Source organism: Polaromonas aquatica (assembly GCF_042659145.1).
Classification (GTDB): Bacteria; Pseudomonadota; Gammaproteobacteria; order Burkholderiales; family Burkholderiaceae_C; genus Polaromonas; species Polaromonas aquatica.
Genome location: NZ_JBHSRS010000005.1, coordinates 1 through 57671, shown reverse-complemented (window position 1 = coordinate 57671; position 57671 = coordinate 1). Strand labels below are relative to the sequence as shown.

At 61.7% G+C, this 57671-nt stretch carries 40 protein-coding genes and 1 pseudogene (1 of these 41 running past the window's edge); 25 read left to right on the top strand and 16 right to left on the bottom strand.

From position 1 onward, the window contains the following. The 12 genes from gyrA to ACFQND_RS02485 all read left to right on the top strand — a co-directional run. Window positions 1–2037, top strand: the 3' portion of a protein-coding gene (gyrA, locus tag ACFQND_RS02540; RefSeq protein ID WP_371434433.1) for a DNA gyrase subunit A. 660 nt of this gene lie to the left of the window's left edge; 2037 of the gene's 2697 nt are visible here — the last part of the coding sequence; the start codon falls outside the window, past its left edge; the stop codon is at window positions 2035–2037. Further along, complete coding sequence (locus ACFQND_RS02535) at window positions 2034–2636, top strand: DUF2059 domain-containing protein (protein ID WP_371434432.1); 603 nt, start codon at window positions 2034–2036, stop codon at window positions 2634–2636. The genes gyrA and ACFQND_RS02535 overlap by 4 nt, the downstream gene beginning before the upstream one ends. Further along, window positions 2633–3715, top strand: a complete 1083-nt coding sequence (gene pheA / locus ACFQND_RS02530) for a prephenate dehydratase (protein WP_371434431.1) — start codon at window positions 2633–2635, stop codon at window positions 3713–3715. Before ACFQND_RS02535 ends, pheA begins: the two co-directional genes overlap by 4 nt. 55 nt (window positions 3716–3770) lie before the next feature. Beyond that, window positions 3771–4649: a prephenate dehydrogenase gene (locus ACFQND_RS02525; protein WP_371434430.1), complete on the top strand. Its 879-nt coding sequence runs from the start codon at window positions 3771–3773 to the stop codon at window positions 4647–4649. A 13-nt stretch (window positions 4650–4662) separates the two neighbouring features. Then, window positions 4663–6666 (top strand): bifunctional 3-phosphoshikimate 1-carboxyvinyltransferase/cytidylate kinase, encoded by a 2004-nt coding sequence (locus ACFQND_RS02520; protein WP_371434429.1) that lies wholly within the window; start codon window positions 4663–4665, stop codon window positions 6664–6666. Between the two features lie 148 nt (window positions 6667–6814). Continuing rightward, window positions 6815–8500 (top strand): 30S ribosomal protein S1, encoded by a 1686-nt coding sequence (rpsA, locus tag ACFQND_RS02515; protein WP_371434428.1) that lies wholly within the window; start codon window positions 6815–6817, stop codon window positions 8498–8500. 81 nt (window positions 8501–8581) lie between these two features. Next, the gene (locus ACFQND_RS02510) at window positions 8582–8905 is read left to right on the top strand and encodes an integration host factor subunit beta (RefSeq protein WP_371434427.1); all 324 of its coding nucleotides are present in this window, start codon (window positions 8582–8584) and stop codon (window positions 8903–8905) included. Window positions 8906–8963: 58 nt separating this feature from the next. After that, window positions 8964–9272, top strand: coding sequence for a LapA family protein (locus ACFQND_RS02505; protein WP_371434426.1), 309 nt, complete (start codon window positions 8964–8966; stop codon window positions 9270–9272). Further along, entirely contained in the window at window positions 9262–10413 is a 1152-nt protein-coding gene (lapB, locus tag ACFQND_RS02500) for a lipopolysaccharide assembly protein LapB (RefSeq protein WP_371434425.1), read from the top strand. Before ACFQND_RS02505 ends, lapB begins: the two co-directional genes overlap by 11 nt. A 138-nt stretch (window positions 10414–10551) precedes the next feature. After that, on the top strand, window positions 10552–11496 hold the full coding sequence (gene rfaE1, locus ACFQND_RS02495) for a D-glycero-beta-D-manno-heptose-7-phosphate kinase (RefSeq protein WP_371434424.1): 945 nt from the start codon (window positions 10552–10554) through the stop codon (window positions 11494–11496). Window positions 11497–11512: 16 nt separating this feature from the next. After that, the gene (gene rfaD / locus ACFQND_RS02490; RefSeq protein WP_371434423.1) at window positions 11513–12520 is read left to right on the top strand and encodes an ADP-glyceromanno-heptose 6-epimerase; all 1008 of its coding nucleotides are present in this window, start codon (window positions 11513–11515) and stop codon (window positions 12518–12520) included. 137 nt (window positions 12521–12657) lie between these two features. Then, window positions 12658–13305 carry a ComEA family DNA-binding protein gene (locus ACFQND_RS02485; protein WP_371434422.1) on the top strand — a complete coding sequence of 216 codons (648 nt, stop codon included), beginning with the start codon at window positions 12658–12660 and terminating at the stop codon, window positions 13303–13305. 117 nt (window positions 13306–13422) lie between these two features. Here the strand turns inward: ACFQND_RS02485 and ACFQND_RS02480 are convergent, their stop codons facing one another. Further along, a complete protein-coding gene (locus ACFQND_RS02480; RefSeq protein ID WP_371434421.1) occupies window positions 13423–13968 on the bottom strand; it encodes a DinB family protein in 546 nt (181 codons plus the stop codon). 278 nt (window positions 13969–14246) lie between these two features. Here ACFQND_RS02480 and ACFQND_RS02475 point away from each other — a divergent pair. Further along, window positions 14247–15140, top strand: a pseudogene (locus ACFQND_RS02475) (bestrophin family protein); the annotation flags it as partial. A gap of 38 nt (window positions 15141–15178) precedes the next feature. On the opposite strand, the gene ACFQND_RS02470 reads toward ACFQND_RS02475, so the two are convergent. From ACFQND_RS02470 to ACFQND_RS02430, 9 genes are all read right to left on the bottom strand, one after another. After that, entirely contained in the window at window positions 15179–18826 is a 3648-nt protein-coding gene (locus tag ACFQND_RS02470) for a hydantoinase B/oxoprolinase family protein (protein WP_377412214.1), read from the bottom strand. Window positions 18827–18893: 67 nt separating this feature from the next. Continuing rightward, on the bottom strand, window positions 18894–19871 hold the full coding sequence (locus ACFQND_RS02465) for a TRAP transporter substrate-binding protein (RefSeq protein WP_371434419.1): 978 nt from the start codon (window positions 19869–19871) through the stop codon (window positions 18894–18896). 75 nt (window positions 19872–19946) lie between these two features. Beyond that, window positions 19947–20714, bottom strand: a complete 768-nt coding sequence (locus ACFQND_RS02460; protein ID WP_371434418.1) for a putative hydro-lyase — start codon at window positions 20712–20714, stop codon at window positions 19947–19949. 29 nt (window positions 20715–20743) lie between these two features. Beyond that, window positions 20744–21448 (bottom strand): ABC transporter ATP-binding protein, encoded by a 705-nt coding sequence (locus tag ACFQND_RS02455; RefSeq protein WP_371434417.1) that lies wholly within the window; start codon window positions 21446–21448, stop codon window positions 20744–20746. Between the two features lie 2 nt (window positions 21449–21450). Further along, window positions 21451–22161, bottom strand: coding sequence for an ABC transporter ATP-binding protein (locus ACFQND_RS02450; protein WP_371434416.1), 711 nt, complete (start codon window positions 22159–22161; stop codon window positions 21451–21453). After that, window positions 22158–23174 carry a branched-chain amino acid ABC transporter permease gene (locus ACFQND_RS02445; RefSeq protein ID WP_371434415.1) on the bottom strand — a complete coding sequence of 339 codons (1017 nt, stop codon included), beginning with the start codon at window positions 23172–23174 and terminating at the stop codon, window positions 22158–22160. The genes ACFQND_RS02450 and ACFQND_RS02445 overlap by 4 nt, the downstream gene beginning before the upstream one ends. A gap of 147 nt (window positions 23175–23321) precedes the next feature. Then, entirely contained in the window at window positions 23322–24188 is an 867-nt protein-coding gene (locus ACFQND_RS02440; RefSeq protein ID WP_371434414.1) for a branched-chain amino acid ABC transporter permease, read from the bottom strand. 33 nt (window positions 24189–24221) lie between these two features. Then, window positions 24222–25487, bottom strand: coding sequence for an ABC transporter substrate-binding protein (locus tag ACFQND_RS02435; RefSeq protein WP_371434413.1), 1266 nt, complete (start codon window positions 25485–25487; stop codon window positions 24222–24224). A gap of 90 nt (window positions 25488–25577) precedes the next feature. After that, entirely contained in the window at window positions 25578–26570 is a 993-nt protein-coding gene (locus ACFQND_RS02430; RefSeq protein ID WP_371434412.1) for a LysR family transcriptional regulator, read from the bottom strand. 144 nt (window positions 26571–26714) lie between these two features. On the opposite strand from ACFQND_RS02430, the gene ACFQND_RS02425 reads away from it, so the two are divergent. The 9 genes from ACFQND_RS02425 (at window position 26715) to mnhG (ending at window position 35863) form a co-directional block, all read left to right on the top strand. After that, entirely contained in the window at window positions 26715–27698 is a 984-nt protein-coding gene (locus tag ACFQND_RS02425; RefSeq protein ID WP_371434411.1) for a TRAP transporter substrate-binding protein, read from the top strand. A gap of 2 nt (window positions 27699–27700) precedes the next feature. Further along, window positions 27701–28210: a TRAP transporter small permease gene (locus ACFQND_RS02420; RefSeq protein ID WP_371434410.1), complete on the top strand. Its 510-nt coding sequence runs from the start codon at window positions 27701–27703 to the stop codon at window positions 28208–28210. Window positions 28211–28236: 26 nt separating this feature from the next. Next, entirely contained in the window at window positions 28237–29532 is a 1296-nt protein-coding gene (locus ACFQND_RS02415) for a TRAP transporter large permease (protein WP_371434409.1), read from the top strand. A 165-nt stretch (window positions 29533–29697) separates the two neighbouring features. Next, complete coding sequence (locus tag ACFQND_RS02410; protein ID WP_371434408.1) at window positions 29698–32643, top strand: monovalent cation/H+ antiporter subunit A; 2946 nt, start codon at window positions 29698–29700, stop codon at window positions 32641–32643. Then, window positions 32643–33023 carry a Na+/H+ antiporter subunit C gene (locus ACFQND_RS02405; RefSeq protein ID WP_371434407.1) on the top strand — a complete coding sequence of 127 codons (381 nt, stop codon included), beginning with the start codon at window positions 32643–32645 and terminating at the stop codon, window positions 33021–33023. Before ACFQND_RS02410 ends, ACFQND_RS02405 begins: the two co-directional genes overlap by 1 nt. A 41-nt stretch (window positions 33024–33064) precedes the next feature. Beyond that, complete coding sequence (locus ACFQND_RS02400) at window positions 33065–34717, top strand: monovalent cation/H+ antiporter subunit D (protein WP_371434632.1); 1653 nt, start codon at window positions 33065–33067, stop codon at window positions 34715–34717. Next, window positions 34717–35208 carry a Na+/H+ antiporter subunit E gene (locus ACFQND_RS02395; RefSeq protein ID WP_371434631.1) on the top strand — a complete coding sequence of 164 codons (492 nt, stop codon included), beginning with the start codon at window positions 34717–34719 and terminating at the stop codon, window positions 35206–35208. Before ACFQND_RS02400 ends, ACFQND_RS02395 begins: the two co-directional genes overlap by 1 nt. Further along, window positions 35205–35483 carry a K+/H+ antiporter subunit F gene (locus ACFQND_RS02390; protein WP_371434406.1) on the top strand — a complete coding sequence of 93 codons (279 nt, stop codon included), beginning with the start codon at window positions 35205–35207 and terminating at the stop codon, window positions 35481–35483. Before ACFQND_RS02395 ends, ACFQND_RS02390 begins: the two co-directional genes overlap by 4 nt. Beyond that, window positions 35480–35863: a monovalent cation/H(+) antiporter subunit G gene (gene mnhG / locus ACFQND_RS02385; protein WP_371434405.1), complete on the top strand. Its 384-nt coding sequence runs from the start codon at window positions 35480–35482 to the stop codon at window positions 35861–35863. Before ACFQND_RS02390 ends, mnhG begins: the two co-directional genes overlap by 4 nt. Before the next feature lie 18 nt (window positions 35864–35881). On the opposite strand, the gene ACFQND_RS02380 is transcribed toward mnhG, so the two are convergent. Continuing rightward, complete coding sequence (locus ACFQND_RS02380) at window positions 35882–36628, bottom strand: aspartate/glutamate racemase family protein (protein WP_371434404.1); 747 nt, start codon at window positions 36626–36628, stop codon at window positions 35882–35884. Window positions 36629–36666: 38 nt separating this feature from the next. Here ACFQND_RS02380 and crcB point away from each other — a divergent pair, with 38 nt between their 5' ends. Further along, entirely contained in the window at window positions 36667–37053 is a 387-nt protein-coding gene (crcB, locus tag ACFQND_RS02375; protein WP_371434403.1) for a fluoride efflux transporter CrcB, read from the top strand. Window positions 37054–37121: 68 nt separating this feature from the next. On the opposite strand, the gene ACFQND_RS02370 is transcribed toward crcB, so the two are convergent. From ACFQND_RS02370 to ACFQND_RS02355, 4 genes are all read right to left on the bottom strand, one after another. Next, complete coding sequence (locus ACFQND_RS02370) at window positions 37122–37445, bottom strand: hypothetical protein (protein ID WP_377412202.1); 324 nt, start codon at window positions 37443–37445, stop codon at window positions 37122–37124. A gap of 25 nt (window positions 37446–37470) precedes the next feature. Next, window positions 37471–39156 carry a ShlB/FhaC/HecB family hemolysin secretion/activation protein gene (locus tag ACFQND_RS02365; RefSeq protein ID WP_377412199.1) on the bottom strand — a complete coding sequence of 562 codons (1686 nt, stop codon included), beginning with the start codon at window positions 39154–39156 and terminating at the stop codon, window positions 37471–37473. 291 nt (window positions 39157–39447) lie between these two features. After that, complete coding sequence (locus tag ACFQND_RS02360) at window positions 39448–45375, bottom strand: YDG domain-containing protein (RefSeq protein ID WP_371434400.1); 5928 nt, start codon at window positions 45373–45375, stop codon at window positions 39448–39450. Window positions 45376–45642: 267 nt separating this feature from the next. Continuing rightward, window positions 45643–51528, bottom strand: a complete 5886-nt coding sequence (locus ACFQND_RS02355) for a YDG domain-containing protein (RefSeq protein ID WP_377412196.1) — start codon at window positions 51526–51528, stop codon at window positions 45643–45645. 166 nt (window positions 51529–51694) lie between these two features. On the opposite strand from ACFQND_RS02355, the gene ACFQND_RS02350 reads away from it, so the two are divergent. Together ACFQND_RS02350 and ACFQND_RS02345 are read left to right on the top strand one after the other, a co-directional pair. Next, window positions 51695–52417: a response regulator gene (locus ACFQND_RS02350; RefSeq protein WP_371437627.1), complete on the top strand. Its 723-nt coding sequence runs from the start codon at window positions 51695–51697 to the stop codon at window positions 52415–52417. Between the two features lie 68 nt (window positions 52418–52485). Then, on the top strand, window positions 52486–54384 hold the full coding sequence (locus ACFQND_RS02345) for a sensor histidine kinase (RefSeq protein ID WP_371437628.1): 1899 nt from the start codon (window positions 52486–52488) through the stop codon (window positions 54382–54384). Between the two features lie 446 nt (window positions 54385–54830). Here ACFQND_RS02345 and ACFQND_RS02340 read toward each other — a convergent pair. Beyond that, the coding region (locus tag ACFQND_RS02340) for a beta strand repeat-containing protein (RefSeq protein ID WP_377412193.1) at window positions 54831–57671 on the bottom strand (2841 nt) is incomplete at its 5' end.

The window sequence follows — 57671 nt, the reverse complement described above, 5'->3', positions numbered from 1 at the left end:
GGCATCATTTACGGCATCAACGGCGTGAAGGACGGCTACCGCACCGGGCGCGGCAAGGTGGTGATGCGTGCCAAATGCCATTTCGAGGACATTGACAAGGGCCAGCGCCAATCCATCATCGTTGACGAGTTGCCCTACCAGGTCAATAAAAAGACCTTGCAGGAGCGCATGGCAGAACTGGTCCACGAAAAAAAAATCGAGGGCATCAGCCACATCCAGGACGAGAGCGACAAGTCCGGCATGCGCCTTGTGATCGAACTCAAGCGCGGGGAAGTGCCGGAGGTTGTTCTGAACAACCTTTACAAACAGACGCAGTTGCAGGACACCTTCGGCATCAACATGGTTGCGCTGATCAACGGTCAGCCCAAACTCTGCAACCTGAAGGACCTGATCCAGGTTTTCCTGTCGCACCGCCGCGAAGTCGTGACACGCCGCACTGTTTTTACCCTGCGCAAGGCCCGCGAACGCGGCCATGTGCTGGAAGGCCTGGCCGTGGCTCTGGCCAATATTGACGACTTCATTGCCATCATCCGCAATGCGCCAACTCCGCCTGTAGCCAAAGCCGAACTGATGCTGCGCCCGTGGGACAGCAGCCTGGTGCGTGAAATGCTCACGCGTACCCGCGCCGACGGCGGTGTGGTCAATGCCGACGACTACCGCCCCGACGGGCTGGAAAAAGCCTTTGGCATGGGCGGTGACGGGCTGTACCGGCTCTCGGACACACAGGCACAGGAAATCCTGCAGATGCGCCTGCAACGCCTGACCGGCCTTGAACAGGACAAAATCGTGGCCGAGTATAAGGAGGTCATGGCAGAGATCGATGACTTGCTGGACATCCTGGCACGGCCGGAACGGGTGTCCGTCATCATTGGCGAAGAACTGGGCACCATCAAGCAGGAGTTCGGCCTGACCAAGCTCGGCGCGCGCCGCAGCCAGATCGAGCACAGCTCCTTTGACCTGAGCACCGAGGACCTGATCACACCGACGGACATGGTGGTCACGCTGTCGCACACAGGCTATATCAAAAGCCAGCCGCTCTCGGAATACCGCGCACAGAAGCGCGGGGGACGCGGCAAACAGGCCACTGCGACCAAGGAAGACGACTGGGTGGACCAGCTCTTCATCGCCAATACACACGACTACATCCTGTGCTTCTCCAACCGCGGGCGGCTTTACTGGCTCAAGGTATGGGAAGTTCCTGCGGGCTCGCGCGGTTCACGCGGCCGACCCATCGTCAACATGTTCCCTCTCCAGGAAGGCGAAAAAATTACCGTCGTGCTGGCCCTGACCGGCGAGAAGCGCACCTTCCCCGCTGACCAGTATGTGTTCATGGCGACGTCCATGGGCACGGTGAAAAAAACCGCGCTGGATGAGTTCAACAACCCGCGCAAGGGCGGCATCATCGCCGTGAACCTGGACGACGGCGACTACCTGATAGGCGCGGCCCTCACAGACGGAAAACACGACGTGATGCTGTTCAGCGATGGCGGCAAGGCCGTTCGCTTTGACGAAGAGGACGTTCGCCCCTTGGGCCGCAATGCCCGTGGCGTGCGCGGCATGTCGCTGGAGGCTGGCCAGAGCGTGATTGCCATGCTGGTCGCAGAAGACGAACAGCAAAGCGTTCTGACGGCAACCCAGAACGGCTACGGCAAACGCACCTCCATCACCGAATACACCCGCCACGGACGAGGCACCAAGGGCATGATTGCCATCCAGCAAAGCGAGCGCAACGGCAAGGTCGTTGCCGCGACGCTGGTACATACTGACGATGAGATCATGCTGATCACCGACAAGGGCGTGCTCGTGCGCACCCGGGTGAGTGAAATCCGCGAGATGGGAAGGGCCACCCAGGGCGTCACGCTCATTGGTCTGGACGAGGGCTCACAATTGAGCGGTTTACAGCGCATCGTTGAAAACGACGCCACGCTCGACGATAACGACAACACCAGCGACAACGCCAATCCTGGCGAAAACGGCACGGGCAAAAATGATCCGTCCGCAGACACACCACCTTCTAACCCGGAAACCAGCGAATGAAAAAACTACTGACCGCCCTGGCCATTGCGAGCCTTGCATTTTCAACGGCGGGCCACGCGCAAACTGCGGACCCCAAACTGGAATGGGCCACCAAGGTCGTGACCCTGCAGCAAGGCCCTGAGCTTGAGCGCATGATTGGGCAGCTTGCCGACAGCGCAACGCAGGAAGTCCTGCAAAACTGGGGACCCAAACTCCAGACCGACGTCCCCAAAGCCAGGCAGCAGCAAGTGACAGACGAGCTCAATGCCGAGCTGAAGAAATGTTTTGATGACATCTCAAAAGCAATCAACAGCAAGGTCGGCAAGGTCAGCACAGACACGCTTATCCCGGCCTACATGGATCGTTTCACGCTGGATGAACTCAAGCAGCTGGCCGCTTTTTTCGAGTCCCCCACCATCAAGAAATACCAGGCTGCCGCGCCGGAACTGGGTGGCCTCTTTGTCAAGCAACTGATTGAAGCCACGCGCACCGACGTGACGGCCCGCGTCAAGCAGTTTGACAGTACCGCCGCAAAAATCATAGGCGCGAGCCCAGCCCCCAAGGCAGCTCCATCAACATCGGGTTCATCCGAGAAAAGCAAGCCTGCCACCAAGAAATGACACTAAACCTCGCTGATTTGCGCGTTCAGATTGACGCCATAGACCAGGAATTGCTGACCTTGCTGAACCGCCGCGCGCGGGTCGCAGAACAGGTCGGGGAAGTCAAAAAACGCGAGGGCACGCCCTTTCTGAGGCCTGACCGCGTCGCCAAGGTGATTGAGCAGATCCAGCAGGCCAATACCGGACCGCTCAAAAGTGAACATGTTGCCGCCGTCTGGCGCGAAATCATGTCCGCCTGCCTGGCCCTGGAGTCTCCGGTGCGCGTCGCCTACCTGGGCCCTGCCGGCACCTTCAGTGAGCAAGCCGCCCTGCAGTTTTTCGGGGCCAGCATTGAGCACGTCCCCTGCGCAAACTTCGACGAAGTATTTCATGCAACGGCTTCGGGCAGTGCCGGCTATGGCGTGGTGCCGGTCGAGAACTCGACCGAAGGCGTCGTATCGCGCTCCCTGGACCTGCTGCTGCACTCCCCGCTGCACATCATCGGCGAGCTCAGCCTGGTAGTGCGGCACAACCTGCTGCGCCTGACCGATTCCATGGATGGCATCGAGGCCGTCTATGCCCACCCCCAGGCGCTGGCGCAATGCCAGGGCTGGTTGACAACCCACCTGCCCAATGCCACCCGGCACGCGGCCTCCAGCAATGCGGAAGGCGCCAGGCTGGCATCCACCAACCCGGCCTGGGCCGGCATTGCCAGCGAGCGGGCCGGGACACAGTTTGGCCTGCACACGCCGGCGCACGGCATACAGGACGATGCCTACAACCGCACGCGTTTTGCCATCGTGTGCTTGCCTCAAACCCTGCCGGCACCGCCCGCCTCGGGCAAGGACTGCATCAGCCTCGTGGTCTCGGTCACCAACCGGCCAGGCGCTGTCCATGACCTGCTGGTTCCGCTAAAGAACCACGGCGTGTCCATGACGCGCTTTGAGTCGCGGCCTGCGCGCTCGGGCCAGTGGGAATACTATTTTTATATCGATCTGCAGGGACACCCCTCACAGGCCAACGTCAAGGCAGCGCTGGCCGAGCTGCAGCAGCTGTGTGCGTTTTACAAGGTTCTGGGAACCTACCCTGTCAGCGAATGAAGCGAAGGCCAGGGCCTGAAGACGTGCATGCATTTCAAAATAACGGTTTCATTTCATGTTTGAACAATTAGGCCTCATCGGCTGCGGACTCATGGGCGGCTCGTTTGCGCTCGCGCTCAAACGTGCAGGCCTCGTCAAACGCATCGTGGGTTACAGCAAGTCGCCGTCCACCACGGAGCGCGCACGCCAGATGGGAGTCATTGACGTGGAGGCGCCATCGGCACTGCTGGCAGTTTCAGGTGCCGATATCGTGCTGCTGGCCGTTCCGGTCTCCGCCACCGAGGCAAGCTTCAAGGCCATCCGGCACCTCCTCACCCCCAACACCCTGGTCATGGATGTGGGCTCCACCAAACGCGACGTAGTAGATGCCGCACGCCGCGTGCTGCGCGACCACGTAGGCTGTTTTGTGCCCGCCCATCCGATCACGGGCAAGGAAGTGTCCGGCGTTGAACATGCCGATGTCAATTTGTATGCCGGCAAACAGGTCATCCTGACCCCCATTGAACGCACCTTCACCGTCCAGTTGCAGAAAGCGGTCGATGTATGGACCGCCCTCGGCTGCCATGTCGTGAAGATGTCGCCACAGTCCCATGATGCGGCTTACGCTGCGGTCAGCCATCTGCCTCACCTCATTGCTTTTGCCATGATCAACGGCATTGCAGGCCAGGACCACGGAAAAGAATACATGTCGCTGGCCGGTCCGGGATTCCGCGACTTCACGCGGATTGCAGCAAGCGACCCCAAAATGTGGCGCGACATCCTGGTCGCCAACCGGGAGGAACTGCTGGACCAGTCCAGGATATTTCAAAAAACCCTGCAGTCGCTTGAAAACCTGATTACCAGCGGCGATGGCGATGCACTGGAAAGCCTTATTGAGCAGGCCAGCGAAACCCGTGCAAACTGGCGCATTGCCTCACAAAAATCACACAAGTAACCAGGTTTTCGCCATGTTCGATGTTGAGTATCTGGATATCCCGCCACTGGCCAAAGCGGGCGGCACGGTTCGCCTGCCCGGCTCCAAAAGCATTTCCAACCGGGTTTTGTTGCTGGCAGCCTTAAGCCACGGAAAGACCACCGTCCATGACGTGCTGGTGTCTGACGACACCGCCGTGATGCTGGCTGCGCTCAAGCAACTGGGTTGCTCCGTCCAGAAAAAGGGCGACACGGTCAGCATTGAAGGACTGGGCGGCCAGTTGCTCACAAAAAAGGCCAGCCTGTTCATGGGCAATGCCGGCACCGCCATGCGACCCCTTACCGCCGCGCTGGCCTTGCTGGGCGGTGAGTTCGAGCTGTCGGGCATACCGCGCATGCATGAGCGCCCCATTGGCGACCTGGTCGATGCGCTCAGGCAGCTTGGTTGTGGCATTGACTACCTTGGCAACGAAGGTTTCCCACCCCTGCGCCTCTATCCGGGAACCCTGAAGCTCGATGCACCGATTCGCGTCCGAGGCGACGTCTCCAGCCAGTTTTTGACTGCCCTGCTCATGGCCTTGCCACTGGTGGCGGTCCACGACATCCGTATCGAGGTGATCGGCGAGCTGATTTCCAGGCCCTATATTGAGATCACGCTCAAGCTGCTCAAGCGCTTCGGGATCGACGTGCAGCGCGAAGGCTGGGAGCGGTTCACCATCCCGGCAGGCAGCCAGTACCGGTCACCGGGTGAAATCCATGTCGAAGGCGATGCCTCATCTGCTAGCTATTTCATAGCGCTTGGCGCAATCGCAGCGCCGACCAAAGGCCAAAAAGGCATAAAAATCCTGGGCGTGGGAGCGGACTCCATCCAGGGTGATATCCGCTTCGTGGAAGCTGCCCGGATGATGGGTGCGCACATCGACAGCACAGCCAACTCTCTGCGCATTTCACGCGGCAAACCAGGCGAAGGCTGGCCGCTGAAAGCGATTGACCTGGATTGCAACCACATTCCCGACGCCGCCATGACGCTGGCCGTCATGGCGCTTTACGCCGAGGGCACCACGGTATTGCGCAATATCGCAAGCTGGCGCGTCAAGGAAACCGACCGCATTGCCGCCATGGCCTGCGAATTGCGCAAATTCGGTGCCACGGTGGAAGAAGGGGCCGATTACATCAGGATCACGCCCCCTGCCAGCCCCTCGGCATGGGCCACAGGCGCCATCCACACCTACGACGACCACCGTGTTGCCATGTGTTTTTCACTGGCGGCGTTCAACCCGGCGCAGTTGCCGGTGCGGATCCTCGACCCCAAATGCGTGGCCAAGACCTTCCCCGACTATTTTGAAGCCCTGTTTGCCGTGACCGAGGCCGAAAACGACCACATCCCGGTCATTTGCATCGACGGCCCGACCGCCTCCGGCAAGGGAACACTGGCGGCCCTGGCCGCCCACCGCCTTGGTTACCACTACCTCGACTCGGGCGCCCTTTACCGCCTGAGCGCCTTTGCCGCCGCACAGGCCGGCATATCGCTGGACGACGGGGATGGCGTGGCGGGCATTGCACGCACCCTGCCCGTCCGCTTTAAGGGCGAAAAGGTGTTTCTGGATGGCAAGGATGTTTCTGACGCCATCCGCACCGAGGCAGCCGGCATGGCGGCCTCGAAAGTATCCGCCCACCCACAGGTTCGCACGGCACTGCTGGAGCTGCAGCACGGTTTCAGGTGCCTGCCGGGCCTTGTGGCGGACGGTCGCGACATGGGAACTGTGGTTTTCCCCGGGGCGCAGCTGAAAATCTACCTGACCGCCAGTGCCGAACACCGCGCCGAACGCCGCTATAAGCAGTTGATTTCAAAGGGAAATTCGGCTACACTGGCAAGCATTCAGCAAGATTTAGAGGCACGTGATGCGCGCGACATGTCGCGAAAAGCAGCCCCTTTAAAGCCTGCTGATGACGCCAAACTGCTGGACAACTCCTATCTGTCGATTGAAAACTCGGTGGACCAGGTGATTGAGTGGTGGCAAGGTAGCCGGCCCTTCTGACCCCTGTCGCGCCTCATCGTGGCGCATTGGTCAGCAGGAACATCAACGTAACCCGCAGTCTTTATTGACCGCAACACAAAGCCGCAAGCAGATCCAAAACTTTTAGCAATTCCGCTAATTGAACCCTGTTGTGTGGACTAGGAAAACCATGTCTGAATCTTTTGCCGACCTATTTAACGAATCGCTGCAACGCTCTGAAATGCGTACCGGTGAAGTCATCACCGCTGAAGTAGTGCGTATCGATCACAACCACGTGGTTGTGAACGCCGGACTCAAATCCGAGGCGTATGTCCCCCTCGAAGAATTCAAGAACGACCAGGGCGAACTCGAAGTTCAGGTCGGCGACTTTGTCTCCGTGGCCATCGACTCCGTCGAAAACGGCTATGGCGACACCCTGCTGTCCCGCGACAAGGCCAAGCGACTGGCTTCGTGGATGAGCCTGGAAAAAGCCCTGGAGTCCGGCGAATTCGTCACCGGCCAGACCAGCGGCAAGGTCAAGGGCGGCCTCACCGTACTCGTCAACGGCATCCGCGCTTTCCTGCCCGGTTCGCTCATCGACACCCGCCCCATCAAGGACTTGTCTCCGTACGAGAACAAGACCATGGAATTCAAGGTCATCAAGCTCGATCGCAAGCGCAACAACGTCGTGCTGTCACGCCGTGCGGTTGTCGAAGCATCGATGGGTGAAGAGCGCGCCAAGCTGATGGAAACCCTGAAAGAGGGCACTGCAGTCAAGGGCGTCGTCAAGAACATCACCGAATACGGTGCGTTCGTTGACCTGGGCGGCATTGACGGCCTGCTGCACATCACCGACATGGCATGGCGCCGCGTGCGTCACCCAAGCGAAGTGGTGACAGCTGGCCAGGAAATCGTGGCCAAGATCCTGAAGTTCGACACCGAGAAAAACCGCGTGTCCCTGGGCCTGAAACAAATGGGCGACGATCCCTGGATGGGCGTGAACCGCCGCTATCCGCAAGGCACGCGCCTGTTCGGCAAGATCACCAACATCGCCGACTACGGCGCGTTTGTGGAACTCGAACCCGGCATCGAAGGCCTGGTCCACGTGTCCGAAATGGACTGGACCAACAAGAACGTGGCACCGAGCAAGCTCGTGGCCCTGGGCGACGAAGTCGAAGTCATGGTCCTCGAGATCGACGAAGACAAGCGCCGTATCAGCCTGGGCATGAAACAGTGCAAGGCCAACCCATGGCAAGAATTTGCACAGGACACCAAGCGCGGCGACCGCGTCAAGGGCCCGATCAAGTCGATCACCGACTTCGGCGTCTTTGTGGGCCTGGCTGCCGGCATCGACGGCCTCGTGCACCTGTCTGACCTCTCGTGGAACGAGCCCGGCGAAGCCGCAGTTCGCAACTACAAAAAGGGCCAGGAAGTTGAAGCGATTGTGCTGGCTGTCGACGTTGACCGCGAGCGCATCTCCCTGGGCATCAAGCAGCTGGATTCCGATCCGTTCACCACGTTCGTGTCTATCAACGACAAGGGCGCGATCGTGACCGGCAAGGTCAAGACGGTTGACGCCAAAGGCGCCGAGATCGACCTCGGTGAAGACATCATTGGTTACCTGCGTGCCAGCGAAATCAGCCGTGACCGCGTTGAAGACGCGCGCAACGTGCTGAAAGAAGGCGACGAAGTGTCGGCAGTCGTGGTGAACGTGGATCGCAAGACCCGCAACATCCAGCTGTCGGTCAAGGCCAAGGACAACGCTGACCAGCAGGAAGCCATGGCTAGCCTGAGCCAGCAGTCCTCGCGTGAAAACGCTGGTTTGACCAACCTCGGCGCACTGCTGCGCGCCAAGATGGAAAACAACGAGAAATAATCGGACCTCCCGCGAAATGGCGTGTTCGCTGGTTGTACCTGTGTACAACTGCTGCACGCCATTTCGCTGTCCCTCTTTTTTATGACCCGAAGCGATCTTGTAGAAGAACTGGCCGCCCGATTCAGCCAGTTGACGCACCGCGATGCCGAATACGCCGTCAAGACCATTCTTGATGCGGTAAGCGATGCGCTGGTACGCGGACACAGGATAGAGATTCGGGGGTTTGGCAGCTTTTCCGTCAACCGGCGCCCGCCCCGCATGGGCAGGAACCCCCGGTCCGGTGAAAGCGTCGCAATTCCGGAAAAGCGTGTGCCCCATTTCAAGCCGGGCAAAGCCCTGCGCGAAGCGGTGGATGCCCGTACCGAAGAATTGCTGGCAAACCCGGCTCCGAAAGCGTCAAAATAAGCCACGCAAGCAACGCGCTGGCTACAATCACTTCGGGGAATCCCAGGAGATAAGCCAAGTGAAATACCTGATGTGGCTGCTTAAAGCAGCCATTTTTTTTACGCTTTTTGCTTTTGCGCTGAATAACCAGCAAGCTGTTGCTGTCTACTTCTTTTTTGGCACCCTCTGGAAAGCCCCCCTTGTGCTGGTTGTGCTTGCAGCCTTTGCATGTGGATTGGCTTTGGGCGTCCTGGTGATGATGCCGCGCTGGTGGAAAAAGCGCAGGGCAACGCACCTGCACTCCGTCCCGCATCCCGATCTGCCTGTCGTTTCCGGCGGTCCCGCCGCGCCGGCCAACAACACAAGCATTCCCCGCCATGGACTTTGATTTCACATGGGTCCTGCTGGGTTTTCCCATCGCTTTCACGCTGGGCTGGCTCGCGTCGCGCATCGACCTGCGGCAGCTTCGCATTGAAAACCGCCAGGCTCCCAAAGCCTATTTCAGGGGCCTGAATTTCCTGCTCAATGAACAGCAGGACCAGGCCATTGACGCCTTTATCGAGGCTGTGCAAAACGACCCGGACACCTCAGAGCTGCACTTTGCCCTGGGCAACCTGTTTCGCAGGCGCGGCGAGTACGAACGTGCCGTGCGCGTGCACGAGCACCTGATGTCGCGCGGCGACCTGGCCCAACCGGAGCGCGACCGGGCACAGCATGCTCTGGCGCTTGATTTCCTCAAGGCAGGCCTGCTGGACCGTGCGGAAGCCGCACTGCGCAAACTCGAAGGCACCAGCTACGAGGAAGAAGCCCGGCTCGCCCTGCTGTCGATCTACGAACGCTCGCGCGATTGGCAGCACGCTACGGAAATCGCCAGCAAGCTCGACAGCACCAGCCATGGCAGCTTTAGCGGGCGGCAAGCCCATTACCTCTGCGAGCAGGCCAGCGCAGCCCTGGCCGCAGGCGATGCCGACAAGGCCCTTGGAGACCTGCTGGAAGCCTGCCGCCTGGCGCCTGCATTGGCCCGCCCCCTGATTGACCTTGCCAAACTGCACAACCAGCGGGGCCAGCCCCAGGCAGCACTTGATGCCCTGCTCAAGCTCGACAAAACCGCCCCGCAAGCCCTGCCACTGGCAGCCAGCCTGCTGGTGAACATGGCACAGAACCAGGCCATGCGCGCGCCCGTCATTGAGTTGCTGAAAACCCACTATGCACGCATGCCCTCCGTGGATGTAATGGATGCCCTGGTCAGGCTGGACCAGAACCCGGCCTCGGCGCGCCAGTGGTACATACAACACCTGGAGCGTGAGGCCTCGCTCATAGCTGCCTCCCGCTGGGTGGCGGGTGAAGCGCTGGGCACCGAACAAAACCACAAGCTCGTGCAGCGCGCGCTTGATCACGCCACAAAACCCCTGATGCGCTACCGCTGCGCCGCTTGCGGCTTTGAGGCGACCCAGCATTTCTGGCATTGCCCAGGTTGCCAGGCCTGGGACAGCTACCCGGCACGCCGAATAGAAGAGTTGTATCCATGAACACCCCCGTGGCTGCGCTTCGCTCCGCCTCCCCCCTTGCAGGGGGCGACACTTGCGGCCCGGCAAAGCCGGTCCCGCGGTGTCCGCTTGGCAAGAAACGCGATCACTGAGCATTGAGCCGTTTTAGAACAGACATACATGACAGTTTCAACCCTATCTCCTGAACAGATTGCCAAGGCTCGCGTGCTGGTCGTGGGCGACGCCATGCTGGACCGCTACTGGTATGGTGCGGTAGACCGCATCTCGCCCGAAGCCCCCGTGCCTGTGGTGCGCGTGACGCGCACCGAAGAACGCATAGGCGCAGCTGCCAACGTGGCCTACAACATCGTCACGATAGGCGCCCAGGCCTCGCTGTTGAGCGTGGTAGGCGACGACGAAGCCAGCCACCAGCTGGAAGCACTGGTGGCCAACACCGGCATCACACCTTACTTCGGCCGGGATGCACAGCTCAAGACCACCGTCAAGCTACGCGTGATCGGCAGGCAGCAACAGCTGATACGGCTTGATTTTGAAAACACGCCTGAAAACGAAGTCCTCGCCTCGCAGTCCGCCACCTTTGAAAAACTCTACCCCCAGCATGATGCCGTGCTGTTTTCGGACTACGGCAAGGGTGGGCTCGCGCACATCCCGCTGATGATCGAACAGGCCCGTGCGGCAGGCAAGGTCGTGCTGGTGGACCCCAAGGGTTCCGACTACGCACGTTATAAAAACGCCACGGTCATCACCCCCAACCGCGCGGAGCTTGAGCAGGTCATAGGCGTCTGGCGCGATGATGCCGACCTGCAGGTCAAGGCGCATAACCTGCGCACGTCCCTCAACCTGCAAGCCCTGCTGCTCACCCGCAGCGAGGCCGGCATGACGCTGTTTGACGACCAGGGCCAGTTGCATGTGCCCGCGGTGGCACGCGAAGTGTTTGATGTGACAGGCGCCGGCGACACAGTGATTGCCACGCTGGCCGCCATGGCCGCCACCGGCATGCCTCTGCGCGAAGCGGTGCCGATTGCCAACCGCGCGGGCGGCATTGTGGTCGGCAAGTTCGGCACGGCGACGGTCAATTACAGCGAACTCTTCCCCGCGCATTGACTCCAAGGAATTCATCATGAAAATAGTTGTGACCGGTGCTGCAGGTTTTATCGGCAGCAACATTGTCAAGGGGCTCAACGCCCGCGGCATAAACGACATCATCGCCGTCGACGACCTCACGCACGGCGACAAATTCCGCAACCTGGCCGACCTGCAGATTGCCGACTATGTGGACGCTGACGATTTCTACGACCTGTTCGCCGAAGGCGCTTTCGGCCAGGTGCAAGCCGTGTTTCATGAAGGCGCCTGCAGCGACACCATGGAGCTTGACGGCAAGTACATGATGGACAACAACTACACCCTGTCATGCGAGCTGTTCCAGTCCTGCCAGGAGCAGGGTACGCGCCTGCTGTACGCCTCATCGGCCGCCACCTACGGCGGATCGGATACCTTCAGGGAGTCCCCCGAGTTCGAGAAGCCGCTCAACGTCTACGGCTACTCCAAGCTGCTGTTCGATCAGCGCATGCGGCGTGAGCTTGGCGCCAAATTTGAAAATGCGGCGACCCAGGTCGCGGGCTTTCGTTACTTCAATGTCTACGGCCCTCGCGAGCAGCACAAGGGCCGCATGGCCAGCGTCGCCTTTCACCAGTTCAACCAGTTCCAGGCCGAAGGCAAGGTCAAGCTGTTCGGCGAATACGGCGGGTACGGCGCGGGCGGGCAGATGCGGGACTTTGTCTTCATCGACGACGTGGTGGCGGTCAACCTGTGGTTCCTCGACCATCCGCAAGCCTCCGGCATTTTTAACCTCGGCACCGGCCGGGCGCAGCCCTTCAACGATGTGGCCATTGCCGTCGTCAACACCCTGCGCAAAAGCCAGAACGATGCCCCCCTGAGCCTTGACGAAGCCGCGCGCGGCGGTTTGATCGACTACATCGACTTCCCCCCCGCCCTGGTTGGCAAATACCAGAGCTATACACAGGCCGACCTGGGCGCGCTGCGCGCTGCGGGCTGTGATCATGCCTTTGCCGATGTAAAAACCGGTGTAACCGCATACATGCACTGGCTGGGCGGCGCCCGGAGCTAAGCAAAAACTAGGGTTTCCCCGTTTAAAACGGCAGGAACCCGGTCAACCTGCCGGAAACTTGGCCGTTAGTCATGAGACCATCCTTATTCGCAAAGATGGCTTGGCTTCTTTCAATCCAATATCCGAGGAGTTTTCTCATGTTCAAGAAATTGCTGGCGTTCTTCGCCGCCATGTACATGGCAGTGTCTTTTGCTGCTGTCGATGTCAACAAGGCGACCGCAGCCGAACTCGACGGCGTCAAGGGCATCGGCCCCGTTATCTCGGGCAAGATCGTCGACGAGCGCAAAAAAGGCGACTTCAAGGACTGGGCCGATCTGGAAAAGCGCATTTCCGGCATCAAGGATAAAAAATCAGCCGCGTTGTCGGATGCAGGTTTGACCGTCAACGGCAGCACCTACAAGGGTGCGCCAGCGCCCGCAGCTGCAGCCAGGAAAGATGACAAACCTGCAGCACCGGCTGCCGCCGCAAAAGCGGATGCCAAACCAGCCGCGGCCGTAACCGCCGCACCTGCTGCTGCACCTGCCGCCAAGGAAGAGAAAAAAGACCCCAAGGCCGACGCAAAAGCCAAGGCTGATGAAGCCAAGGCAAAAAAGGAAGCCGATAAAAAGGCAAAAGCCGACGAAAAGAAGAAAAAGGCCGATGAGGCCAAAGCCAAGGCTGATGCAGACAAGGCCGCAAAAGCCGACGCGAAAAAAGCCAAGGATGCCAAGAAAGCCGACGCCAAGGCCGACACAGCCAAACCTGCTACAAGCGCAGCCAGCGCTGCAGGCGCCGCCAAGAAGTAATTCCGGCTTCAGCAACAAAAACCCGCTCTCAAGCGGGTTTTTTTATATCTTTCAGACCTCCAGCCCCCGGGAAATGAGCGCGACCAGCTATCAATTAAATAGCATCCGGAAGATCCATCACATCAGCGCAAGCAGGTCCGTCACGCCGACATCGACACCCGCCTGCATCAGCAGCGTGGTGGTCTGGCCCCTGTGATGGGTCTGGTGATTGAAAAAGTGCGTCATGGCCTGCCAGGCCGGGTGCTCTCGTTGCACGCCTCTTGAGTTGCTGTAGCGCATGGTCATTTGCGGGTAGTCCTCGGGCATCCCGGCCATCCAGCGTTCAATCGCGGCATCAAGCTGAACGCGTTTGGCCTTCAGGCTGGCCCAATCCTCAAAGGGCACCATGTCCAGCCGGTAGGCCTGCGGTATCTCGATCAGGCCGCCGCCCAGCGCCGCGAAATGAATACCGTTTTCGGTGCCTGACTGCAAAAACCGCCTGAGCCAGACCTGGTCGGTGACAACCAGGTGGTTCAGCGTCTTGTGGATGGAGCCAAAGTAGGCGCCACGCTCGCGTTTACGCTCTTCGTCCGCCAGGGTCTCGCAGGCTTCATACATGCGCAGGTTGATCCAGCTGTTGTAGCGGGCAAGAAGCCTGCCATTGTCGAGAAACGCTGCACCCATGATCTGGCACTCCTGAATTGATAGCTGGTTGCGCACACTCCACGGGGACCAAGTGCTTTTTTTGTCCGCAGGTTCAAGTGCAATGTGCAATAAGAGGCAGTGTAATCGGCTGGATTTCAAGGCGAAGCACACCTCGTGCGGCGTGCATTGCGGCACCTCGAACCAGCCCAGCCTGCGCAACCCGGCAACCGCATCGCCGGGGCCTGCCTGCCCTGCAAGGACCAGGATCGTCACCAGCGAAAAATGTAAACTTCCCCTTTTTTGCAGTTGAATCCAACATGATCGTGCGCGACCGGCCTTCGGGCCTGCGAATGTTTCTCGTGGTGCGCGGCTCAGTACTTCAGCAGATCCGCACGGTCCTGATCGTCAACATCCTGCTGGCCACTGTGGTCACGTTCACGCACGGGGCACTCTTCAGCCAGAAAATCACGCTGACAGCTATCCCGTTCACGCTGATTGGCCTGCCGCTGGCCATCTTCCTAGGTTTTCGCAACACTGCCGCTTATGACCGCTACTGGGAGGCGCGTAAACTCTGGGGCGAGCTGCTCCTGCGCTGCCGCAACCTGTCGCGCCAGTGCCAGAGCCTGATCAACTTTCCCGCACCGGTGCAGCCCGCCCAAGCAGGTAGTGACCTGGCCGATGTGCGGGTGCGCATGGTCTACCGCGCCATAGCCTTCTGCCACGTGTTGCGCCAGCAATTGCGCGGCGTGGATGACCGGGGTGAAGTACGGGCCTTGCTGCAGCCCGCAGAGTGGCAGGCACTGCAGCCAAAAACAGGCAAAACCACCGCCCTCATGCAGCACATGGGTTCCGACCTGCAACATTGCCTGCGCACAGGCCGCATTGGCGAGCCGCTGGCCGGCAACATCGACAATACCCTGAGCGCATTGGTCAGCGCGGCCGCGTCCTGCGAACGCATCAAGAGTTCGCCCCTGCCGTTCTCCTATACCCTGCTGCTGCACCGCACGGCCTATATGTACTGCTTCCTGCTGCCCTTCGGGCTGGTGGATACCATCGGTTTCATGACGCCCTTTGTGGTCGGCATCGTGGCCTACACCTTCTTTGGACTGGACGCGCTGGGCGACGAGATCGAGGAACCCTTCGGCCTGTTACCCAACGACCTGCCACTGGACGCGATCTGCCGCACCATTGAAATCGACCTGCGCGGGTCCAAGGCCACACTCCTCCGTAGATTCAAGCACACAGCGGCCTACGGTCTGCCAAAACCTCCGCCGCCCGGCGTATGGATTTCAAACACGTCGCCGGGCTGCATCTCGGCCTGCCCGATGTGGCCCAGGGCTTCGATGCGGCCATCTGCCCGCACCACCACGTTCTGGCCCACCTGCCCCGGCTGGCCGCCTGCCATGCCGAAGGCACCGTGTTTACGGCCATTGGACAAAATGCTGGCCGTCATGGCCTCCAGGAAGCGCACACGCCGCACGCCGCCATTGCCGCCCTGCCAGCGGCCTGCGCCGCCCGAGTTGGCGCGGATCTCGTAACTCTCCAGCCGCACCGGGAAACGGAACTCCAGCACTTCCGGGTCGGTCAGCCGCGAGTTGGTCATGTGCGTCTGCACCACCGACGTACCGTTGAAACCCGACAAGACCTTGCCGCCCTCGTCCATCACGCCGCCTGCGCCCGAGCCGCCCGAGATGGTTTCGTAGTACTGGTGACGCTCGTTGCCAAAGGTGAAGTTGTTCATGGTGCACTGGCTGGCCGCCATCGCACCCAGCGCGCCGTAAAGCGCGTTGGTGATGCAGGTGGAGGTCTCCACATTGCCCGCCACCACCGAAGCCGGCGGGTTCGGGTTGAGCATGGAGCCGGCCGGTATGACGACCTTGAGCGGTTTCAGGCAACCCGCATTGAGCGGAATGTCGTCGTCCACCAGTGTGCGGAACACATATAACACGGCAGCCATGCACACGGCGGTAGGCGCATTGAAGTTGTTGGTCTGTTGCGGCGAGGTGCCGGTAAAGTCGATTTCAGCGCTGCGGTTCCGGGTATCCACCCGAATCGCCACCTTGATCTGCGCGCCGTTGTCCAGCGGCAGCGTAAAGTCGCCGTCCTGCAGGCGCGTGATCACACGGCGCACCGACTCCTCTGCGTTGTCCTGCACATGGCGCATATAAGCCAGCACCACCTCCAGGCTGAACTGCTCCACCATCTTGCGCAGTTCCTGCACGCCTTTTTCATTGGCGGCAATCTGCGCTTTCAGGTCGGCCATGTTCTGCTGCGGGTTGCGGCTGGGGTATTTGCCACTTTTGAGCAGCGCGATCATCTCGGCCTCGCGCAGCACACCGCCTTCCACCAGCTTGAAGTTGTTGATCTGCACGCCCTCTTCCTCAATCAGCGTGGAGAACGGCGGCATGGAGCCCGGCGTGATGCCGCCAATGTCGGCATGGTGACCTCGACTGCCTACATAAAAGGTCGGTTCGGCTGACGCACCCAGGTACACAGGCGTGATCACCGTGATGTCCGGCAGGTGCGTACCACCGTGGTAGGGATCGTTCAGCACATACACATCGCCGGGCTGCATCCTGCCCGCGTTCTCGCGGATCACGGTCTTGATGCTCTCGCCCATGGAACCCAGGTGCACCGGCATGTGCGGTGCGTTGGCGATCAGGTTGCCTTCGGTGTCAAACAGTGCGCAGCTGAAGTCCAGGCGTTCCTTGATATTGACCGAATACGCCGTGTTCTGCAGCTGCAGGCCCATCTGCTCTGCAATGTTCATGAAGAGATTGTTGAACACTTCCAGCAGCACCGGGTCCACGGTTGTGCCTGCTGCAAATTTGATAGCGCGCTGCGCACGCCGGTCAAGGACCAGGTGGTCCAAAGCCGTCAGGGTGGCCTCCCAGCCGGGCTCCACCACCGTGGTCGCGTTTTTCTCGGCGATGATGGCCGGGCCGGAGATGATGTCGCCTGGCCGCAGGTCTTCACGCACCACCAGTGCCGCATCGTGCCACTGGCCGCCGGAATACATGCGCACAGTTTCGCGGCGCGGCACTTCGCGCGGCTCATGCGTGGCATGGCGCGGCTCGGCGGGTGCATCACCTGCGATCACGGCCTCCACAGACACGGCTTCAACCACCAGGGCCTTGCCCTGCATCAGGAAAGCAAAACGCTGCCGGTAGGCCGCCTCAAACCCTGCTTCAATCTGATCCAGCGTGCCGAAGGGCACGATCAGCGCCGAGTCGCTGCCCTCGTAACGCACATGCACGCGATGGTGCGTGCTCATGGCACCGGTATTGACATGCTGGCGCTGCAACTCGGCCTCGGCCGTGGCGGCGAGCTCCTTGAGCTTGCCTTCGATTTCAGGCAGTGCTGCTTCGGAGAGCTTCAGCTCGACCGCCCGTTCGCGGATCACGTTCTGGTCGGCCAGCCCCATGCCATAGGCACTCAGCACGCCCGCCAGAGGATGCACAAACACCCGTGTCATGCCCAGTGCATCAGCCACCAGGCAGGCGTGCTGGCCGCCGGCACCGCCAAAGCACTGCAGGGTGTAGCGTGTGACGTCGTAACCGCGCGCGACAGAGATTTTTTTGATGGCATTGGCCATCTGCTGCACGGCGATATTGATAAAACCCTCTGCCACCACCTCGGCACTGCGCCCGGTTTGCCCGGCCAGCTCATTGAACTGGGCTTCTACCGCCTCGTAGCTCAGCGGCTCGTCGGCATTCGGGCCGAAGACCTTGGGGAAATAACGCGGCTGCACCTTGCCGACCATCACGTTCGCATCCGTCACTGCCAGCCGGCCGCCGCGCCGGTAGCTGGCCGGGCCGGGGTTGGCGCCGGCACTCTGCGGGCCCACGCGAAAACGCTCGCCGTCAAACTTGAGGATGGAGCCGCCGCCGGCTGCCACGGTATGGATGCTCATCATGGGCGCGCGCATGCGCACACCGGCCACCTGGGTTTCAAACTCGCGTTCGAACTCACCGGCGTAATGCGAAACGTCGGTGGAGGTGCCGCCCATGTCAAAGCCGATCACCCTGGCATGCCCTGCAATCGCAGCGGTGCGGGCCATGCCCACGATGCCGCCGGCCGGGCCGCTCAGGATGGCATCCTTGCCCTGGAACACATGTGCATCGGTCAGGCCGCCCGAAGACTGCATGAAAAAGAGTTTCACCCCCGGCATCTCACTGGCCACCTGCTCCACGTAACGGCGCAGGATGGGCGACAGGTAGGCGTCCACCACCGTGGTGTCGCCACGGCTGACAAACTTCATCATCGGGCTGGTTTCATGCGAGGTGCTGATCTGGGTGAACCCCACTTCCTGCGCAATGCGTTTGGCCGCTTTTTCATGCGCCGTGAACCGGTAACCGTGCATAAAAACAATCGCAAGGCTTCTCAGTCCTTTCTGGTATTGCGCAATCAGCTCCTTTTTTAATAGCACCTCGTCAAGCGCCTGGAGCACCTCACCCTGCGCACCGACCCGCTCCCGGGCTTCGAGCACCGCGCTGTAAAGCAGCTCGGGCAGGACAATGTTGCGGTCAAACAGCCGGGGCCGGTTCTGGTAGGCAATGCGCAGCGCATCGCGAAAACCCCGTGTGGTGACCAGCAGCGTGGGCTCACCCTTGCGCTCCAGCAGCGCGTTGGTGGCCACCGTGGTGCCCATCTTCACGCAGTCCACCACCTCGGCGCGGATGGCTTCGCCGGCTTTCAGGCCCAGCAAATGGCGAATGCCGGCCACTGCGGCATCACGGTACTGCTCCGGGTTTTCAGACAGCAGCTTGTGCGTGACCAGGGAGCCGTCGGGCTTTTTGGCCACGATGTCGGTGAAAGTGCCGCCCCGGTCTATCCAGAACTGCCAGCGTTTGTCTTCCATCACCGTTTCTGTGTTGGATGTATTTGTTTGCGTCATTTTTTAAAACCAGTTGTCTGAAAAATAGCGGAGAAATGGAAATATTGCTTGGGTTTTTACAACCAGTCTATGGCTTGAGGTAGTAAGGCACAAAAATGGCATTGGCTTCATTGCCTACCGAACGTACCCACTCGCGGGAGAACTTTTCGCCCATGCGCTTGATCTCCAGTTCGAGGTCCGCAGGGATGCGGTCTATCCTGATACCGTTTTGCCGCAGTTCTTCAGTCGCGCTGTTGGCCAGCACCTGGCTGGCCAGCCAGCCACGTGTTTCCGCATCGGCAGCCGCTTTCAAAACCATGCCGCGCACCTCGGGCTTGAGCGCATCAAAAGCCTTATTGCTGACAAACACCACATTTTTCGGGAACCATGCATTGATCTCATAGTAGTACCTGATCTGGCCCCAGACCTTGTTTTCAACCCCGGTCAGCGCCGAGGTAATCATGTTGTCCATGCGGCCTTCCGACAGGGCCTTGCCCACGTCCACCATGGCCACGTCCACCGGTTTGGCACCCAACAGCTCGGCAATGCGCAAGGTGGTCGGGTTGTAGGTACGCATTTGCGTACCCTTGAAATCCGCCACACCGCGGATCGGCTTGCTGGAGTGCAGGCCCTGCGGCGGCCAGGGCACGGCGTACAGCAGCTTCAGGCCAAGCTCGCTGAAATGCTTTTCAACGCCGGGTCGCTGGAGTTTCCAGAGGCGTTCGGCATCCTTGTACGAGCTCACCACAAAGGGAATCGAGTCGGCCCCGGCAACAGGCATCTCCTTGACCAGGCTGCTCATGATGGTCTCGCCCGCCTCGGCCTTGCCCTGCTGCACCGCCTGGCTGACATCGTTGAGTTTTGCCAGCGTGTTGTTGGGATAGACCTGGATGAGCAGCTTGCCGCCCGTGGCCTGCTCCACTTCACGCGAAAACTGCATGATGTTTTGCGTATGGAAAGACTCGGCACGGTAGCCCGTGGCCAGCTTCCAGGTAGTCTGCGCCTGCAGTGCAGGGACGTGACTCATCAACACCGCGCACAGCGCGGTTGTCCAGTGGTGTTTCATGGAAAACTCCTGGGAATCAGGGAGGGTTGAAGGTGTTGCCCGGGGCAACCGGCAGCGGCCGCTTTTTCATCATGTTCAGCCCCGCCTGTCGGTGACAAACATCTTGCCGGGCGCATGCGTGATGCACAGTGACAGGCGGCTCGATTGCGCAATCCATTGCGGTGTCACGCCGCAAGCCCAGAACACCGGCACCTCATCCGGCAGGATGTCCACTGCGTCGCCGTAATCCGGCTTCGACAGGTTCTTGATGCCAATCTCCGCCGCGTTGCCGACATGCAGCGGTGCCCCGTGCGCCAGCGCAAAACGGCCGGATATTTCGACAACCTTGGCCACATCGCGGCTTTTGACAGGCCGCATGCTGACCACCATGTCGCCCTGGAAAGGCCCCGACGGCGTGCACGCCAGGTTGGTGCGGTACATGGCCACATTGCGGCCCTGCGCCACATGCCGCAAGGGAACGCCTTCCTGCATGACCGCCGACTCAAACGAAAAGCTGCAGCCGATCAGGAAGGTCACAAAGTCCTTTTGCCAAAGTGCGGAGATGTCATCGAGCTCTTCCACAAACTCGCCATCACGGTACACCCGGTAACCGGGAATGTCCGTCGCCAGGTTGGCCCCGGGCGCGCAGGCCGGCTCCAGCTGGCCGGGTTCCAGCACCTCGACCAGTGGGCAGGGCTTGGGGTTGCGCTGGCAAAACAGCAAAAAATCAAAGGCCTGCGCCTGCGGCACGATCATCAGGTTGGCCTGGATGTAGCCGGGCGCATGGCCTGCTGTCGGTTGTGTGAACTTCCCGCTGCGGCTGGCCAGCCGAAGTTCGGACGGGGTTTCAAAAATCTTGTTCATAGGTTCAAATAATCATCGTCAGGTTGAATTCAGAGCCCCAGATAGGCCTTTTTGATACTGTCGTCGTTCAGCAGATCCTGCCCCTTGCCCTGCATGACAATGCGGCCGGTCTGGATCACATAACCGTAGTGGGCAATGCCCAGCGCTTTTTGCAGGTTTTGCTCCACCAGCAGGATGGAGACGCCGGTCTGGTTGACCTGCTGGATCACCTCCAGCACCTTGGTCACAAATTTGGGGGCTATGCCCCAGGACGGCTCATCCAGCATCAGCAGCTTGGGACGCGCCATCAGGCCGCGCGCAATCGCCAGCATTTGCTGCTCGCCGCCACTCATGGTGCCGGCCAGCTGGGTTGCCCTCTCCTTCAGGATCGGAAACAGATCCAGCATCTCGTCTATGCCCCGCAAGACCTCGTGCTTGTCCATGCGGGTAAAAGCCCCGAGCTGCAGGTTGCGCAGCACCGTCAGGCGCGGGAACAGGCGCCGTCCTTCCGGCACCAGTGACAGGCCCATGGGCACGCGCTTGTGCGCCGGCAGGCGGTGTATGGCCTCACCGTTAAAAGTGATGCTGCCAGCAGCGGCGGCGTTGAGGCCCGCCACCGCCCGCAGGGTGGTGGATTTGCCATTGCCGTTGCCGCCAACCAGCGCCACGATTTTTCCGGGCTCCACCTGCAGGCTCACATCAGAGATGGCCAGCACGTCGTCATAACAGACCTTGAGATTCTTGATTTCGAGCATCATCACTCTCCCAGGTAGGCCGTGATCACGACCGGGTCGCTCGATACTTCCTGCGGCGTGCCTTCGGCAATCTTCACGCCGCGGTCCAGCACCACAATCTTGTCGGCAATCGGCATGATGCCCTCCAGTACATGTTCCACAATCAGGCAGGCAATGCCCCTGTCGCGTATCCTGAGCACCACGTCCACCGCTTCGCGGACTTCCGACGGGTTCAAGCCGGCCATGACCTCATCCATCAGCAGGATGCGCGGCTGTATGGCCAGCGCCCGCGCCACCGCCAGTCGCCGCTGCTCGCTGATGGTCATGCTCCCCGCAGGTTTGTCGGCAAAGCGCTCCAGCCTTGCAAAGGCCAGCCATTGCATGGCAGCGGCCCGGGCCCTGGCGACGTTGTGTTCCAGCAGCATGGCTGCCGTCATCACGTTTTCACAGGCCGTCATGCTGGTGAAGGTGCGTGCAATCTGGAAAGTGCGCGCCACCCCGGCCCTTGCGCATGCCTCGGGCGAGAAGCCCGCAATATTGCGCCCGCCAAGCAATATGCTGCCGGCCGTAGGCGCAAAAAAGCCCGCGACACAATTGAACATGGTCGTTTTTCCTGCGCCGTTGGGCCCGATCAGGCCGACAACCTGGCCGGTATCAACGCTGAATGTCACGTCCTGGTTCGCCGTCAGGCCTCCAAAACGCTTGCTGACCTGGTTGACTTCAAGCAGCTTCATGACGCCTCCCCATTGCCGGCTTGTACCGGCACAGACGGCACCGCCATACGGCGCGAGGCGTCGGCACGGGCTTCGCGCCTTTCCCTGAAGCTGCGTACCCAGCCGACGATGCCGGTCGGGTAGAACACCGCGATCACGATGATCAGGCTGGCGTAAATAATGACGTCGGTGCCGCGTCCGGTGCCGCCAAACAATATCCGCGTGAACTCCTCGATGCTGGTCAGCACCACAGCGCCAATCACAGGCCCGAACAGCGTCCCCACCCCACCCAGGATGGCGACCAGCGCCATCTTGATGGACAGGGCGGTTGACAGCACCGAGCCCGGGTCTATGTACAGCTCCTTTTGCGCATACAGGCTGCCTCCCAGGGCCGTAAAGAAGGCGCTGACGGACAGGGCTACCTGCTTGTAGCGCGCAATGTTCACCCCTATGCTGCGCGCCGCATCGGGCTCATCCTTGATGGCCCGGAAGTAGTACCCAAGGTAGCTGCGCTCAATCCACCAGTTGGCGGCCAGCGTGAGCAGCAGCAGGCCCAGCGCCAGCCAGTAGTACGGCAGCTTGGTCGCAAAATTCATCCACAGCCAGCCCTGCCGGTCCATGGGCACATACAGGCCGACTGCCGCGCCGCCGTATTCCCATTCGGTGAAAAATATCTGCACCAGCTCGGCCACGGCAATGGTTGCCATCGCAAAATAATGCCCTTTGAGCCGGAAGCATGACCAGCCAAAAGCCAGGCTCAGCATCGCGGCAATAACACCACCGGCCAGCACGCCAATCCAGGGATTGACGCCAAACCTGACCAGCAGCAAGGTGGATGCATAAGCACCCAGCCCGTAAAAAGCGGCATGTCCCAGCGACACCTGGCCGGCGTAGCCGCCCACCATGTTCCAGGCCACGCCCACCTGTGCCGCCATGAGCACCAGGATGGCCATATTGAGGTGTGATGCGTCAGTCACTATCGGCAACACCAGGGCTGCCGCCAGGCAAACGCAGAAAAAAATCATTGTTTTCATATGTAATCCATAGCGCTGCGCGCGACCCACAAGGGCTGAAAGCGCGCGGCCAGTGCGGGGGTCACCGCGGAACCGGCTTTGCCGGGCCGCTGGTGGCGCCCCCTTGAGGGGGAGGCGCCGAAGGCGCTTAGGAGGGGAGCTTTCATATCACGCCTTGCCCATCAAGCCCTGCGGGCGGAACATCAGTACACCGAGAAACAGCACCAGCACGATGGCCGTCTTGTATTGCGGCCCCAGCAACAGGCCGCCCATGACCTCGATCACACCGACCAGGATGCCGGCCCAGAAAGCCCCTGTCACACTCCCAAAGCCGCCCAGGTTGACGACCACAAAAGCCAGCAGGATGAAACTGGCGCCGACGTCCGGGAAGATGGGAAAGAAGGTCGACAGCAGCACGCCCGCCGCACCGGCGCAGGCAGCACCTATGCCCCAGGCCAGAGAGAACATCTTGTGCGAATCAATTCCCATCAGGCGTGCCGCTTCCTTGTCGGAGGCCGTGGCTTCCAGCGCAGCGCCCAGCCGTGTCTTGTTCAAAAAGAAATAGATCAGACCGGTGACCACAACCGCACCGACGCCAGCGACCAGTTGGGGTTTTCCGAGCTGTATGCCCAGCAGTTTCACGGTGCCGCTGACGGCCGAACTCTCGATCGAACGAAAGTCCGGCTTCCAGAGAAACTGGGCCACGCCGCGCAGCAAAATCATGATGCCGAAGGTGGTGAAGATCTGCGACAACATGGGCGCGTTGATGATGCGCACTATCACCAGCCTGTAGAGCAGCACGCCGAACGCGAACAGCATGAGGACCGTCAGCGGCAGCGTGATCATCGGATCCAGCGCATACAGGGCAAACAGCCAGAAGGTCGAGTACATGCCGAGCATGAGGAATTCCCCGTGCGCGAAGTTCACGATGTCCATGACGCCGAAAATCATGGTCAGGCCGATAGCCACCAGCGCGTAAATCAGCCCGATCAGGACGCCGGAGGCCAGCGTCTGAAGCAATATTTCCGTGGTCATGGTCGTCTCTTTTTTTAATTCAGGGTCCGCGGCTTACTTGCGCTGGTCCCACTTGGGCATGGGCCAGGTCACTTCACGGGAAGCCATGTCGAAAGGCCAGACCGTGTTGTACTTGCCGCCCATGATCTGCACCAGGATGCCCTGGCCCAGGGTGTTCTGGCCGGTAGCATCGAACTTCACGCCCTTCCACGGCATGATCAGCTTGCTGCCGGGAATGTCCGTTGCGGCGAGTGACTTGCGGATGGCTTCGGGTTCGGTCGATCCCGCACGGTTGATGGCATCGGCCATCACCATCAGGCCGGTGAAGGTGCGCGACGAGTTGCCGGTGAAGTTGATCTTGTAGCGGCTGTTGAAGAGGTCGTTGACCTGCTTGATCAATGGGTTGCGGTTGGCCAGGTCCAGCGCCCAGACCTCGCGCGTGATGATGTAGTCGGCGTCCTTGCCCAGGGTCTTGATGAAGTCGGTGTCGGTAAAGCCCGCGTTGTTCGCCAGGATCATGTCCGGCGAAAAGCCCAGCTCCTTGTAGGTCTTGATCGACAGGATGGCGTCGGCCGTGTAGGACGATTGCAGAACCAGGTTGGGACTGGCGGCCTTGAGCGTCTGCACCTCAGAGGTCAGCTGCGTTGTCTTGGCCGGGTACATCACCTGCTTGACCAGGTTCTGCTTGAACTCGGGCGCCAGTTTGGTCTGCAGTTTGGTGGTTTCCGTGCCCCACAGGCCGTTCTCATTGAGGCTGGCGACCACGCCCGCCTTGATGCCTTTCTTGGCTTCGAGTTCTTTCAGAAAATCGAAGGCGTTGTGCACGAACAGGTCGTCATGCGGCGTGGTGCGGAAGAACCATTTGAAGTTGCGCTGCGTAAGCGAAGCCGACGAGGACTCGGGGTTCAGGAAGGGAATGCCGGCGCGCTCGGCGATCTGGCTGGCCGTTGCCGTTACCGCGCTGTTGTAGGCGCCCACCAGGGCAACTACTTTTTCCTGCGTGATCAGGCGTTCGGCTTCGGTCGCGCCGGTTTGCGGATTGGCCTGGTGGTCGGCAAACACCAGCTTGATCTTCGCGCCCTTCAGGTTGGGCAAGCCTTTGCCTGCGGAGAACGGCAGGTCGGGAATACCGGGTGCGCCGTTGTTGATGATGTCGGCCGCAAGCTCCAGCGCACTGCGCAGCTCGGCTCCGACCGAAGCGCCCGGCCCGGTCAGGGGATAAAGAACGCCTATCCTGATTTCCTGCTGGGCGTGCGCACCAAGGGCAAAACTCGCCCCCAACACCACTGCGGCCATGCGAGCCGACCACGATTTTTTCATTTGAATCTCCTCGTAAAAACATGACAGTTGAATGACATGTGACGAAGTGTGCTTTTAGAAAAACACTAAATCAAACAAGAAATTTTTCGCTTATATCATCGATTTTTTCGATAATAAGGATTTACCCTGATACACCTTTTTCGTTGGTTTTTCAGGCTTGCGGCGACCCGTTTTGGTGCCGGCGCTCCCGCCTGCAGCCCGGCCTGTCGCGCCACCCGCAAACTCCACCGCCGACCTGACAACGGTCTCAACCGATGACGATGTCGGATCCGTCCGGTAACTCGCGTGTATGGGCAGGTCCTTCAGCCGCTTGTCGCAGGTCAATGGTTTCAGGCTTGCAAAACCCGTCAGGCGCTGCACGGCTGCGCGTGGCAGCAATGCGACGCCAAAGCCGCCCTGCACCAGTTGCACCATTGCTGAAATGGATGAGATGGCATGCACCTTTTTGGGCTCCATGCGGTTGCTTTTGAACAGGTCAAGCAAGGTGACATGCGGCTGGGAGCCCTTTTGAAAGGTCAGCACCTCCATCTCCGCCAGTTCGCTCAATCGGTAATTTCTTTTTTTATGCAGTGCGGGATTGCCCACAAAAACCATCTCCATGGACGGCAGCGCATGGTTGATCACGCCATCCGCGGAAGCCGGCAAGACGGCAAATACCAGGTCCAGCGTACCGCGCTGCACCTGGTCCATCAGTATGGGCGTGGTCTCCACCGTCAGTTCCAGTTCCAGCCCCGGGTGGTCGGCCCGCAGTTTTTCAAGCCAGGGAATCAGCCACGAGTGCAACACCGACTCGATGGCGCCTATGCGCATGGCCACCGCCATGGGCGCGCCCGAGCCCATTTCTGCCTTGACCTCGCGCTGCAGGTCCAGCAACCTTTGGGCATAAACCAGGAAGCGGGTACCAGCAACCGTCAGCTTGAACTGCTTGTCGCGGCGATCCAGCAGCAGGATGCCCAGTTCCTCCTCCAGCGTGGCAATACGGCTGGACATGGCCGATTGCGTCAAAAAGAGTTTTTCTGCCGCGCGCGAGATGCTCTTCAATGAGGCGACCCAATAAAAGGCCTCGACAAAACGTAGATTCATGGCGAACTCTTTCGGGGTTGCTGTGAGCGGGTCCGGCTGGCTTTTTGGGGTATGCCCGGGGGCGCTGGCGCGTATTTTGCGTCTACTATCCTACGACCTTTCATCCGGTCACCATTCCAAATTCATCCCTCTTCTGGAGTTCCCATGAAATTCAAGCTCACCCTGATCGCGGCGGCCCTGACCCTCGGCTCATCAGCTTTTGCGCAAACAAAATGGGACTTGCCGGCGGCCTACCCGGCTTCCAATTTCCACACGGAAAATCTCACACAATTTGCCGCCGACGTCGACAAGGCCACAGGCGGCAAGCTGAAAATCACCGTTCATGCCAACGCATCGCTGTTCAAGGCCAACGAGATCAAACGTGCTGTTCAGGGTGGGCAGGCGCAGATCGGTGAAGTGCTGCTGGTCAATTTTGAGAACGAAAACCCGATCTATGGTGCCGACGGCCTGCCTTTTGTAGCCTCCAGCTATCCGGCAGCCCGCAAGCTGGCCGATGCACAGAAGCCCGCGCTCGACAAGATCCTGGGCGCACAGGGCATGAAGGTTCTCTATACCGTCGCCTGGCCGCCGCAAGGGATTTATGTCAACAAGGAAATCACCGCCGTCGCCGACATGAAGGGCCTCAAGTGGCGCGCCTACAGCCCCGCCACCAGCAAGATTGCAGAACTGGTGGGCGCACAACCCGTTACGGTGCAGGCGGCAGAACTCAGCCAGGCCATGGCGACGGGTGTGGTCAACAGCTATATGAGTTCGGGCTCCACCGGCTACGACACCAAAACCTACGAAAGCATCAAGTACTGGTATGACGTTCAGGCCTGGCTGCCCAAGAACGCCATCATCGTGAACAAAAAGTCGTTTGACGCACTCGACGCCGCAACACAGGCTGCGGTTGTCAAGGCAGCAGCAGATGCAGAAGTGCGCGGCTGGAAGGTCAGTGAAGAGAAAAACGAGTTTTACAAAAAAGCCTTGGCTGAGAAGGGCATGAAGATCATGACGCCGTCAGCCAAACTGGTTGCCGACCTGCGCCAGGTAGGGGTCATCATGAAGGCAGACTGGATCAAACGCGCCGGCGCCGATGGCGAGGCCGTATTGTCAGCCTACGAGAAATCAAGCACGGCGAAGAAGTAGGCATGCGCAAGCTGCTTGACGGGCTTTACGACGGCGCCGCGTGGCTGGGCGCCATCTTCATGGTCGGCACGCTGGTCTCCGTGCTGGCAGGCGTGCTGGACCGGCAATTCGCCTGGTCGCTGCGCGGCACCGACATGTACGCCGGTTACTGCATGGCGGCCTGCGGCTTCCTGGCGCTGGCGCATACGCTCAAAAAAGGCGAACACATACGCGTGACGCTGATTCTCAACGCCGTCAAAGGTCCCACCAAACGGGCGATCGAGATATGGGCGCTGGCAGCCGCATCCCTGCTGTCCATGCTGTTTGCGTACTACAGCGTCAAGCTGTCCATCAACTCCTGGCAGTTCAACGACGTCTCCACCGGCAACGACGCCACGCCGCTGTGGATTCCGCAGATCACCATGGGTGTGGGCGCGGTGGTCCTGATGATTGCCTTTATTGATGAACTGGTACTGGAAATCATGGGCCGCCGGGTGCAGGTGGACAGCGACGAAGCCCTGCATCACGAATAAGCCTTCGCAAAACAACAAGAAAATACATGTCCGACATTGCCATCACCACGCTGCTGATACTTTCGCTGTTCGCCATTCTGGGCTCGGGGGTGTGGATAGGGCTCACGCTGTCAGGTGTTGCCTGGATAGGCATGCAGCTTTTTTCATCGCGCGCCGCGGGCGATGCCATGGCCGTGACCATCTGGGGCTCATCATCCAGCTGGACGCTCACGGCCCTGCCTCTGTTTGTCTGGATGGGTGAGATCCTTTTTCGCACCAAGCTCAGCGAAAGCATGTTCAAGGGCCTGGCGCCATGGGTAAGCCGTTTGCCGGGTGGCCTGCTGCATACCAATGTGATCGGCTGCACCATTTTTGCAGCCGTCTCGGGTTCATCCGCCGCGACCTGCGCCACCATCGGAAAAATGACCCTGCCTGAGCTCGCCAGGCGCGGATATCCCGAAGACATCACGATAGGCTCGCTGGCCGGGGCCGGCACCCTTGGCCTGCTTATCCCTCCGTCCATCATCATGATTGTTTACGGCGTGAGCGCCGATGTTTCAATCGCCAAGCTGTTTATTGCCGGCATTTTCCCCGGGCTGATACTCGCCTCGCTTTTTTCCGGCTACCTGATCGTCTGGGCGCTGATGAACAAGGGCAAAATCCCGCCGCCCGATGCACCCATGACATTTACTCAAAAAGTCTATGAGTCACGCCACCTGATTCCCGTGGTGCTGCTTATCAGCGCGGTGCTGGGCTCCATCTACGCAGGCGTTGCCACCGCCACTGAAGCAGCTGCGATTGGTGTTGTCGGCTCACTGGTGCTGTCACTTGTGCAACGTTCCCTGAGCTGGACCACCTTCAAGGAATCGCTGCTTGGCGCAACACGCCTGTACTGCATGATTGCGCTGATCCTGGCCGGCGCCGCATTTTTGACCCTCAGCATGGGCTACATCGGTTTGCCGCGCCACCTGGCCGAGTTTGTATCCGGCATGGGCCTGAGCCCGTTTTTGCTGATTGTCGCGCTGAGTTTGTTTTACATCATCCTGGGCTGTTTCCTGGACGGTATCTCCATGGTAGTGCTGACCATGGGCGTGATCCTGCCGACCGTGCAAACGGCGGGACTGGACCTCATCTGGTTTGGCATCTTCATCGTCATCGTGGTCGAGATGGCGCAGATCACGCCGCCTGTGGGTTTTAATTTGTTCGTGCTGCAGGGCATGACCAAAAAGGAAATCACCTATATCGCCCGGGTAACCTTGCCGTTTTTCTTTTTGATGTGCGGCATGGTGCTGCTGCTGTGGTTCTTTCCGCAGATCGCGACCTGGCTGCCATCGAAGATGTGACGAACTGGCCCTGGCAGGCAATACAGACCCGATGACCCGCGCCAAGTGATGGCCGGGAGGAGCGCGGCAACCCTTGCATTGGGGTCGTCAATGGGGCTGAAACCCTGTGCAATACTGCGGTTTTCGTGACAGGCGCGTCATGGCCGACCTATAGAATCAAGCGCAATGCCTCTCGTTCTGCTCGTCGCCCTCCCCTTTATTGCCAGTGTGCTTGCAGCCCTGCTGCCGGCCAACGCGCGCAACCGGGAGTCGACCCTGGCCGGCCTGGTTGCCCTGGGCTGTGCTGCGCAGGTCGCCTGGCTGTTTCCCAAACTGGCCGATGGCAACGTGCTGCGGCAGGAAATCGAATGGCTGCCGGCCCTCGGGTTGAACCTGGTGCTTCGCATGGACGGCTTTGCCTGGCTGTTCTGCATGCTGGTGTTGGGCATAGGCGCGCTGGTTGTACTGTATGCGCGTTATTACATGTCGGCCTCGGACCCGGTGCCGCGCTTTTTCTCCTTCTTCCTGGCCTTCATGGGTTCCATGATGGGTGTGGTGCTGGCCGGCAACATCGTGCAGCTGGTGATGTTCTGGGAACTCACCAGCCTGTTCTCCTTTTTGCTGATCGGTTACTGGCACCACCGGCGTGATGCCCGGCGCGGCGCACGCATGGCGCTCACGGTGACTGGCGCCGGAGGACTGTGCCTGCTGGCTGGCGTACTGGTTTTGGGCCATATCGTTGGCAGCTACAACCTGGACGTGGTGCTGGCTTCAGGCGACGTGATCCGCGCACACCCGCTGTACACACCCATGCTGGTGCTGGTGCTGCTGGGCGCCTTCACCAAAAGCGCGCAATTCCCCTTCCATTTCTGGTTGCCGCGTGCCATGGCTGCGCCTACGCCGGTATCGGCCTACCTGCATTCAGCCACCATGGTGAAGCTGGGCGTGTTCCTGATGGCGCGGTTCTGGCCAGTGCTGTCGGGCACACAGGAATGGTTCTGGCTGGTGGGCGGCGCGGGCGCCATCACCCTGCTGCTGGGCGGCTTTGTGGCCATGTTCCAGCGCGACCTGAAGGCGCTGCTGGCTTACTCCACCATCTCGCACCTCGGACTCATCACGCTGCTGCTGGGCCTGAACAGCCCGCTGGCCGCCGTCGCAGCGGTGTTCCATGTGATGAACCACGCCACATTCAAGGCCTCGCTGTTCATGGCGGCCGGCATCATCGACCATGAAACCGGCACGCGCGACATCCGCAAGCTGAGCGGGCTGATGCGGCTGATGCCGATCACCGGCACGCTGGCCATCATCGCCAGCGCATCCATGGCCGGCGTGCCGCTGCTCAACGGTTTCCTGTCCAAGGAAATGTTTTTTGCCGAGACGGTGTACATCCAGTCCACAGGGTGGATCAACTGGGGCCTGCCTGTCATCGCAACGCTGGCCGGCATTTTCAGCGTCGCCTACTCCGCACGTTTTGTTTTTGACGTGTTTTTCGGTCCGCCCTGCGGCCCTGACGTGCCCAAACAACCGCACGAGCCGCCGCACTGGATGCGCGTTCCGGTCGAACTGCTGGTGCTGGCCTGCCTGGTGGTCGGCGTGGCGCCGGCATGGTCGGTTGGCCCGATGCTGGCAGCAGCCGCTACGCCGGTGGTCGGCGGCATCTTGCCTGAGTACAGCCTGGCGCTGTGGCATGGTTTTAACCTGCCGCTGATGATGAGTTTCGTCGCCCTGGCCGGCGGTGCATTGCTGTATATGCTGCAGCGCCGGGGCCGCGCACACGGCAGGCTGGAGCACACGCCCCTGCTGCACCGTTTTGACGGCCAGCGCATTTTTGAAAACCTGCTGGCCCGCCTGAGCGAAACCGGCCGGCGCAGCAGGCACCTGCTGGGTACCCGGCGCCTGCAGTCCCAATTGCTGCTGCTGGTGAGCGTGGCTATCGCCGGCGCCGGCGCTTCGGTGTGGTTCACGCCTGCCGAGCGCGGCACGCGTGAATTGCTGGCCTTTTCGCCCATGTTCGCCATGACCTGGGTCATAGGCGCGGCTTGCGCCGTCGCCGCGGCCTGGCAGGCCAAGTTCCACCGGCTGGCGTCGCTGATGCTTGCCTCCGCTGCGGGGCTGGTGTGCTGCATCACCTACATCTGGTTTTCGGCGCCCGACCTCGCGCTGACACAACTGGTGGTGGAGGCCGTCACCACCGTCCTGCTGCTGCTGGGCCTGCGCTGGTTGCCCATGCGCAAGATCACGGTTCAGCCTATGCAGGCCCGCGTACGCCTGCTGGGCCGACGCGGGCGCGACTTGCTGGTGGCGGCCATCGCCGGCTGCGGCATGGCTGCGCTGGCCTGGACCATGATGACCCGGCCTTTCCCCCAGAGCATCTCGTCATTTTTTCTGAATCATGCCCTGACTGAGGGCGGCGGCACCAATGTCGTCAACGTGATGCTGGTGGACTTCCGCGGCTTTGACACCTTTGGCGAAATCACCGTGCTGGGCGTTGTCGCACTGACGGTGTATGCACTGCTGCGGCGTTTCAGGCCAGCCATTGAATCCATGGCGCTGCCGCTACAGCAGCGCCTGCAGGACGACAACGGCAGCAGCGACCTGATCAACCCGCGCCGCGCCGTGGATACGGCCGTGGGTTACCTGATGGTGCCTGCCGTGCTGGTGCGTTTGCTGCTGCCGCTGTCCGTGCTGGTGTCTGTGTATTTTTTCATGCGCGGGCACAACGCCCCGGGCGGCGGATTCGTCGCCGGGCTGGTGATGTCGGTGGCATTGCTGCTGCAGTTCATCGTCTCCGGCACCGAATGGGTCGAGGAGCATTTGCGCATTTACCCGCGCCGCTGGATCGCCATCGGGCTGCTGCTGGCGCTGGCCACGGGCGGCGGTGCAGTTGTGCTGGACTACCCCTTCATGACCACGCACACTGCGCATTTGCACCTGCCGCTGCTGGGCAGCATCCACGTGCCAAGTGCGCTGTTTTTTGACATGGGCGTGTTTTCGCTGGTGCTGGGCGCGACCATGCTGATCCTGACAGCACTGTCGCACCAGTCCGTGCGCAGCCACCGCTGGGCTGATGAGCAGGAAGAGAAAAAGGCTGAAGCCAAAGCACTGGCCGAATCCACAGAAGGAGCCCGCTGATGGAAATCGTGCTTGCCCTGGCCATAGGGGTGCTGACCAGCTCCGGCGTCTACCTGCTGCTGCGGCCGCGTACCTTCCAGGTCATCATGGGCCTGACGCTGATCTCCTACGCAGTCAACCTGTTCATCTTCAGCATGGGCCGTCTCAAGGTAGACAGTGAACCCGTGCTGGTTCACGGTGTAGCCAAAACACTGGCCAATACCGCCGACCCGATGCCGCAGGCCCTGGTGCTGACGGCCATCGTCATCGGTTTTGCCATGACGGCGCTTTTTCTGGTGGTGATGCTGGCCTCGCGCGGGCTGGCCGGCACTGACCATGTGGATGGCAAGGAAGACCTGATCGACGACACCGGCCTGCATGTCAAGGGGTCCCCAGAGTGACCAACATCCTCCACTGGCTGGACCGTCTTCTTGACGCCACCATGCCGCATCTGGTGGCCGTGCCTATCCTGGTGCCCATGCTGACGGCCGCACTGATGCTGCTGCTCAATGAGCAGCAGCGCCGCGCCAAGTCTGTGCTTACTGTGGTGTCCGGCCTGATCGGCCTGCTGGCCGCGCTGGCGCTGCTGCGCTGGGTCAATGCACCCGGTACCGGCGGCGGCGAGGGCTCCATCGGTGTCTACCTGCCTGGCAACTGGCGCGCGCCTTTCGGCATCGTGCTGGTGGCCGACCGGCTTTCAACCATGATGGTGGCACTGACCGGTGTGGTGGCGTTTGCGGTCTCAATCTATTCGACGTCCCGCTGGGACCGCGCCGGCGTCCACTTCCACCCGCTGCTGCAGTTACAGCTGATGGGTTTGAACGGCGCTTTTCTCACCGGCGATCTTTTTAACCTGTTTGTCTTTTTTGAGGTCATGCTGGCTGCCTCCTACGGTTTGCTGTTGCACGGCTCCGGGCGGCTGCGGGTGCAGGCCGGGCTGCATTACATCGCGATCAACCTGGCGGCCTCTTCGCTGTTCCTGATCGGTGCAGCCCTGCTGTATGGCGTGACGGGCACGCTGAACATGGCCGATCTCGGCATCCGCATTGCGCAGCTCGACCCGGCAGACCGCGGACTGGTGCATGCTGCGGCAGCCATCCTGGCGACCGCATTTTTTGCCAAGGCCGGCGCCTGGCCGCTCAACTTCTGGCTGGTACCGGCTTACAGCGCGGCGGTGCCGCCGGTCAGCGCGGTGTTTGCCCTGCTGACCAAACTCGGCATTTATACCGTGTTGCGGCTCTGGACCGTGCTCTTCGCGCCGGACACCGGTGACTCGGCGCAGTTCGGCCAAAGCGTGCTGATGGCCATCGGTCTTTCAACGCTCTTCGTCAGCGCACTGGGCATTGTGGGCACACAACGGCTTTCACACCTTGCCGGGTACAGCGTGCTGATCTCCGCCGGAACGCTGCTCACGGCAATTGGCCTCGGGCAGCCCGCCGTCTGGGCCGGCGCACTTTATTACCTGCTGAACTCGACGCTGGCAGTGAGCGCCTTTTTCCTGCTGATCGACATGATCGAACGCTGGCGCAATGCCGGTGCCAGCATCGCGCCGCACGAATCAGCCGACAATGCGCCGTTCCTGTCAGAAGACCTGAAGACACTTGACGACGTCAACCTTGACGACGAACAACAGGCGCTTTACGGCCGCGCCATACCCGCCGGCATCGCTTTTCTCGGGCTCGCGTTTGTCGGCTGCACACTGCTGCTGGTCGGCCTGCCGCCGCTCTCGGGTTTTGTCGGCAAACTCGCCATGCTTTCGGGTCTGCTCGCTGCCCCACACATCACGCCGGCAAGCTGGGGCTTTCTGGCCCTGCTGCTGGTCTCCGGGTTCCTGGCGCTGGTTGCGCTGAGCCGAGCCGGCATTCGCTATTTCTGGACACAACCTGCGGCAGCCATGCCGTCCCTGCGCACACTGGAGGTGCTGCCGGTCGCGGCGCTGCTGGCTGCCTGCGTTGCGCTAACGATTGAAGCCGGACCGGTCATGCACCATGCCAGTGCTACGGCGCAGGGCCTGCTCTCCCCCGCGGCCTATCGCAGCGCCGTGATGGAGGCGCGCCAGGTGCCGAATCCTGCAACACCGAAAGCCGCACCATGATCAAACGCTGGCTTCCCTCGCCGCCGCTGTCGGCAGCGCTGTTTGTGGTGTGGCTGCTGCTGAACCAGTCACTGGACGCCGGCACCCTGATACTGGCCGCAGTGCTCGCACTGGCCGTGCCGCTGCTTACCAGGAGCCTGCGGCCAGCCACTGTGCGCATGCGCAGGCCGGGCGTAGCCTTGCGCCTTGCCGGACATGCCGTGTTCGACATGCTGCACTCGGCGCTGACGGTAGGCCGCCTGCTGCTGACGCGCCGCAGGAGCAAGCTGCGCCCGCGGTTTATCCACGTACCCCTGGAGCTGCGTGACCCGAATGCACTGGCCGTGCTGGCCATGATCTGTTGCCTGACCCCGGGAACCGCCTGGGGCGAGCTGTCCTTTGACCGGTCCAGCCTGCTGATCCACGTGTTCGACCTGGAGGATGAACAGGCCTTTATCACCATGATCAAGACCCGCTACGAACGCCCGCTCATGGAGATTTTTGAATCATGACACCCATTCTTTTCTGGGCCCTGAAGTTCGCACTCTTCCTGCTCGCCGTGGCCATGCTCTGCGCCGTGACGCGCCTGCTGATCGGCCCGACAGCGCAGGACCGGGTCTTGGCGCTGGATTGCCTCTACATCAACGGCATGCTGATGATGCTGGTGCTCGGCATCATCTATGCCAGCAATGTGTACTTCGAAGCAGCCATGCTGATCGCGCTGTTCGGTTTTGTCGGCTCGACCGCCATGGCCAAGTTTTTACTGCGCGGCGAGGTGATCGAATGAGCGACTTCATCGTTGGCCCGCTGCCGCTCTGGGCTGAAATCATCATCGCTGTGTTTGCAGTGCTGGGTGCAGCCTTTGCGGCCGTCGGCTCCTTCGGCCTGGTGCGGCTGCCAACCTTTTTCAGCCGCATCCATGCGCCTACGCTTGGCGCCACCGCCGGTGTTTGGTGCCTGACCATTGCCACCATCGTCTATTTTTCGGTGCAGGGCTTCAACCTGTTCCTGCACGCCGTGCTGATCACACTGTTTGTCGCCCTCACCGCGCCGATCACGACGATTTTCCTGATGCGCGCCACGCTGTTTCGCGAGCGGCAAAAAGGCGGCGCTGTTCCGCTGGCCGCAACCTCGGCCCAGACAGCGCAAGACAGCCCGCAGCCTTGACGCCTCACCACCTTGCCATCAGTTGCCACGCCAGGGCCGCAGCAGCCTATCATCATCGGTCAACGCCCAGGTCTTGAGGCCGGTCGCGGCCTCAATGGCCTGCCTGTAGGGTGGCATGTTGGTGCACTCCAGCACAACATCTGAAAGTGCCGGCTCACGCTTTTTAAGCGCCACAGCGGCAGCCACCACCTCGGCGCCGGCCTTTTCGGTGTCCATGGTTTCCCGGTTTCCCAAAATGGCCGTGGCAAACTCACCGGCGGCATCCACCCCCTGCACCACCACGTCTTTCAGGCGCTCGCGCGGCACGCCGGCGGCGCGCAAGTGTTCGACGCCCAGTTTGCCCGAGCTGATGGTCAGCACGCCAACCCTGGGCTGGCTCACCAGCAGGCCCGGCAACTGCAGCAGGCTGGACGTGACCACCGGCACCTTGACGGCCGATTGCAGCTCTTTTTGCAGCAGCACCAGAAAGCCGCAACTGGTGGTGATGGCTTTGGCGCCATCGCGCTCCATGGCGCGCACCACAAACACAAAAGCCGGCACCACGCGCCCGGCACGCAAACCGGCGCCCGACTGCACCACCTTGTCCGGCCACGCCCCCTTGACCACACGCAGGCTGGTGGGAACGCCAAACGCATCGGGATGGCCGATATCGCCGGGCAGGCGCGGGAAACGGGTGTCCAGCATCACCACGCCCAGAAAACCGGCATGGCTGGCTGCGGGCCCCTGCGTGGGCTCGCCGGGTGCGATCGGGGCGGTTAAAGTCATGGCTTATTATTACTTCGCCAAACAACACGCCCACCATCATGCTGCCTGTCCTTGCGATCTGTATTGGTGCTTCTGTGGGCGCGCTGTCGCGCTGGGGCCTGAGTTTGTGGCTGACGCCCAATGGGCTCATTCCCTGGGGCACGCTGGCGGCCAACCTGATAGGCGGCTACCTGATTGGTGTGTGCCTTGGGGTGTTCCAGTCCATGCCGCAAATCGACCCGGTCTGGCGACTGCTGCTGGTCACCGGCTTTTTGGGCGGCCTGACCACCTTTTCCTCGTTCTCGGCAGAGGTTGTGATTTACCTGATGGAAGCGCGCTACGGCCTGGCAGTGCTTACCGCCGTATTGCATGTACTGGGTTCACTGCTCATGACCGTGGCAGGCGTCAAGAGTGCTATATTTTTTATAGCTAGTCGCGCGCATTAATCGGGGGCTACAGGCACTTTTCGCTCCAAATTCGGGCTTTGGATGCCGTTACAGCCTGCTACGGGGCGTCAACGCAGGCCGCGGTACCTGAAGATGATGTCAAACCCGCTGCCGTCGTGTTCACTGTCTTCCAGTTCGGCGACAAAACCCAAGGCCGTCATTCTTTCCTCGAAGTAAAGCATCTGGGCAACACCCTTGACGGCGGCACGGCGGTAGACCTCGCCCTGCATGTTGCGCACACCCACTTCAAAAGCCATCAATTCATCGCAGGGCAATTTCCAGGCAATGTCCAGCGCGGCCATGATGGCGGCATCGTTCTCGTACACGGCAGCGCCGGCTACCCGTGAGCTGTCTTGCAACGGCACAGGCGGCGGCGTCGAGAAGGTGCTCATGTAGGCCATTTTGTCATCCAGCCCCTCAAAAGGCCAGAATAGCCTGAAGCAAAAGCGTAGGGGTTTTGACGGCAGAAGCGGGCAAGGAGGTTGGCACCCCCCCATGGGTGCGCCAGGCCACGGCAGCCCGGAGCTGAACTTTGTCAAGGCTGGCGTTCAGGCCCAGCCCCACCCCCGACAGGTTGCGACTGTTTGAGGCCGGCGCGCCAAACGGATTCTTGTTGATTTTGATGCTGCCGAAGTCATAAAATAACGTGCCCTGCAGGTTCGGCATCAACGCCTGGCGCAACTCCACCGTGCCCTTGTAACCCTCATCACCGCTGGCCTCCCCCTGCGGATAGGCCCTCACCCCGTTGAGCCCGCCCAGCACGAACTTCTCGGACGAGTCCAGGTTCTTGCCCGCCTGCTGGCCGCTCAGGGACACGGAGAGAAAGGTCTCGTTGGAAATACGCTGCAAACGGCCCAGGGTGTAGGCCACGCGGCTGTAACTGCCGTTGGTTTGCGCCGAGGCCGCATCTATCGCCAAAGCCGTAGGCGACTGGATGTTCAGGTTGCCCAAAACCAGCGACAGGTCAAGGCTGTTGATACCGCCGCCCCACAAGGCATCCTGCAGACTGCCCGCCAGGCCCAGGCTGGTCACCTGAAGTTTCTTGCCGGTCTGGGTGGCCGTGGAATCAACCCGGTCGTTGAGCTTTTTATCTTCCAGGACGATGGTGCCGCTCAGGTTCTTCATCTGGCTGCGGATAAACGGATAAGCCGCAAACACGCTGGTGCTGCTGGCCGTGCCGTTGGCCTGCAAGGCCTCGAACTCGCGGCCCAGCCTGTAATGCGTGTCAAAGTAGGCCACGCCCAGCCGGAGGCCGTCGCTGCCTACGGGCAACTGGTAGGCGATACGGCCAAAACTCAGGCTTGGGCCGCTGGTCAGGGCATTGAAAGTAAGCTGGTCGCCGATCTTCAGCGGGCTGGCCAGGTTGAAGCTGCCGGCCAGGCGGTACTCGCCGGTGTAGCGGCTGCCGTAGTTGTCCAGCACGACATTGCCACTGTAGGGGGCAGCCGGATTGACCTCGATCAGGAGTTCGGAAGTGCCCACGCTGGCGCCCGGCTGCAGGGTGGCGCGGGAACTGCTGACGCCGGGTGTGTCCTGCAGCAACAGCAGGCCGCGGTCTATCTGGTCGGACCTGATGACATCGCCATCCCGCACCTGGCCGACGTACGCGCTGGCCGCTTCGTCGGACAGCAGGGAGTTGTTGGAGATACGGTGGCTGGAGATGCGGCCTTCGATGACGCTGATGGTGACGACGCCGTCCGTGATGTCCTGCGCGGGCAGGTAGGCACGGGCCACGGCAAAGCCCTGGCGCCGGTAGTAGGCCGTGATGCGCCGGGCGGCAGCGTTGAGCTGGCTCAGCGACTGCTCTGCGCCGACCAGGCCGGCCACCAGCGGCTGCAGCTCGCTGCCCGGGATCTCCTGGTTGCCGGTGATGGTGACGGACTTGACCAGCACCCTGGCCTCGCCCTTCTGGCTCAGGTCGGGCGACTCTTCGATGCGCTGCAACGGCGCCGCCTGCGGTTGCGGCATGGGCGAAGCCTGCCGCAGGTCGCGCAGCACCTGGCCGGCGTCTGGCACGGGCGGGGTTTGTGCCCAGGCACCGCCATACATGGCCAGCAAAAGCGCCGAGGTCAAGGTGGACAGGGGCAAGGAATTGAAGGTCATCTTTTTCATTTCGGTTGGGCTGTTCATGCGGCGCAGGCTTGCGGGTCACGGCCGAAAATGACCATGAAGGACGTGGCCTCCCTGGTGCTCAGCGTCAGGTGATTCTCTGTATCTATCGGTAACCCGGCCATACTGCAAATGCAGTATGCACGGCCGGCCCCGGCAGTGTCAGGAATGTCGCAGACGTTGGCGGGCTTGTATGTCCCCATTTTTAGGGACAGTTGCGCGGCAGGCGGGGAAGCACCAAAGCCGGCAGGCCTCGAAGACTCAGCCCGGCGCGGGTGGGATGTCTCATTCACCGCCCTCGCGCTCCTCCGCTGCAGCGGCATTGAGGGCCGCAGCCGCAGCCGCAGCCGCAGCAGCGTCGCCACCACCTGTCCCCTTGCTATCGCCCAACAATGCGCCAGGCACAAAGCCGTTACCGGAAAGGGTGTTGAGGGAGGTCTGGTAGGCGCCGGCCAGCGCCGTGCCACCCAGGGCGGCCGAGGCGGCGTCACCGCCGCTGAGGGTCAGCCTGCCCTGCACAAAGCGCAGGCTGTAGTTGCCGTTGGCCAGCAGTCCACCCGGAGTGATGTCGTACTCACCCGGCAGATAAGCGCCCTGCGCCCCTCCACCGTAGACCACGCTGCCGGCCAGTACCGCGGCCGCCGTGTCCCCGGTAACCAGGCCGCTGTAACTCACGCCATTGCCGCCGCTGTAGGGCGTGCCGCCCATCTGCCTGTCGTCGTTGGCTGTCACCGTCAGCTGTTTTGGCGTGATGTCCGCCGTGGTGCTGGCGGTGCTGCCGCTGATGAGGTTGTAGTTGCCGGCATCCGCACCGCTGACGGCAATGCCGGTGATACTGACGGCCTTGTTGAGACCGGCATTCTTGTCGGCGAAACTGGCGCTGCCTGTCAGGTTAAGCACGTCGCCCGCAAGGCCGTTGCCGCTGAATGCGACAACAGCGGCCGTAGTGCCGTCATAGACTTTGCTGGTGCCTGTGGCCTGGACCGTGAGGTCGGCTTTGTTGATGGTGCTGGTGGTGTTGGCTGCGTACGTGACGTTGTAGTTGCTGTTATTGACACCGTCGCCCACCGTCACGCCGGACACGCTGACGACCTTGTCACCGGTGCTGGCGTTCTTGTTAGTGAAAGCGAAGCTGCCGCCAAAGAGGCTGTCGCCGCCGAACAGCGTGCCGCCGGTGACGACGGCAGCGCCTGCGGCGCCTGTGCCGGCGTCATAGGTCTTGACCACATCGGAGGTCGACAGTGTCAGGCTGGCCTGGCTGATGCTGGCAGTCGTTGTTGCCTGGCCGGTGATGGCGTAGTTGCCCACATCAGCGCCGCTGTAGCTGCTGCTCAGGTTGACAGTTTTGTTGGTGCCTGCGTTCTTGTCGCTGAATAGTCCGGTCGCTGCCACATTCACCACATCACCGGCAAACAGTCCGCTGTAATTTGCGCCTGCTGTGTTGACATTAGCGGCATCGCTGGCGTTGTAGGTTTTGTCAGAAGCGGTGATTCCGCTGACGGTCAACGCGGCCTGGCTGATGCTGGCCGTTGTCGTCGTCTGGCTGGTGATCGCGTAGTTGCCCGCATCGACGCCGCTGTAGCTGCTGCTCAGGTTGACGGTTTTGTTGGCTCCTGCGTTCTTGTCGCTAAACAGACCGGTTACCGCCACGTTCACCACGTCCCCTCCAAACAGGCCGGTGTAACTTGCGCCTGCCGTGTTGACGGTGGCCATGTCGTTGGCGTTGTAGGTCTTGTCAGCAGCCGTGATGCCGCTGACGGTCAATGCTGCCTGGCTGATGCTGGCCGTGGTGGTGACAGGTGCTGCAGCCAGTTGGTAATTGCTGGCCAGACCGCCGGATCCATCTGCCAGGCCATAGGTAGCTGTGACCAGCTTGCCGGTGCCAACGTTCTTGTCGGAAAAGGTAGCGCCGGTGTTGCTGAGCGTCAGGACTTCACCGCTGACCAGTCCATTCAGTGTGCCGATATTGCTCAGTGTGGCGGCATCGCTGGCGTTGTAGGTCTTGTTGTCTGCGACGATGCCGGTGACCGTTAGCGTGGCCTTGTTGATGGTGCCGGTTGCAGTGGCTAGGGTGACGTTGTAGTTGCCGCCGTTGTTGCCGTCTGCGACAACGTAGCCGGTATCGACAGCCAGGGTACTGCCATTCACGCCGAGTACGTTCTGGTTGCCGAACGACTGGGACAGGCCAGTCACGGTGTCGCCGCTGACCAGTCCTGTCTTGCCCACCGTGGCGGTGGAGACCGTCGTCCCATCGTAGGTCTTGCTGTCGGTCACCGCACTCAGGACCAGGTTGGCTTTGGCGATGGTCAGGGCTCCACCCGTGATGTCGTAGCCCTGCTGTCCCGAGTAATAGCCGTTGTAGACGCCCGCATTGCGCCCAGCGGACGCCGTGCCCTGTATGCTCGCCACCGCGGTACTCGCACCTGCTTGCACCGCGCCGTTGTAGGTGACAGTGGTATCGGCCAGTGTCAGACCGGTCATGAAGCTGCGCAATAGCGGACCGGTGTTGCCTTCGTAGATACGCCAGTCCTTTCCGGTGCCGCCCGCAGCGTCGATGTTCCAGCCTGCTGAGGTGTAAGTCGCCAGGCTCGTGAACTCGCCAACCGTCAGGCCACGCGTGAAAGCGTCTATCGAGCCGGTATCGGCGCCCACGCCGGTGCTGCTGACGGCGGTCTTCCAGAACGACGCGGTGATGCTGCCTGCATTCGTGCCTGCAAGCGCGCCGACGCCGGTGTTGCCACCCACGGTGCCTGTCGCGTAGCTGTTCGCGATGCTGCCGGCGTTGCTGCCGACCAGGCCGCCAGCCCCGTCGACACTGCCGGTCACACCACCGATCGCGTAGCTGTTAGCGATGCTACCGTTGTTGCCACCAACCAGGCCGCCGACGGCGTTGCCGCCGCTTGCGTTGCCAGTCGCGTAGCTCCCGGCGACCGTGCCGAGGCTGGAGCCGGCAAGGCCACCGACGAGGTTCAGGCCGCTCACATTGCCGGTCGCATAACTGCCATTGATGACGCCGAGGTTTGAGCCGACCAGGCCGCCCAGGCCGGAACCGCCGCTGACCGCACCGGTAGCGTAACTGCCGCTGATCTGGCCGCTCAGGCCGCTGCCGTTATCAGCATCGCTGGAACCCACGAGCCCGCCGCCCACACCGAGCGTGGCGACCACACTGGCAGCCGAACGGCTGGCAGCGACGCTGCCGGTGAAGTCGAGCTGGCCGACCAGCCCGCCGACGATGGCGTTACCATTGACGCTCCCGCTTGAAGAGCTGTTGCCGACAATACCGCCGCTTTTCCCAACCAGCGCACCAACCATGCTCCCGCCGGTGATCGCGGCCTGGGTCAGGCCGACATTGCGAATCTCGCTGCCGCTGGCCGTCACGCCGAACAGGCCCACACCGCTCTCGGTGGCGCGGTTGATGCTCAGGCCCTGCACCGTCCGGCTCTGCCCGTCAAGGCGGCCACTGAAGGCCGCGCTGGCGTTACCCACAGACGCAAAGCCTGCGGTGCTCCACATGCCGCCAACGTCGCTGCCGCTGGTCACGCTCGCGTCGATGTTGCGGGCCAACGTATAGCTGGCCGACAGATTGGCAGCCATCAACTGCAACTGGTGCGCATTGCCGACGTTGGTCGACCATTCACTGTAGAGGAAGGGTCGCGTCGAGCCCTCGACCATGACCCATTGCGGCGTGCCGCCCGCGTCGCGCGCGATCCAGACACCGGAGCCGCTGGCGGTTTCAGTCCAGGTGCCGAAATTGCCGTAGCCGCTGTGGCTGTAGCGAGTGACGGCCGTGATGTCGCTGCCGCTGTTGCCGGCGTTGTTGAAACCCGTGAAACTGCTCTGGCCCGAGCTACCGCTATCCCAGGCGGCATTGCTGACGCTGCCCGTGTCGGCACCCATCAATCCGCCGCTGTAGGCGGGACCGAGATTGGGGTTGAAGACCAGGGTGACGCCGCCGGTGGAGTAGACGCTGTCGACGGCACCCGAGTTGTTGCCGATCAGGCCGCCGACCAGGTGGTCGCCGCTGACGGCACCCGTGGCATAGGCATGGTCTATTCCCCCGCCGTTGATGCCGACCAGGCCACCGGCGGTGCTGCCGCCGGTGTTGCCGGTGACGGCGCCGGTGGCATAGGCCTGGCTGATGGTGGCACCGGCGTCGTTGTAGCCCACCAGACCGCCGGCGTATGTGCCGCTGACAGCGCCTTCCGCATAGACGTTGTCGATGTTGCCCTTATTGAACCCGACCAGCCCACCGGCATAGCTGCCACTACTGCTGACCGTGCCGCTCGCCCAGGAGTTGCTGATGCTGCCACCGTTGGCGTAACCCACCAGACCGCCGGTGCGGGTGCTGCCGCCGACATTGACGCTGGCATAGGCATTGCTAATACTGCCGCCGGTGTTCCGGCCTGCCAGCGCACCAACGTCCCCGTTGGCGCCGCTGATGCTGCCGCCGACGAGGCCGATATCGCGAATCACGCCGTTTGCACTGACAAGGGCGAACAGGCCAGCACCACCGGCAGCGTTGATGTTCAGGTTGCTGATGGTATGCCCCAACCCGGCAAAAGTGCCGCCAAAGGCCACGCTGCTGCTGGTGCCCAGCAAGCTCCTGGTGTAGGCCGTACCGGCAGCGTTCAGGTCCTGCGCCAGCGCATAGAAGCCATTGGTGAGTTTTGCGGTGCCGACGCCGGTGACCGCGTTATGGCCATCCAGCGCGTCAAGCTGCGCCATGCTGCGTATCAGGGTATAGGTATTGCCATTGATGGCCAGGCTGGCGCTCGCGCCGCTCAGGGTGATGGGCGCGTTGACCTTGTAATCACCGCTGTAGTTGAGCCGCAAGCCGCCGCTCGCGCCGGTGGCCGTGATGGCGCGGTTGATGTTGATGTCATGGCCGGCGCTCAGGGCCAGCACGCTGTTGGAGCTCCAACTGACGGCATCGTTGACGTTGATATCTCCCGCGGTGCCGCTGGCCCCCTGGGTGTTCAGGATGGTGACCGTGCCGTTGTTGGCCAACTGGGTGGAAAGCGCCGCACCCGTCATGTCGCCGCCGCTGGCCGCAATCGTGAAGTCGGTCGGATCTATCAGCCAGGTGCCGCTTTGTCCGCCCAGGCTCTCGACCGCTTTGGTAGTGATCACCGCGCTGTCGGCGACCTTGACGTGGGCCGCGCTGGTTTCAATGAAGCCGCCGTCGCCGCCGTTGGGTGCGCTGGCATCGAGTGTTCCACCCACATTGACCGTTCCGGTTTGCATATCGCCCATCAGCAGGATGCGGCCGGCCTTGTTCTGTATCGTCTTCGCTTCAATGACGCCGGTGTTGTTGACCGTGGCCGTGGTCAGGCTGTCCATGGCCTTGGCCGACAGCAGTACCTGGCCGCCGTCAGCCTGGATCAGCTGTTTGTTCTCGGCCAGTGCATTGATCGCGCCCTGGTCAATGCTGTAGCCCAGCAAGGAGCCGTTGTCGATGTTCAGCGTGACCTTGTTGCCTGCCGCGAGCAGCGCAGTGCCCAGCGACGCGGTCATTACGCCTTCGTTGCGTACTTCGGGTGCCAGCAAGGCGAGGTAGCCGCCGGGGGCGGCGTTCAGCGTTCCCTGATTGATGACCGAACCGGCTGAACCGGTGAACACATGGTTGCCGTTCATGAAGTCGGCATTGCTCATGCTCAAGGTCGACGCGACCAGGCCGCCCACGTTGACTTGACTGCCCGCACCAAACAGCACGCCGTTCGGGTTCAGGATAAACACCTGGCCATTCGCCGTGAGGCTGCCGAGCAGCTCGCTCGGGCTGCTGCCCGTGATGCGGTTCAGCGCAATCGCCTGGGCATTGGGCTGGTTGAAGATGAGCGCTTCGTTGGCGCGGGTCGAGAGGCTGGTCCAGTCAATCGCCGCGCGCTGGCTGGCCTGGTTGATGGTGGTGGTGTTGCCCACGGTCGCCACACTGGCCGCGCCGGCCGTCACCGTGGCGTTGGCTGCATCCGCCGCATGCGCCTGGAACGGCACAAAAAACAGCGACACCATCAAGCCCAGTGCAGCAAGACACCTGGCGTGCAGTATAAAACCACCAGACGCCAGATCGGTATTGACAGAAACAACGTCCACACTGTTGCGGCCGGAGCCGCCTTTGCTTTGCCCCCTCGCATTCTCGGCAACAGCCACCCAAAGACTCAAGGCTGCATTCCATACAAGGCGGTAGATGCGGTTCATGCTGGCGTGGCTCTTCATGTGATGCTTTCTGTTGCGACAAGTTTTGCACCCGGAAAACAGGCTGCCATTTACCTTTTTTCAGTGAATTGCAATTCAGAAATAATGGCATTGATGCAAAGGAGTTTTGCCGTCATCGTACAAATCACAGACGCCGGTGTCTGTAGCGCATATGCGCTACAGCCTCAGGATTTTCTTGCCCCGTCACGCATAAGATCTGGCTGCAGGCTAATGATGATGGGCGCAGGCCGCTATCAAAATCGCAGCAATTAACTTCAGGCCAAACGCCTAGTTGCCGCCCCCCTGCTCGGCGGCCTCCGCCGCGGCGGCATTGAGGGCCGCAGCCGCTGCATCATCGCCACCCTTGCCCTTGCCGCCCTCTCCGGAAAAATCCGGCACAAGACCTGAACCACCAAGGGTGTTGAGCGAGGTCTGGTAGGCGCCGGCCAGCGTGTTGCCGCCCAGCGCTACCGTAGCGGCATCGCCGCCGCTGAGGGTCAGCCGGCCCTGCAAAAAGCCCAGGCTGTAGTTGCTGTTGGCCAGCAAACCGCCCACCGTGATGTCGTAGTCACCCGGCAGGTAGGCGCCCTGCGAGTTGCCGCCGTAAGCCAGATTGCCTGTCAACACCATGGTCGCCGTTTCACCCGCCACCAGGCCGCTATAAGTCACGCCCTTGCCGCCGCTGTACGGTGTGCTGCCCATCTGCGCGTCGTTGTTGGCGATGACGGTCAGCGCTTTCGGTGTGATGTCTGCCGTCGTACTGGCAGTGGTGGCGCTAATGAGGTTGTAGTTGCCCGCATCCGCGCCACCTACAGCAATGCCTGTAACGCTGACAGCCTTGCCAAGCCCGGCGTTCTGGTCAGTGAAAGACGCTGAAGCCGTGATGCCCAGCACATCGCCCGCCACGCGGTTGTCACCCAGACCCACAGTTGCCACCGTTGTGCCGTCATAAACCTTGCTAACGCCGCTGGCCGTCACGGTGAGGTCGGCCTTGTGGATGGTGCTGCTGGTGTTTTCCACATAGCTGACGTTGTAGTTGGCGTTGTTCACACCGTCGCCGACGGTGACATCCGAGACGTTCACGACCTTGTCGCCAGTACGGGCGTTCTTGTTGGCGAAGGCGAAGCTGCCGCCGCTGATGGTGTCACTGCCGAACAGCGCGCCACCCGTGATGACGGCCACGCCCGCCGCACTGGTATTGCCGTCATAGGTCTTGACCACGTCGGTGGTCGACAGCGTCAGGCTGGCCAGGCTGATGCCAGCCGTCGTTGTGGCCTGGCCGGTGATGGCGTAGTTGCCGGTGTCGGCACCGCTGTAGCTGCTGCTCAGGTTGACAGTCTTGCCAGCACCTGCATTCTTGTCGCTGAACAGGCCTGTGGCACTCACTGTCACCGCATCACCCGCAAACAGGCCACCGTACACAGCGCCTGCTGTGTTGACGGTCGCGGCATCGCTGGCGTTATAGGTCTTGTCGGCAGCCGTGATGCCGCTGATGGTCAGCGCAGCCTGGCTGACGCTGGCCGTGGTGCTGGCCTGATTGGTGATGGCGTAGTTGCCCGCATCGGCACCGCTGTAGCTGCTGCTCAAGGTCACCGTCTTGCCAGTGCCCACATTCTTGTCATTGAACAGGCCTGTGGCACTCACGGCCACCGCGTCGCCTGCAAACAGGCCACCGTACACAGCGCCTGCGGTGTTGACGGTCGCGGCATCGCTGGCGTTATAGGTCTTGTCGGCAGCCGTGATGCCGCTGATGGTCAGCGCAGCCTGGCTGATGCTGGCCGTGGTGCTGGCCTGATTGGTGATGGCGTAGTTGCCCGCATCGGCACCGCTGTAGCTGCTGCTCAAGGTCACCGTCTTGCCAGTGCCCACATTCTTGTCATTGAACAGGCCTGTGGCACTCACGGCCACCGCATCGCCTGCAAACAGGCCGCCGTACACAGCGCCTGCCGTGTTGACACTGGCCATATTGTTGGCGTTGTAGGTCTTGTCGCCGGCCGTGATACCACTGATGCTCAGGCTGGCCTGGTTGATGTCGGCTGTGGTCGTACCTCCGGCTGATGCCAGCACGTAATTGCCCGCGTCGCTGCCCGAGAGGCTGCTGGTGTAGCTCACCGTCTTGCCGGTGGCGGCGTTTTTGTCGCTGAATGTGCCGCTCTGGTTGAGCGCCACGGTGTCGCCGCTGACCAGGCCGCTCAAGATGCCGCTGAGTGTGGCAGCTGTCGTGCCGTCGTAGGTCTTGTTCGAGGCCGCGGTGCCGCTCACCGTCAGCGTGGCCGCCACGATGTCGGCCGTGGTCGTGCCGCCACCTGATGCCAGCACGTAGTTGCCGGCATCGCTGCCTGACAGGCTGCTGGTGTAGCTGACAGTCTTGCCGGTGGCGGCATTCTTGTCGCTAAAGTTGCCGCTCTGGCTGAGTGCCACGGTGTCGCCGCTGACCAGGCCGCTCAAGCTGCCGCTGAGTGTGGCAGCTGTCGTGCCGTCGTAGGTCTTGTTCGAGGCCGCGGTGCCGCTCACCGTCAGCGTCGCCGCCATGACCGTGGCTGTGCCGCCGACAAAGCTCAGGTCGTAGCCCTGCTGGCCGGAGTACAGCCCGCTGACCGCGATGCTGTAGCTGCCCACGTTTTTGCTGCTGGTGCTGGAGGCGGCGGTGCCGAGGATCAGGCTGCTATCTGCATTGCTTTTGCTGAGGGTGTAGGTGCTGTTGATGGCGGTGCTGCCGTCGTAGGTCTTGCTGACGTTGCCCGCCGTCACCGTCAATGCGCCCATGAAACTGCGCAGCAGCGGCGCGGTGTAGCCCTCATAAATGCGCCAGACCGCGGTGCTGCCGCCGCTCGTAGCAATGCTCCAGCCTGCGCCGCTGAAGGTGCCGGCCTGCAGCATCTGCGCCGTGCTGATGCCGGTGCCGCCATCGCTGCCGGCCTGGCCCGAGGTAGCGGTGTTCCAGAAACTGTTACCGATCGTGCCACCGCTGTTGAAGCCCACCAGACCGCCGGCGTTGCTGCCGCCGCTGACGCTGCCGCCCGCGTAACTGCTGTTGATATTTCCGGCGTTGTTGTAGCCCACGAGCCCGCCCGCATAGCCGCCCGTGGCCGACACCGCGCCGCTGGCGTAGCTGTCGGCGATGCTGCCCAGGTTGTCGCCCGCCAACCCACCGACCCTGCTGGTGCCCGCCACCGCCGCACTGGCGTAGCTGTTGCTTATGCTGCCGCCGTTTTCGCCCACCAGGGCACCCACATGGTTGGCACCGGACACACTACCGCCGGCGAGGCCCAGGTTGCTGATCACGCTGGTGCTGCCGGTGCGGCCGAACAGGCCGACGTAGTCCGTGCCTGGGCGCTTGATGTTCAGGTCGGAAATGCTGTGGCTCTGGCCGTCCAGGCTGCCGGTGAACGCGGCCATGCCGTTGCCCACGGGCACAAAGCCGGCCGTGCCCCACATGCCGCCGGTGTTGCCGGCGCCGGTTTCTCCGGCATTGATATTGGCACCCAGGGTGTAGCTGGCACTGGTGTCCAGCGCCATCAGCTGCAACTGGTGTGCGTTCTGGATGTTGGTGCTGTACTCGCTGTACAGAAAGGGCCGGGTGCTGCCCTCAATCATCACCCAGGCCGGTCCGCCCGTGTTGGTGGCCACCCATATGCCCGAGCCGCTGGCCGTCTCGGCCCAGGTGCCCAGGTAGGCGTAACTGCTGTGGCTGGTGGCGCTGCTGCTGGTGACGGCGCTGACGTTGGTGGTGGTTCCGCTTCCGCCTCCCACCGCACTGCTCCTGCCCGTGCTGCTGCTGTCCCAGTAGCTGTTGCTGATGCTGCCGTTGCTATAGCCCATCAGCCCGCCGACGAAAGCGCCGCTTCCCGAAACGCTGCCGGTGGCATAGGCGTCGCCAATGCTGCCGTAGTTCCTGCCCACCAGCCCGCCGACGTTAAAGCGACCGCTCACGGCTCCGAGGCTGTAGGCATTGCTGATGCTGCTGCTGACCTCAGCGTAGCCCACCAGCCCGCCGGCGTAAAGGTTACCTCCCGAAACACTGCCGGTGGCATAGGCGTTGCTGATGCTGCTGTAGTTGAAGCCCGCCAGCCCGCCGACGTAGGAAGAGCTTCCCGAAACGCTGCCGGTCGAATAGGCGTTGCTGATGCTGCCGGCGTTGGAGCCCGCCAGCCCGCCGATGTAGGAGTCTCCCGAAACGCTGCCGGTCGCATAGGCGTTGCTGATGCTGCTGCCGTTGTTGTTGTAGCCCACCAGCCCGCCGACGTTGGAGCTTCCCGAAACGCTGCCGGTCGCATAGGCGTTGCTGATACTGCCACCGCCGGTGTTGAAGCCCACCAACCCGCCGACGTAGGAACTTCCCGAAACGCTGCCGGTCGCATAGGCGTTGCTGATGCTGCCACCGTTGTTGCTGCCCACCAGCCCGCCGACGTTGGAGCTTCCCGAAATGCTGCCGCCCACCAGGCCGATATCCCGGATCACGCCGCTGATGTAGACAGAGCTGAATAGGCCCACGGGGTCGGTACTGCCTGCGCTGATGGTCAGGTTGCTGATGGTGTGCCCCAGCCCGGCGAACGTGCCGGTGAAAGCGCTATTGTTGGCAACGCCCACCAGCGCGCTGCTGTAGGTGGTGCCGCCGGCATCCATATCCCCTGCCAGCGCATACTTGCCGCTCAAGCCCGTGCTTTCGATGGCATCCAGTGCTGCCATGCTGTGGATCAGCGTGTAGTTGGCGCCGTTGATAGCCAGCGTGGCATTGCCGCCGCTGAGCGTGACCGGGGCCTTGACCTTGTAGTCACCGCCGTAGTTGAGCACCAGGCCGCCGCTGGCGCCAGTGGCCGTGATGGCCCGGTTGATGTTGATGTCGCGGCCTGCCGCCAAGGTCAGCACGCTGTTGGCGCTCCAGCTCACAGCATCGTTGACGTTGATGTCCCCCGCGGTTCCGCCTGCGCCCTGGGTGTTGAGGATGGTGACAGTGCCGTTGTTGGCCAGTTGCGTGGAGAGCGCCGCGCCTGTCATGTCACCGCCAGTCGCCGCGATCGTGAAGTCGGTCGGGTCTATCAGCCAGTTGCCGCTTTGCCCGCCGAGGTTGCCGGCCGCCCTGGTGGTAACCACCGCGCTGTCGGCAACTTTGACGTGCGCCGCGCTGGTTTCGATGAAGCCGCCATCGCCGCCATTGGGTGCCGAAGCATCGAGCGTACCCGCGACGTTCACCGTGCCATAGCTCATGTCGCCCATCAACAGGATGCGACCGGCCTTGTTCAGTATTGTTTTGGCCTCGATCACGCCGGTGTTATTGACCGTGGCACTGGTCAGGCTGTCCATGGCCTTGGCCGAGAGCAACACTTGCCCGCCATCGGCCCTGATGAGTTGCTTGTTTTCGGCCAAGGCGTTGATGGCGCCTTTGTCGATGCTGTAGCCCAACAGCGAGCCGTTGTCCAGGTTGAGTGTGACCTTGTTGCCCGCCGCAAGCAGGGCGGTGCCGAGGCTGGCCGTCATCACGCCTTCATTGCGAACTTCGGGCGCCAGCAGGGCAAGGTAACCACCAGAAGCCGCCGTCATGGTGCCCTGATTGACCACAGATCTGCTGCTGCCGTTGTTGCTGAAGATGTGGTTGCCGGCCATGAAGTCGGCGTTACTCATGCTGAGTGTCGAGGCGACCAGGCCGCCGACATTGACCTGTGAGCCCGCACCGAACAGCACACCGTTGGGATTCAGGATAAAGACCTGGCCGTTGGCGGTGAGACTGCCCAGCAGCTCGCTGGGGCTGCTGCCGGTGATGCGGTTCAAGGCTATTGCTGAAGCATTGGGCTGGTTAAAGACGAGCGCTTCGTTCGTGCGGGTCGACAAACTGGTCCAGTCAATCGCCACGCGCTGGCTACCCTGGTTGATCGTCGTGGTATTGCCCACTGTCGCCAGGCTGGCGGTGCCGACGGACACGCTGGCGTTCGCTGCATCGGCGGCATGTGCCTGCTGCGTCGCAACCAGGGCCAGGGACGCGATCAAACCCAATGCGGCACAACATCGGGCATGAAAACTGAAGCTGTCTGTCCATCCTCCAGGACCCACCACACTGCCACGAACGGATCTGCCCTTGCCGCGCCCTTTGGCGTTCTCGGCCACGGCCACCCAGACATTTAAAGCCGCATTCCAGACAAGTCGGTAAATACGGTTCATGCTGGCGTGGCTTTTCATGGGGGCTTTCTCTGCGCGAAATGGCCAAGATTGAAACCATCAGGCAGACGCCCGTGTTTTCGGTAAATTAAAGTACTAGGAAGAATGGTAGTTAAGCTCAGGCGTTTTGCCTGTAGCACAAATGCGCTACGAAGCCCCTCTCAATCCGTCGCACAATGGCACCCACATGGAAGCGCTCAATTCGACAAATCAGGAATCCCCGGCGGAGCCCGGAAAGCCCGCGTCGCGCATCCACGTCGCCATCGTCGAGGACGACCTCGGTTTTCGCAGTGCCCTGGCCCGCGCGCTGCTGGCCGCGCCCGACATGAGGCTTGCCGCCACGGCAGGCACAAGGGCCGAAGGCATCGCCCTGCTGCAGGGCACTCCGGTGGATGTGCTGCTGGTGGACCTGGGGTTGCCGGACGGCTCCGGCATTGACGTCATCCGGGCGGCCTCCCGGCTGTGGCCTGCTTGCAGCATCATGGTCAGCACCAATTTCGGCGATGAGACGCATGTGATGCGGTCAATTGAAGCCGGCGCGGCCGGTTACCTGCTGAAAGACAGTTCCCCCCTGAAAATGGTCGACGAAATCCGCAGCCTGGCCAGCGGCGGCAGCCCTATCAGCCCCATCATCGCGCGCCAGGTACTGGCCCGTTTCAGGCATGCCGCACCCGAAAGTGTCGACGAAGCCGGACCGACCGCAGACGCACCGCCGGCGTTGTCGGCCCGCGAGAAGGAGGTCCTGGACTTCATCACCAAAGGCTTCACGGCCCATGAGATCGCCAAGCTCATGCAACTGTCCCACTTCACTGTGCGGACTTTTGTGCGGCGTATCTACAGCAAACTCAAAGTCACATCCAAAGCGGAAGCCATCTACGAAGCCAGAAACCAGGGAATTCTGGCGGAATAGCGCGGGCTTGCATGCAGCACCCCACCAAACACCTGTTGCCTGGAATAGCCGGTTTTGCCTGCGCCCTGATGCTTTTTTGGGCCGCCCTCGCTCCTTTTAGCGTCTGGCCAAAAGAAACGGACAACGTACAGCTGCCCCCGGCAGACCCGCACATCACCGAGGCTTTGTGGCAGGTCCTGGATGCATCCGGTTTCACAGCAGCGCCACCCACGCTGGACAGCAAAACCCTGCCGGACGCCTGGCAACCGGTCGCCCTGCCTCACGCCCGGCCCGTCTCCCTGCTGCGCCAGGCAGCGGCGGCGGCGCCAGGCGCCACCCGCACGACCTGGTTCAAACTGGCCGTGCCGGCACCGTCTGCGGTAGCCGGCCCGCTGGCGCTCTATGCCGCACGCATAAAGACCGACGGCACGATCGCCGTGTATGTTGACGGGCACCTTGTACACGTTGCCCAGCAACAAGGCCCCTTATGGAGCAGCGCGCGCACACCCTTGTGGCTGGTGCTGGAGAAAGCGGATGACGGCGCGGCACCGCGAGAGATACTCGTCCGCCTGGAACATTCACGCGCCACCCAGGTGGCGCTGTCCTCAGTATGGCTGGGTCCGACCGATGCCTTGAGTTGGCGCTACCACGGACGCCAGTGGGTGCAGCAGGAACTGCCGGGCATGTTCAGCGCAGCATTTCTGGCGGTCGGCCTGTTCGCACTGCTGGTGTGGTTCAGGCGCCGGCACGAAGCCGGCTACCTGCTTTTCTTTGTGCTTGCTGCCACCTCTTTCCTGCGTGGCCTGCATTTTTACGTGAACTTCCCTATCGCCAATGACTGGTTCGCATGGCTGACAGTCAACTCCCTGTTTTTACTGGTAACGGTCGTGCACTTTTCAATCGTCCTGCTGCATGGCCGGACGCAGCCCTGGCTGACCCGCGCGCTGATAGGCGCAACAGTACTGATGGCTTTGCTGACGCTGCCGGTACTGGCCACCCTGCCCAATACGCCCAAGGTCACGCCGCTGATCTACATCGTGGCGGCGCTAATGGGTGCAAGCGTTGCAATGGCGGGTGGCATCAACGCATGGGGCCGCTCACGCGAAGCCATGCTGGTAGCCATCGGCACCGGCCTGGCAACCCTGTTCGGGGTGACGGACTGGCTGCTGCAGAACAACTTCATCAGTCCTGAAGGCTGGTATTTTGGCGCCTACACCAATGCGATCACCTTCAGCATCTTCGGTTACCTGATGTACCGCCGTTATGTCGGTGCTATCACAGAGGTAGAACTGGTCAATGCCAGCCTGGCGCACCGCCTTCAAACGCGTGAAGCCGAACTTGAATTGAGCCACCGGCGGCTGCGCGAGGTGGAGCAGCGGCAAATGCTGAGCGACGAGCGCCAGCGCATGATGCAGGACATGCATGACGGACTGGGTTCGACGCTGATCAGCGCCATCCGCTCGGTAGAAAACGGCGGCATGAGCGATGCGAAGGTCTCGCAAATTCTCAAGGACTGCATGGATGACCTGAAGCTGGCCATCGATTCGATGGAGCCGGTGGAGGCCGACCTGCTGCTGCTGCTGGCCACACTGCGCTTCCGGCTGGAGCCGCGCCTTGAGGGCACAGGCGTCACGCTGCTCTGGGAAGTGCAGGAGTTGCCTGCGCTCGACTGGCTCGACCCGTCGAGTGCGCTGCATATCCTGCGCATCGTGCAGGAGAGCGTGGCCAACATCCTGCGCCACACGCGCGCGACCGAGATCCGCGTAGGTACCGCCGTGGCAAAAGGCGGCCTGGAGGTCACCATAGAAGACAACGGTCAGGGCTTCAATGTCGACAGGGAGCTTGCCGATGCACGCGGCAAAGGCCTGCACAACCAGTTGCGCCGCGCGCAGATGCTGGACGGCACGGTGGCCTGGGAGTCGGGGCCGTCAGGCACACGCTTCACACTGTGGCTGCCCCTTGAGCGCTCGACGCAGGCAATACCTTGACCCAGGCAGTGAACAGCCCTTATTCGTCCTCGCCCGTATTGCCAGCTTCGGCGGCTGCGGCTCTCAGTGCGTCGCCGAGGCCTGCACCACCGCCTGAGTCACCGCCACCTCTTGAACCACCCAGGGCTGCCACGTTGTACAGCGCGCTGGTGTAAGCATCATCTGCCGGGGCACCGCCGCGCTGCAGTGATGGCTTAGTTGCCCGCGGCGCTGGTGCCTTGTGAACTGCCGCCTATAGCCTGGCCGATAGCACAGGGCTTGCCGGCAACAAGGCCATTGCGGCGCGACTAGACTGCCTATTGGTCTACAGGCCACCCCCTCTCCAAAAGGTCCTGGCATTTTCGCTCAGGAAAAAGCAGGGCATGCCCCCAATATTGGGGACGGTGATCAGGACAATTCCGCTGGACAGCGCCAGCTGGTGGCACCAGGACGCCAGAGGCGGCGCCCTACTTGTTGTCCGCGTCGCCCGCTTCCGCCGCGGCGGCAGCCAGTGCGCCTGCCATGGCGTCGGCGCTGGCGCCCATACCGCCACCGCCAGATGAGCCCCCCAAGCCAGCCACCGCCTGCAACGCACCGTCGTAGGAACTGACCAGCGCCGCATTACCCAGCGCCGCGGCGCTGGCATTGGAAGTCGTGATGCTGAGTGCGCCGCTGGCAAAGCCCAGAACATAGTTCCCTGAGATGGAATTCAGGCCACCTGCCGTGATGACGTAGTTGCCCGCAGCCACGGCGCCTTGCGAGGAACCGCCATAACCCAGGATGCCCCCGATGTCTGCCAATGAGTCACCGGCCACAAAACCGCTGTAGCTCACGCCGTTGCCGCCGCTGTAGGCCGAGCCGTCGTACAGCTTGGTGTCGCCGTTGGCCGTGACCGTCAGCGCCTTGGGTGTAATGCTGGCCGTGGTGCTGGTCGTGGTGTTCAGCAGGTTGTAGTTGCCAGCGTCCGTGCCGCCCAGGGCAATGCTGTTCACACCGACTGTCTTGCCATTGCCGGCGTTCTTGTCGGCAAAGAATGCAACGCCCGTGACACTCAGCACATCGCTGCCCAGGCGGTTGTCGCCGTAACCCACGGTAGCGGCTGTCGTGCCGTCATAAATCTTGCTGACGCCGCTGGCTGTCACTGTCAGGTCGGCCTTGTTGATGGTGCTGGTCGTGTTGTTGGCGTAAGTGACGGCATAGTTGCCGTTATTCACGCCGTCGCCCACCGTCACACCAGTCGTCGTCACCGTCTTGTTGCCAGTGCCGGCGTTCTTGTCGGTGAAGGCGAATGTGCCGCCCGTCAGGTTGTCGCCGCTGAACAGCGTGCCGCCCGTCACCATGGCCGTACCCGCAGCCGAGGTGTTGCTGTCATAAGTCTTGATGACGTTACCCGTGCCCACCGTCAGGCTGGCCTGGGTGATGCTGGCCTGCTGTGTGCCGCCGGTAAACGTGTAGTTGCTGGCCAGGCCGCTGCCGTCGATCAGGTTAAGGCCCGCGACCGTCAGCGTCTTGTTGGCACCCACGTTCTTGTCGGCCATGGTCGCCAGACCGGAGAGGCCCAGGGTTTCGCTGCCCACCAGCGGGCCGATGTTCAGCACACCTGCGGCCACATCGGCCGTTCCGTCATACGTGCGCGTACCCGAAACGCTCACCGCAAACGGGTTGATCGTGCTGGTGGTGTTGTCCACGTAGCTGACGCTGTAGTTGGCATTGTTCACGCCGTCGCCCACCGTCACGCCGCCCGCAGTCACCGTCTTGTTGCCGTTGCCGGCGTTCTTGTCGGTGAAAGCGAAGCTGCCGCCCGTGAGGCTATCGCCGCCAAACAGCGAGCCGGCCGCCACCGTGGCCGTGCCCGCCGCCGTGGTGTTGCCGTCATAGGTCTTGGTGACATTGCTGGTGGACAGCACCAGGCTGGCCTGGTTGATGGTGCTGGTCGTGTTGTCCGCGTAACTGACGTTGTAGTTGGCGTTGTTCACGCCGTCGCCCACCGTGACGCCCGTCGTCGTCACCGTCTTGTTGCCAACACCAAAGTTCTTGTCGGTGAAGGCGAACGTGCCGCCGCTGGTGCTGTCACCCGCGAACACCTGGCCAGCCGTCACCACCACCGCACCGCTTGCCGAGAGGCCGCCGTCGTAGGTCTTGGTGACGTCGGAGGTCGACAGGGTCACATTGGCCTTGTTGATGGTGCTGGTGGTGTTGTCAACATAGGCGATGTTGTAGTTGCCCGTCACGTCGGCATTGCCGTTGTCCTTGATGGTCAGGCCGCTGGCCTGCACCGTCTTGTTGCCGATACCGAAGTTCTTGTCGGTGAACACCTGTGTGGCGGCGGTATTGACCGATTCGCCTGCTCCCGCCCCGGCAAGCACGCCCACGGAACCGTTACCCGTAGCGCTGAGTGTGCCGTCGTAGGTCTTGGTCACGCCGGTGGCCGTCACCGTCAGATCGGCCTTGTTGATGGTGCTGTTGGTGTTGTCGACATAGCTGACGTTGTAGTTGGCGTTGTTCACGCCATCGCCTACCGTGACTCCGGATGCCGTCACCGTCTTGTTGCCCGTGCCGGCATTTTTGTCGGTAAAGGCAAAGCTGCCACCCGTCAGGCTGTCACCGCCAAAAAGTGTCCCGGCCGACACCGTGGCTGTGCCGGAAGCGGCCACCGTGCCGTCGTAAGTCTTGGTCACGTTGTTGGCCGTGAGCGTCAGGTTGGCCTGGTTGATGGTGCTGGTGGTGTTGTCGGCATACGTGACGTTGTAGTTGGCATTGTTCACGCCGTCGCCCACCGTCACGCCCGCCGTCGTTACCGTCTTGTTACCCGTACCGGCGTTTTTATCGGTAAAGGCGAAGCTGCCACCCGTGGTGTTGTCACCCGCGAACACCGTACCTGCCGTCACCACCACCGCACCTGCCGCGCCGGTCGTGCCGTCGTAGGTCTTGGTGACGTCGGAGGTCGACAGTGTCACATTGGCTTTGTTGATGGTGCTGGTCGTGTCGTCCACATAGGCAATGTTGTAGTTGCCGGTGACGTCGGCGTTGCCGCTGTCTTTGATGGTGACCCCGCTGGCGCGCACGGCCTTGTTGCCAATGCCGAAGTTTTTGTCGAGGAAGGCCTGGCTGCCCGCTGCGTTGACCACCTCGCCGGCGCCCGCGCCCGCGAGCGTCGCGACAGTGCCCGTGCCGGTGGCGGCGAGCGTGCCGTCGTAGGTCTTGGTCACCGCATTGGCCGTCACTGTCAGGTTGGCCTTGTTGATCGTGCTGGTCGTGTTGTCCACATAGCTGATGTTGTAGTTGCCCGTGACGTCGGCGTTGCCACT

Coding starts and splice junctions, on each gene's coding strand:
- ACFQND_RS02435 (WP_371434413.1), bottom strand. CDS start 25,487: ATGAAAAAATCGTGGTCGGCTCGCATGGCCGCAGTGGTGTTGGGGGCG.
- ACFQND_RS02350 (WP_371437627.1), top strand. CDS start 51,695: ATGGAAGCGCTCAATTCGACAAATCAGGAATCCCCGGCGGAGCCCGGA.
- rfaD (WP_371434423.1), top strand. CDS start 11,513: ATGAAAATAGTTGTGACCGGTGCTGCAGGTTTTATCGGCAGCAACATT.
- ACFQND_RS02415 (WP_371434409.1), top strand. CDS start 28,237: ATGTCCGACATTGCCATCACCACGCTGCTGATACTTTCGCTGTTCGCC.
- ACFQND_RS02400 (WP_371434632.1), top strand. CDS start 33,065: ATGCCGCATCTGGTGGCCGTGCCTATCCTGGTGCCCATGCTGACGGCC.
- ACFQND_RS02455 (WP_371434417.1), bottom strand. CDS start 21,448: ATGCTCGAAATCAAGAATCTCAAGGTCTGTTATGACGACGTGCTGGCC.
- ACFQND_RS02450 (WP_371434416.1), bottom strand. CDS start 22,161: ATGAAGCTGCTTGAAGTCAACCAGGTCAGCAAGCGTTTTGGAGGCCTG.
- ACFQND_RS02485 (WP_371434422.1), top strand. CDS start 12,658: ATGTTCAAGAAATTGCTGGCGTTCTTCGCCGCCATGTACATGGCAGTG.
- rpsA (WP_371434428.1), top strand. CDS start 6,815: ATGTCTGAATCTTTTGCCGACCTATTTAACGAATCGCTGCAACGCTCT.
- ACFQND_RS02525 (WP_371434430.1), top strand. CDS start 3,771: ATGTTTGAACAATTAGGCCTCATCGGCTGCGGACTCATGGGCGGCTCG.
- ACFQND_RS02345 (WP_371437628.1), top strand. CDS start 52,486: ATGCTTTTTTGGGCCGCCCTCGCTCCTTTTAGCGTCTGGCCAAAAGAA.
- ACFQND_RS02405 (WP_371434407.1), top strand. CDS start 32,643: ATGGAAATCGTGCTTGCCCTGGCCATAGGGGTGCTGACCAGCTCCGGC.
- ACFQND_RS02440 (WP_371434414.1), bottom strand. CDS start 24,188: ATGACCACGGAAATATTGCTTCAGACGCTGGCCTCCGGCGTCCTGATC.
- ACFQND_RS02480 (WP_371434421.1), bottom strand. CDS start 13,968: ATGGGTGCAGCGTTTCTCGACAATGGCAGGCTTCTTGCCCGCTACAAC.
- ACFQND_RS02410 (WP_371434408.1), top strand. CDS start 29,698: ATGCCTCTCGTTCTGCTCGTCGCCCTCCCCTTTATTGCCAGTGTGCTT.
- lapB (WP_371434425.1), top strand. CDS start 9,262: ATGGACTTTGATTTCACATGGGTCCTGCTGGGTTTTCCCATCGCTTTC.
- pheA (WP_371434431.1), top strand. CDS start 2,633: ATGACACTAAACCTCGCTGATTTGCGCGTTCAGATTGACGCCATAGAC.
- ACFQND_RS02370 (WP_377412202.1), bottom strand. CDS start 37,445: ATGAGCACCTTCTCGACGCCGCCGCCTGTGCCGTTGCAAGACAGCTCA.
- ACFQND_RS02430 (WP_371434412.1), bottom strand. CDS start 26,570: ATGAATCTACGTTTTGTCGAGGCCTTTTATTGGGTCGCCTCATTGAAG.
- ACFQND_RS02470 (WP_377412214.1), bottom strand. CDS start 18,826: ATGACGCAAACAAATACATCCAACACAGAAACGGTGATGGAAGACAAA.
- ACFQND_RS02460 (WP_371434418.1), bottom strand. CDS start 20,714: ATGAACAAGATTTTTGAAACCCCGTCCGAACTTCGGCTGGCCAGCCGC.
- ACFQND_RS02420 (WP_371434410.1), top strand. CDS start 27,701: ATGCGCAAGCTGCTTGACGGGCTTTACGACGGCGCCGCGTGGCTGGGC.
- crcB (WP_371434403.1), top strand. CDS start 36,667: ATGCTGCCTGTCCTTGCGATCTGTATTGGTGCTTCTGTGGGCGCGCTG.
- rfaE1 (WP_371434424.1), top strand. CDS start 10,552: ATGACAGTTTCAACCCTATCTCCTGAACAGATTGCCAAGGCTCGCGTG.
- ACFQND_RS02380 (WP_371434404.1), bottom strand. CDS start 36,628: ATGACTTTAACCGCCCCGATCGCACCCGGCGAGCCCACGCAGGGGCCC.
- ACFQND_RS02465 (WP_371434419.1), bottom strand. CDS start 19,871: ATGAAACACCACTGGACAACCGCGCTGTGCGCGGTGTTGATGAGTCAC.
- ACFQND_RS02425 (WP_371434411.1), top strand. CDS start 26,715: ATGAAATTCAAGCTCACCCTGATCGCGGCGGCCCTGACCCTCGGCTCA.
- ACFQND_RS02445 (WP_371434415.1), bottom strand. CDS start 23,174: ATGAAAACAATGATTTTTTTCTGCGTTTGCCTGGCGGCAGCCCTGGTG.
- ACFQND_RS02390 (WP_371434406.1), top strand. CDS start 35,205: ATGACACCCATTCTTTTCTGGGCCCTGAAGTTCGCACTCTTCCTGCTC.
- ACFQND_RS02535 (WP_371434432.1), top strand. CDS start 2,034: ATGAAAAAACTACTGACCGCCCTGGCCATTGCGAGCCTTGCATTTTCA.
- ACFQND_RS02510 (WP_371434427.1), top strand. CDS start 8,582: ATGACCCGAAGCGATCTTGTAGAAGAACTGGCCGCCCGATTCAGCCAG.
- ACFQND_RS02355 (WP_377412196.1), bottom strand. CDS start 51,528: ATGAAAAGCCACGCCAGCATGAACCGTATTTACCGACTTGTCTGGAAT.
- ACFQND_RS02520 (WP_371434429.1), top strand. CDS start 4,663: ATGTTCGATGTTGAGTATCTGGATATCCCGCCACTGGCCAAAGCGGGC.
- mnhG (WP_371434405.1), top strand. CDS start 35,480: ATGAGCGACTTCATCGTTGGCCCGCTGCCGCTCTGGGCTGAAATCATC.
- ACFQND_RS02365 (WP_377412199.1), bottom strand. CDS start 39,156: ATGACCTTCAATTCCTTGCCCCTGTCCACCTTGACCTCGGCGCTTTTG.
- ACFQND_RS02360 (WP_371434400.1), bottom strand. CDS start 45,375: ATGAAGAGCCACGCCAGCATGAACCGCATCTACCGCCTTGTATGGAAT.